The organism is Pontibacter akesuensis (genome assembly GCF_001611675.1).
In the GTDB taxonomy this organism is placed as follows: Bacteria; Bacteroidota; Bacteroidia; order Cytophagales; family Hymenobacteraceae; genus Pontibacter; species Pontibacter akesuensis.
Map to the genome: position 1 here is coordinate 288,356 of NZ_CP014766.1, position 57,671 is coordinate 346,026.

General features: G+C 51.5%; 48 protein-coding genes and 2 riboswitches (2 of these 50 running past the window's edge). Of the genes, 33 read left to right on the forward strand and 15 right to left on the reverse strand.

From position 1 onward, the window contains the following. From A0W33_RS01145 to A0W33_RS01165, 5 genes are all read left to right on the forward strand, one after another. Window positions 1–565 carry the 3' portion of a PorP/SprF family type IX secretion system membrane protein gene (locus A0W33_RS01145; RefSeq protein WP_068836461.1) on the forward strand. It extends 386 nt beyond the left edge of the window, so the window shows 565 of its 951 coding nt (coding positions 387–951); the start codon falls outside the window, past its left edge; it ends in the stop codon at window positions 563–565. Window positions 566–915: 350 nt separating this feature from the next. Continuing rightward, window positions 916–1,791 carry a metallophosphoesterase gene (locus A0W33_RS01150; protein ID WP_229802002.1) on the forward strand — a complete coding sequence of 292 codons (876 nt, stop codon included), beginning with the start codon at window positions 916–918 and terminating at the stop codon, window positions 1,789–1,791. Between the two features lie 280 nt (window positions 1,792–2,071). Then, on the forward strand, window positions 2,072–2,263 hold the full coding sequence (locus A0W33_RS01155) for a cold-shock protein (RefSeq protein ID WP_068836463.1): 192 nt from the start codon (window positions 2,072–2,074) through the stop codon (window positions 2,261–2,263). A 114-nt stretch (window positions 2,264–2,377) separates the two neighbouring features. After that, the gene (locus A0W33_RS01160) at window positions 2,378–2,605 is read left to right on the forward strand and encodes a hypothetical protein (protein ID WP_068836464.1); all 228 of its coding nucleotides are present in this window, start codon (window positions 2,378–2,380) and stop codon (window positions 2,603–2,605) included. Window positions 2,606–2,660: 55 nt separating this feature from the next. Further along, entirely contained in the window at window positions 2,661–3,119 is a 459-nt protein-coding gene (locus tag A0W33_RS01165) for a cold shock domain-containing protein (protein WP_068836465.1), read from the forward strand. Window positions 3,120–3,534: 415 nt separating this feature from the next. Here the strand turns inward: A0W33_RS01165 and A0W33_RS01170 are convergent, their stop codons facing one another. After that, window positions 3,535–5,955 carry an ABC transporter permease gene (locus A0W33_RS01170; protein WP_068836466.1) on the reverse strand — a complete coding sequence of 807 codons (2,421 nt, stop codon included), beginning with the start codon at window positions 5,953–5,955 and terminating at the stop codon, window positions 3,535–3,537. A 260-nt stretch (window positions 5,956–6,215) separates the two neighbouring features. Between A0W33_RS01170 and A0W33_RS01175 the strand changes: the two genes are divergently transcribed. After that, window positions 6,216–7,574, forward strand: a complete 1,359-nt coding sequence (locus A0W33_RS01175) for a sigma-54-dependent transcriptional regulator (RefSeq protein WP_068836467.1) — start codon at window positions 6,216–6,218, stop codon at window positions 7,572–7,574. Then, on the forward strand, window positions 7,564–8,967 hold the full coding sequence (locus A0W33_RS01180; protein ID WP_068836468.1) for a sensor histidine kinase: 1,404 nt from the start codon (window positions 7,564–7,566) through the stop codon (window positions 8,965–8,967). The genes A0W33_RS01175 and A0W33_RS01180 overlap by 11 nt, the downstream gene beginning before the upstream one ends. Window positions 8,968–9,049: 82 nt before the next feature. Here A0W33_RS01180 and A0W33_RS01185 read toward each other — a convergent pair whose 3' ends face one another. Continuing rightward, on the reverse strand, window positions 9,050–9,856 hold the full coding sequence (locus A0W33_RS01185; RefSeq protein WP_308428443.1) for an oxygenase MpaB family protein: 807 nt from the start codon (window positions 9,854–9,856) through the stop codon (window positions 9,050–9,052). A 471-nt stretch (window positions 9,857–10,327) separates the two neighbouring features. Between A0W33_RS01185 and A0W33_RS01190 the strand changes: the two genes are divergently transcribed. The 3 genes from A0W33_RS01190 (at window position 10,328) to hrpB (ending at window position 13,735) form a co-directional block, all read left to right on the forward strand. Further along, window positions 10,328–10,540: a hypothetical protein gene (locus A0W33_RS01190; protein ID WP_229802000.1), complete on the forward strand. Its 213-nt coding sequence runs from the start codon at window positions 10,328–10,330 to the stop codon at window positions 10,538–10,540. A gap of 196 nt (window positions 10,541–10,736) precedes the next feature. After that, window positions 10,737–11,108: a hypothetical protein gene (locus A0W33_RS01195; RefSeq protein WP_068839861.1), complete on the forward strand. Its 372-nt coding sequence runs from the start codon at window positions 10,737–10,739 to the stop codon at window positions 11,106–11,108. 89 nt (window positions 11,109–11,197) lie between these two features. After that, on the forward strand, window positions 11,198–13,735 hold the full coding sequence (hrpB, locus tag A0W33_RS01200) for an ATP-dependent helicase HrpB (RefSeq protein WP_068839862.1): 2,538 nt from the start codon (window positions 11,198–11,200) through the stop codon (window positions 13,733–13,735). 201 nt (window positions 13,736–13,936) lie between these two features. Here hrpB and msrA read toward each other — a convergent pair whose 3' ends face one another. Beyond that, a complete protein-coding gene (gene msrA / locus A0W33_RS01205) occupies window positions 13,937–14,467 on the reverse strand; it encodes a peptide-methionine (S)-S-oxide reductase MsrA (RefSeq protein WP_068836471.1) in 531 nt (176 codons plus the stop codon). A 290-nt stretch (window positions 14,468–14,757) separates the two neighbouring features. Continuing rightward, window positions 14,758–14,859, forward strand: a riboswitch (SAM riboswitch). A 361-nt stretch (window positions 14,860–15,220) separates the two neighbouring features. On the opposite strand from msrA, the gene A0W33_RS01210 reads away from it, so the two are divergent. The 3 genes from A0W33_RS01210 (at window position 15,221) to A0W33_RS01220 (ending at window position 20,001) form a co-directional block, all read left to right on the forward strand. After that, entirely contained in the window at window positions 15,221–16,204 is a 984-nt protein-coding gene (locus A0W33_RS01210; protein ID WP_068836472.1) for an ATP-grasp domain-containing protein, read from the forward strand. 2 nt (window positions 16,205–16,206) lie between these two features. Further along, window positions 16,207–17,226, forward strand: coding sequence for an LLM class flavin-dependent oxidoreductase (locus tag A0W33_RS01215; protein WP_068836473.1), 1,020 nt, complete (start codon window positions 16,207–16,209; stop codon window positions 17,224–17,226). A 309-nt stretch (window positions 17,227–17,535) separates the two neighbouring features. Then, the gene (locus tag A0W33_RS01220; RefSeq protein ID WP_082815093.1) at window positions 17,536–20,001 is read left to right on the forward strand and encodes a penicillin-binding protein 1A; all 2,466 of its coding nucleotides are present in this window, start codon (window positions 17,536–17,538) and stop codon (window positions 19,999–20,001) included. 104 nt (window positions 20,002–20,105) lie between these two features. Here A0W33_RS01220 and A0W33_RS01225 read toward each other — a convergent pair whose 3' ends face one another. Further along, window positions 20,106–20,549, reverse strand: coding sequence for an acyl-CoA thioesterase (locus tag A0W33_RS01225; protein WP_068836474.1), 444 nt, complete (start codon window positions 20,547–20,549; stop codon window positions 20,106–20,108). Between the two features lie 197 nt (window positions 20,550–20,746). On the opposite strand from A0W33_RS01225, the gene A0W33_RS01230 reads away from it, so the two are divergent. The 3 genes from A0W33_RS01230 to A0W33_RS01240 all read left to right on the forward strand — a co-directional run bounded on the left by A0W33_RS01230 (window position 20,747) and on the right by A0W33_RS01240 (window position 23,993). Beyond that, a complete protein-coding gene (locus A0W33_RS01230; protein ID WP_068836475.1) occupies window positions 20,747–21,514 on the forward strand; it encodes a S1/P1 nuclease in 768 nt (255 codons plus the stop codon). A 258-nt stretch (window positions 21,515–21,772) separates the two neighbouring features. After that, window positions 21,773–23,077, forward strand: coding sequence for an NCS2 family permease (locus A0W33_RS01235; RefSeq protein ID WP_068836476.1), 1,305 nt, complete (start codon window positions 21,773–21,775; stop codon window positions 23,075–23,077). Between the two features lie 250 nt (window positions 23,078–23,327). Further along, window positions 23,328–23,993 carry a hypothetical protein gene (locus tag A0W33_RS01240; RefSeq protein WP_068836477.1) on the forward strand — a complete coding sequence of 222 codons (666 nt, stop codon included), beginning with the start codon at window positions 23,328–23,330 and terminating at the stop codon, window positions 23,991–23,993. A 657-nt stretch (window positions 23,994–24,650) separates the two neighbouring features. Here the strand turns inward: A0W33_RS01240 and A0W33_RS01245 are convergent. Beyond that, entirely contained in the window at window positions 24,651–25,067 is a 417-nt protein-coding gene (locus A0W33_RS01245) for a hypothetical protein (protein WP_068836478.1), read from the reverse strand. Window positions 25,068–25,129: 62 nt separating this feature from the next. Further along, the gene (locus A0W33_RS01250) at window positions 25,130–25,846 is read right to left on the reverse strand and encodes an RDD family protein (protein ID WP_068836479.1); all 717 of its coding nucleotides are present in this window, start codon (window positions 25,844–25,846) and stop codon (window positions 25,130–25,132) included. A 76-nt stretch (window positions 25,847–25,922) separates the two neighbouring features. Between A0W33_RS01250 and A0W33_RS01255 the strand changes: the two genes are divergently transcribed. Genes A0W33_RS01255 through A0W33_RS01280 form a run of 6 tightly spaced genes read left to right on the forward strand, consistent with a single transcriptional unit; the run spans window position 25,923 to window position 31,979 of the window. Further along, window positions 25,923–26,903, forward strand: coding sequence for a stage II sporulation protein M (locus A0W33_RS01255; protein ID WP_068836480.1), 981 nt, complete (start codon window positions 25,923–25,925; stop codon window positions 26,901–26,903). After that, entirely contained in the window at window positions 26,866–27,750 is an 885-nt protein-coding gene (locus A0W33_RS01260; protein ID WP_068836481.1) for a hypothetical protein, read from the forward strand. Before A0W33_RS01255 ends, A0W33_RS01260 begins: the two co-directional genes overlap by 38 nt. Next, the gene (locus A0W33_RS01265) at window positions 27,734–28,468 is read left to right on the forward strand and encodes a DUF4129 domain-containing protein (RefSeq protein ID WP_068836482.1); all 735 of its coding nucleotides are present in this window, start codon (window positions 27,734–27,736) and stop codon (window positions 28,466–28,468) included. Before A0W33_RS01260 ends, A0W33_RS01265 begins: the two co-directional genes overlap by 17 nt. After that, window positions 28,465–29,652: a DUF4350 domain-containing protein gene (locus A0W33_RS01270; RefSeq protein WP_068836483.1), complete on the forward strand. Its 1,188-nt coding sequence runs from the start codon at window positions 28,465–28,467 to the stop codon at window positions 29,650–29,652. Before A0W33_RS01265 ends, A0W33_RS01270 begins: the two co-directional genes overlap by 4 nt. Window positions 29,653–29,655: 3 nt before the next feature. Further along, entirely contained in the window at window positions 29,656–30,648 is a 993-nt protein-coding gene (locus A0W33_RS01275; RefSeq protein WP_068836484.1) for an AAA family ATPase, read from the forward strand. Further along, window positions 30,648–31,979: a DUF58 domain-containing protein gene (locus A0W33_RS01280; protein ID WP_068836485.1), complete on the forward strand. Its 1,332-nt coding sequence runs from the start codon at window positions 30,648–30,650 to the stop codon at window positions 31,977–31,979. Before A0W33_RS01275 ends, A0W33_RS01280 begins: the two co-directional genes overlap by 1 nt. A 235-nt stretch (window positions 31,980–32,214) precedes the next feature. Here A0W33_RS01280 and A0W33_RS01285 read toward each other — a convergent pair whose 3' ends face one another. Further along, a complete protein-coding gene (locus tag A0W33_RS01285) occupies window positions 32,215–33,552 on the reverse strand; it encodes a Na+/H+ antiporter NhaC family protein (protein WP_068836486.1) in 1,338 nt (445 codons plus the stop codon). Window positions 33,553–33,782: 230 nt separating this feature from the next. Further along, a riboswitch (SAM riboswitch) is annotated at window positions 33,783–33,886 on the reverse strand. A gap of 171 nt (window positions 33,887–34,057) precedes the next feature. On the opposite strand from A0W33_RS01285, the gene A0W33_RS01290 reads away from it, so the two are divergent. Together A0W33_RS01290 and A0W33_RS01295 are read left to right on the forward strand one after the other, a co-directional pair. Then, window positions 34,058–34,978 (forward strand): N-acetylmuramoyl-L-alanine amidase, encoded by a 921-nt coding sequence (locus tag A0W33_RS01290; protein ID WP_068836487.1) that lies wholly within the window; start codon window positions 34,058–34,060, stop codon window positions 34,976–34,978. A gap of 49 nt (window positions 34,979–35,027) precedes the next feature. Continuing rightward, window positions 35,028–36,137 carry a hypothetical protein gene (locus tag A0W33_RS01295; RefSeq protein ID WP_068836488.1) on the forward strand — a complete coding sequence of 370 codons (1,110 nt, stop codon included), beginning with the start codon at window positions 35,028–35,030 and terminating at the stop codon, window positions 36,135–36,137. A gap of 155 nt (window positions 36,138–36,292) precedes the next feature. Here A0W33_RS01295 and A0W33_RS01300 read toward each other — a convergent pair whose 3' ends face one another. Next, window positions 36,293–37,552: a DUF819 family protein gene (locus A0W33_RS01300; RefSeq protein WP_068836489.1), complete on the reverse strand. Its 1,260-nt coding sequence runs from the start codon at window positions 37,550–37,552 to the stop codon at window positions 36,293–36,295. A gap of 248 nt (window positions 37,553–37,800) precedes the next feature. Here A0W33_RS01300 and A0W33_RS01305 point away from each other — a divergent pair, with 248 nt between their 5' ends. Then, window positions 37,801–38,850, forward strand: coding sequence for a serine hydrolase domain-containing protein (locus A0W33_RS01305; RefSeq protein WP_068836490.1), 1,050 nt, complete (start codon window positions 37,801–37,803; stop codon window positions 38,848–38,850). A gap of 362 nt (window positions 38,851–39,212) precedes the next feature. Here A0W33_RS01305 and A0W33_RS01310 read toward each other — a convergent pair whose 3' ends face one another. The 4 genes from A0W33_RS01310 to A0W33_RS01325 form a co-directional block, all read right to left on the reverse strand. Further along, window positions 39,213–40,421, reverse strand: a complete 1,209-nt coding sequence (locus A0W33_RS01310) for a C40 family peptidase (RefSeq protein WP_172798073.1) — start codon at window positions 40,419–40,421, stop codon at window positions 39,213–39,215. Between the two features lie 63 nt (window positions 40,422–40,484). Continuing rightward, complete coding sequence (locus A0W33_RS01315; protein WP_068836492.1) at window positions 40,485–41,576, reverse strand: aminotransferase class I/II-fold pyridoxal phosphate-dependent enzyme; 1,092 nt, start codon at window positions 41,574–41,576, stop codon at window positions 40,485–40,487. Next, a complete protein-coding gene (locus A0W33_RS01320; RefSeq protein ID WP_068836493.1) occupies window positions 41,576–42,589 on the reverse strand; it encodes a dipeptide epimerase in 1,014 nt (337 codons plus the stop codon). Before A0W33_RS01320 ends, A0W33_RS01315 begins: the two co-directional genes overlap by 1 nt. 140 nt (window positions 42,590–42,729) lie before the next feature. Beyond that, the gene (locus tag A0W33_RS01325; RefSeq protein WP_071890011.1) at window positions 42,730–44,121 is read right to left on the reverse strand and encodes a D-alanyl-D-alanine carboxypeptidase/D-alanyl-D-alanine-endopeptidase; all 1,392 of its coding nucleotides are present in this window, start codon (window positions 44,119–44,121) and stop codon (window positions 42,730–42,732) included. Window positions 44,122–44,588: 467 nt separating this feature from the next. Between A0W33_RS01325 and nagB the strand changes: the two genes are divergently transcribed. From nagB to A0W33_RS01360, 7 genes are all read left to right on the forward strand, one after another. After that, window positions 44,589–46,508, forward strand: coding sequence for a glucosamine-6-phosphate deaminase (gene nagB, locus A0W33_RS01330; protein ID WP_068836494.1), 1,920 nt, complete (start codon window positions 44,589–44,591; stop codon window positions 46,506–46,508). A gap of 275 nt (window positions 46,509–46,783) precedes the next feature. Beyond that, window positions 46,784–47,242 carry a hypothetical protein gene (locus A0W33_RS01335; RefSeq protein ID WP_172798074.1) on the forward strand — a complete coding sequence of 153 codons (459 nt, stop codon included), beginning with the start codon at window positions 46,784–46,786 and terminating at the stop codon, window positions 47,240–47,242. Window positions 47,243–47,296: 54 nt separating this feature from the next. Beyond that, window positions 47,297–48,136: a hypothetical protein gene (locus A0W33_RS01340; RefSeq protein ID WP_068836496.1), complete on the forward strand. Its 840-nt coding sequence runs from the start codon at window positions 47,297–47,299 to the stop codon at window positions 48,134–48,136. Between the two features lie 538 nt (window positions 48,137–48,674). After that, window positions 48,675–49,583 carry an NAD(P)/FAD-dependent oxidoreductase gene (locus A0W33_RS01345; RefSeq protein WP_068839865.1) on the forward strand — a complete coding sequence of 303 codons (909 nt, stop codon included), beginning with the start codon at window positions 48,675–48,677 and terminating at the stop codon, window positions 49,581–49,583. A gap of 113 nt (window positions 49,584–49,696) precedes the next feature. Continuing rightward, window positions 49,697–50,131: a hypothetical protein gene (locus A0W33_RS01350; protein ID WP_068836497.1), complete on the forward strand. Its 435-nt coding sequence runs from the start codon at window positions 49,697–49,699 to the stop codon at window positions 50,129–50,131. Next, window positions 50,091–50,297: a hypothetical protein gene (locus tag A0W33_RS21040; protein WP_068836498.1), complete on the forward strand. Its 207-nt coding sequence runs from the start codon at window positions 50,091–50,093 to the stop codon at window positions 50,295–50,297. Before A0W33_RS01350 ends, A0W33_RS21040 begins: the two co-directional genes overlap by 41 nt. Before the next feature lie 71 nt (window positions 50,298–50,368). Next, window positions 50,369–51,157 carry a PhzF family phenazine biosynthesis protein gene (locus tag A0W33_RS01360; protein ID WP_068836499.1) on the forward strand — a complete coding sequence of 263 codons (789 nt, stop codon included), beginning with the start codon at window positions 50,369–50,371 and terminating at the stop codon, window positions 51,155–51,157. Between the two features lie 140 nt (window positions 51,158–51,297). On the opposite strand, the gene A0W33_RS01365 is transcribed toward A0W33_RS01360, so the two are convergent. Beyond that, on the reverse strand, window positions 51,298–54,168 hold the full coding sequence (locus A0W33_RS01365; RefSeq protein WP_229802059.1) for a glycoside hydrolase family 3 N-terminal domain-containing protein: 2,871 nt from the start codon (window positions 54,166–54,168) through the stop codon (window positions 51,298–51,300). A 396-nt stretch (window positions 54,169–54,564) separates the two neighbouring features. Between A0W33_RS01365 and A0W33_RS01370 the strand changes: the two genes are divergently transcribed. Beyond that, window positions 54,565–56,139 carry a glycoside hydrolase family 10 protein gene (locus A0W33_RS01370; RefSeq protein ID WP_068836501.1) on the forward strand — a complete coding sequence of 525 codons (1,575 nt, stop codon included), beginning with the start codon at window positions 54,565–54,567 and terminating at the stop codon, window positions 56,137–56,139. 119 nt (window positions 56,140–56,258) lie between these two features. Here A0W33_RS01370 and A0W33_RS01375 read toward each other — a convergent pair whose 3' ends face one another. Both A0W33_RS01375 and A0W33_RS01380 read right to left on the reverse strand, forming a co-directional pair. Beyond that, on the reverse strand, window positions 56,259–57,086 hold the full coding sequence (locus A0W33_RS01375; protein ID WP_068836502.1) for a ZIP family metal transporter: 828 nt from the start codon (window positions 57,084–57,086) through the stop codon (window positions 56,259–56,261). Between the two features lie 62 nt (window positions 57,087–57,148). Then, window positions 57,149–57,671, reverse strand: the 3' portion of a protein-coding gene (locus tag A0W33_RS01380) for a Mut7-C RNAse domain-containing protein (RefSeq protein ID WP_068836503.1). It continues 242 nt past the right edge of the window; the window shows 523 of its 765 coding nt (coding positions 243–765); its start codon lies off the right edge, out of view; it ends in the stop codon at window positions 57,149–57,151.

The window sequence follows — 57,671 nt, forward strand, 5'->3', positions numbered from 1 at the left end:
CGGGATGCAGCAGTACAGCTTCAATGCCAACAAGATTCAGCTGGCGGATGGATCAAACGAGCGGGACCCGGTAACCAGCGGTGGCAACGAAACGGCCTTCATGCCGGACCTAAGCGTGGGCACCTACCTGCACTCCGACAGGTTCTTTGCGGGCGTTTCGCTGTTCCAGGTACTGGGAAACAAGATCTTTGAGTTTGAGAACTCCGAGGTGCCAAGTCGCCTGGTGCGCCACCTGTTCGTGTCGGGTGGGTACAACTTTGAGGTGAACAGGAACATCACGGTTATTCCATCAGTGCTGCTGAAGTACGTGAGCCCTGCTCCGTTGCAGGCCGACTTTAACGTGAGGGGCGAGTACAACTTCAGCAAGAAGCGCAACAAGACCAACTTTGATGACAAAGTATGGGTAGGCGCGTCGTACAGAACACAGGATGCGGTGGTGGCCCTTGTCGGCGCTAACTTTATGGAGCAGTATGAGGTGAGCTATTCGTACGACATCACCACATCCCCTATCCGCCACCACAGCTCCGGCTCACACGAGATCATGATCGGTTTCCGCATGCAATAGCTTAAGCAATAAGAAGTATAAAGCGGCTGACCTAGTTAAGTCAAACAACGCTGTACTTTACATAATAAAGCAACTGGAGTAATTTTAAATAGCTAAGACAGTTGCTCCCCCCATTACATTTGATTTTTGAGCCGCTCCACACGTGTGGAGCGGCTCTTTTTTTTGATCTATTGTATAACAATTGTGTATGAGACAAGCTTTAAGTATGGTTGGCGGAATGTTGTCTAATGCCGTAGCTATACTTCGGTTAGCGTAGAAAAGAATCAACCCGCTCCTGCTTGAAGCAGGTATAGCCAATTCTAAACAAGATAACCCTGCTCCTCCCATGGCTGGAACATACAGAATGGGGCATGAAAAAAGTTAGAAGTATAAGTATGAACAAAAAGTATGGAAAGCTGCTGTTGGGATCATTGGCTGTGGGTGCCGCCGCCGTGCTGGTGGATGCCTTGCTGCTTGAAAAGTATTTCTTTGACGTGAAGACGTTTAACATCGGTGAAAACGGCGGCGGCAAGCAACTGAAGCTCGTGCTGCTCACCGACCTGCACTTTAAGCAGCACCTGCTGCCCCACCACCGCAAGCTTGCCGCCAAAATAAATGAACTGGAGCCCGACCTGATCCTGATTACCGGCGACACCCTTGACTCCTCCGGCACGCTGCACCCGATGGATGCGTTCCTGAGCCTGCTGCACCAGCGCATTCCCAAAGCCGCCATACCGGGGAACAACGATTACAAGGCAGCCCCGGACCTTAGCAGCCTGAAGAATATCTACAAGAAGCACAACTGCGATTTCCTGGTGAACGAGTCGAAGCTATACCTGCTGCGGGGAGAAAGGCTGCTGGTGACGGGTTTGGATGACTTTATCGAGGGCGAAAGCGATGTGGCCGCAGCCGTTGCCGATGTCGGCCATGAGAAACACCACCTGCTGCTGGTGCACAGCCCGCTGCAGCAGGAAACGGCCATGAAGAAGATCCGCATGATCAACCGGGGCCGGAGCAGAGACGAGCAGTTGCAGATCCGGTACATCTTTGCCGGCCACAACCACGGGGGCCAGGTACGGCTTCCGGGCTATGTCCCGAAGCTCCCGCTCAAATCGGGCGGCTATGTCAACGGATGGTACAACCAGCAGCCGCCTTACCTTTACGTATCGAAGGGCTTTGGCACCTCTACCCTTCCGTTCCGGTTCTTCGCCCGCTCCGAAGTGACGGTCTTCAAGTATAGCATGTGAGAATTTGATTTGAGATTATCCGTTCGCGCCCGAGGCAGGTAAAATTCAGTTGGCCTGGTTTTTACTTTTTTCAGGCTCCAGGAAATCAAAAAAGTCCCCTATAGCGGTTAAAAGGCAGCTTTTGTATTAATATTTTTCTAACGCATGCACAGTTTTGTTTATAAATCCCTAAAAGTAATATATTCCGGATAGTTATTTTTCAAATAATTTAGCTTATCTTGTTGAAAAATGAACATATACACCAAATTAAATGTAGTAGGTGTATAATAAAAAACACAATATGAATAACGGAACAGTAAAATTCTTTAATGACTCAAAAGGTTTTGGTTTTATTAAAGAAGCAGATTCAGATCAGGAGTACTTCGTGCACGTATCTGGATTAGTTGATGATGTCAGAGAAAATGACGAAGTAACTTTTGACTTACAAGAAGGAAGAAAAGGACTAAACGCGGTTAACGTTAAGCGTGCTTAGTTTGCCTATATAAGTTACTAATAAGAGAGCCTTACGTGAAGTAAGGCTTTTTTATTGACCTGCGAAGGCAATCGAAAAATTCCTGTTTTTATTTTTAATTATAATATCGATACGATGAACAGAAGATATCTAGTTGACACTACCACACGCGAGTACCTCTGCGTAGCACTGCTAAAAGGACAAGTATGGGAACCGACCAACCAAGATTCATTATCCGGATTCATGGATTCTCGTACAAATAAAAAGGAAGAGGATTTCGAACTACTTTCCGGCGAGTATAATGACAATGCTTTCTTTGAAAAGTGGATTCGCAACAGCACGAACTTCCTGTTCAGGTACTAGCCTGCTCAGGAATCAGAATTGTACGTAATACTGCACTATAACTTAACTAAAACACATGGGTAGATCTCAAGAAACATTCAGTAAAAAAGAAAAAGAAAAGAAAAGGCTCAAGAAGAGGCAGGACAAGGAGCAAAAGAAAGAAGAGCGCCAAGCCAATTCCGACAAGGGAAAAGGCATTGAGGAGATGATGGCCTACGTGGATGAGAATGGAAACATCACGGATACGCCACCGGATCCTACCAGAAAGAAAGCTGTGATCAAGCAGGAAGACATTCAGATCAGCGTGTCGAAGCAGGCAGACCTGGACCCGGCTGACAGCATCAGAAAAGGAACGATCACGTTCTTCAACGAGTCGAAAGGCTACGGTTTCATCAGAGACCACGACACACAGGAGAGTATCTTCGTGCACCAGAACGAGATGATTGACAAGGTGGGTGAGAATGCCAAAGTAACGTTTGAAGTGGAAATGGGGCAAAAAGGCCTGAATGCAGTTAGAGTGAAAGCCGCTGTATAAGCTACTTAACTGAAAGGTGTACCCCACCGATCTAAAACTGAATTTGACCGGGTGTCTTGCCTGCCGGTGCCATGGCCCTGTAGCGTGAGCACCTGCCAACATATCTTTGAGCCAGGCCTGTTGCGGCTGGCTTTGTAGAACACGCACATAAAGTTGGGTTAGCACCTAAAACGCTGACCATGTGCATCCATAAAAAGTTGCTACTGTCTACGCATTGTAGCGGTTAGCTCTCCCAAAGGGCTTTATAATCAGCTAAAGCAAATTAATGCGCTCCTTTGGTATGAGATAGTAAAAAAGCCGGTCATCGTGAAGATGACCGGCTTTTATGTTTTAACCCTTCAGGAAGACCGTACCGCCAGCCTTGCTGCGTAAGTTTATACTTGTTGAAGTATAAACCTGTACCGTGGCGGCCAGATCAGTCCATCCTCAGGTTGTTTACGGGGTTTGCCGTTGCCGCCCGCACCGCCTGGAAACTAATGGTGAGGAAAGCCAGCAAACCGGCCACAGCCCCTGCCAGAATAAACACCCAGATCGGAATATCAATCCTGTAGGCAAAATCCTCCAGCCACTTGCCCATTGCATACCAGGCCAGCGGAAAGGCAATAATAGCCGCCACCAGCACCAGTTTCAGGAAGTCTTTGGAGAGCAGGGTAACAATGGAGGAAGTTTCGGCTCCCAGCACTTTCCGGATGCCAATTTCCTTCTTCCGGCGTTCCGCCGCGTAGGCCGCCAAGCCGAACAGCCCCAGGCAGGCAACAAAGATGGCTATACCGGTAAAGATGGTGAGCAGGGACTTGAGCTTATCCTCGGCCGTGTACATCTTCGCAAAGTTGTCATCCATGAAAATGTACTCAATCGGGTAGTCAGGAGAAAATTTCCCCCAAACCTCCTTTACGTGGGCAATGGCACCGGCTATGTTTTCAGCATCCATCTTCACGGCTACCTTGATGTTGGCTCCCGGGTAAATCTGCAGCACCGTTGGCTCTACTTTATCATACAGGCTGGAGACGTGGAAGTCCTTCACCACCCCGATTATTTTCCCTTCCTTCACAGAGTCCTGGTTATCCCAGGTGGGCCAGAGCAGGGTTTGCCCGAGTGCTTTTTCAGCTGTGCCGAAGCCCAGGTCCTTTACAGCCGTTTCGTTGATCATGAAGGCATGATCGGCATCCGTCTTATACTCCCGCGAGAAAGGCCTGCCCGCTACGGTCTGTACATTCAGTGTGTTGATGTAGTCAAAGTCAATCATTAGCAGCGTGGCTGACTGGTGCACCCGCTCTCCATTTTTAGGCACTATCACCCTGTCGCCTGCCGTGGCATCGCCCGGAAAGCCGTAGCCGATGGCCACATTCTGGATACCAGGCCCTTTGCGCAGTTCGCTTTTAAACGTTTCGTAGTTACCGAACATGTTATCGCCGCGCATGCTGAAAAACATGATCTGGTCCTTATCAAAACCAAGATCCTTGGTGTGCAGGTAAGACACCTGCTTGTACACTACCATGGCACTTATGATCAGGAAAATGGACAGGGCAAACTGCACCACAATCAGCCCGTGCCGCAACCATTGGATCTTCCCGACTTTGCTATCCACCACCACAGCGCTTTTCAGGACCCGCACCGGCTGGAAACCCGATAGCACCATGGCCGGATATATGCCAGCCAACAGGCCTACTACCAACGTCAGCCCGACCAGCAGCAACAGGTAAGCCGGATCGGTGAAAACATTAAAGGACATGCTCTTGCCGGCAAACTCGTTTAGCGAAGGCAACAGCAGCGAGGTAAGCGCCGCGGCAAACACCACACTAATAAGTGTGAGCAGAATGGTCTCGAGCAGGAACTGCACCATGAGTTGCCCCCGGCTGGCGCCAATGGCCTTGCGCACGCCCACTTCTTTGGCACGCTGCATCGATTTGGCCGTGGCTAGGTTCACAAAATTAAAGCAGGCGATCAGCAGGATAAACACGGCAATAATCCCCAGCGCCTTCACATAGGTGATGTTGCCTTTTAAATTCTGATCGTACTTGAAAGCAGAAGAGTAAAGGTAAACCTCCTCCAGCGGCTGAAAGAAGGGCAGGTAGTTGTGCGGTTTGTTTTGTTCCGGGTCGCGCTGCTGCTTTACAATGTTGCGGAACTTCGAAAGCACAAAATCAGGGTCAGCACCTTTCTTCAGCTTAACATACGTATAAAACTGCTGCCATCCCCAGTTCTTCATGCGTTCGGCCGGAATTTGGGCTGCATCCATGGGCAGAATGAAGTTTACCGGCAGGTGAAGTTTAGCGTTACTTTCAAAAACGCCTTTCACTAAAAGAGTCGACTTGTTGATGTTTACCTCTTTACCAACCGGATCAATGTCTCCGAATACACGCTCTGCAAACTCATCCGAGATAACTATGGAGGAAGGATCATCCAGCGCCTTTTCAGGAGAGCCATACTTGAAGTTCAGCTGAAAAATCTCAAAAAAGGAAGGGTCCACAAGAAACATTCCCTTTTCATACAGTTGCTTCTCCCCTACCTCTACGAGTGAGTTGTTGCTAAATGTAAGCATCAGGATACGTGCCGTGGCCTCTACCTCCGGAAAGTTGTCTTCCAGCGTAGTAGCGAACATGGGCGGCACGCTAGCGATAAAGTCGCCTCCTTCCTCTCCGGTCTGCTGGTTATAGACCCGGTACACCTGCTCGCCCTCCGGCAGGAATTTATCGTACTGCAGCTCATCGTACACAAAGAGGCCGATCAGCAGGCAGGCCGTGAGACCGAGGGCCAGGCCGGCAATGTTGATGAGCGTAAAGCCTTTGTGCCAGGCCAGGTTCCGTAAGGTGGATTTGATGTAGTTGCTGAACATATTGTTTGCACTTTTGATGTTAGAGTTCGGGGCCTCTGCCCTGTCCCTGCTCCTTAATCAGAACAAATGCCAATTTTATTATTTTGCTGATTATCAGCAGCTTGTAATTTTACACTTCACCTGCATCGTGCAAAACCGCGCAGCAAGTGTGCGATTTTGCACACCCCTCTCCGCCCTGTAAGGGACTACAGCTTCAGTTTCAGGCAGTTGCAAATATGGCACAATTGTCGTTTATTTCCTTTCCATAGAATCAGTGGTTTATGCAGTTAAAGAAGGCTTCCATACTTGTTGTTGATGACGATACAGACGTGCTAACGGCAGTGCGGCTTTTGCTGCGGCCGCAGGTAAAGGAAATCGTAACCGAGAAGAACCCGGAGAACATACCCTCGCTCCTGAAGCAGCAGTCGTTTGATGTGATTCTGCTGGACATGAACTTCGCCAGCTCCATTAACACGGGCAACGAAGGGCTTTTCTGGCTCAAGAAAATAAAGTCGCACAAATCTGAGGCCGCCGTTATTATGATCACCGCCTATGGCGACATCGACCTGGCCATCCGCTCGCTGAAAGAGGGCGCGTACGACTTTGTAGTAAAGCCCTGGCACAACGAAAAACTGCTGTCCATACTTACAAATGCACTGGATGGTAAAAGCAAGGGCGCTAACACCCCCGCACCGGCAGAGAAACCGACTGGTATGGGCGCTGAGCTCCTGGGTGAGTCGGACGTGATGCAGGATATTTTCTACAAGATCAGCAAGATTGCCCCCACAGACGCAAACATACTTATACTTGGGGAAAACGGCACCGGCAAGGAGCTTATTGCCAAGGCCATACACCAGCATTCGCTGCGCGCTGCCAAGCCCTTCGTGAAAGTGGACGTAGGCGCGCTGACGGAATCGCTGTTTGAAACGGAACTGTTCGGCCACAAAAAAGGCGCGTTTACCGATGCGCGGGAAGACCGGGCCGGCAGGTTTGAAGCGGCAAACAAAGGCACTATTTTCCTGGATGAAATAGGCAACATCTCGCTGCACCAGCAATCGAAACTGCTGAGCGTGCTGCAGAACCGGCAGGTGATACGCGTGGGCGCCAACGAGGCCACCGACATAGACGTGCGCCTACTCTGCGCCACTAACGTGACGCTGGCAGAGCTAGCCAACGAGAGCCGCTTCCGGAAAGACCTGGTGTACCGCATTAATACCGTTGAGATTACCGTTCCGCCCCTACGCAAGCGCGGTAACGACATTGTGCTGCTGGCCCAGCATTTCAGCAAGATTTACGCGGACAAGTATATGAAACCCGCTCCGGAACTGGCGAAATCAGCGATGGAAAAACTGAAGAGCTACCACTTCCCCGGCAACGTGCGGGAGCTGCAGTATGCCATAGAGCGCGCCGTGATTATGGCGGATACGGATGTGCTGGAAGCCAGGGATATGTTGTTCTCCCCTATTGAAGCTGCGCCGGCAGCCGAAGCACTGCAGCAGGAAACAAATCTGGAGGAGTTGGAGAAAGCCACTATCCTCCATGTGCTGGAAAAGCACGGCGGCAACCTCTCCCGGGCAAGTATAGAATTGGGCATCACCCGAACGGCACTTTACAGACGCCTGAGCAAGTATGGGCTTTAAGAACTTTGAAGGACGACTGCTCCTGCGGGTGGGGCTGCTGCTGGTTACGTTAAGCGCACCGGCCCTGCTGGTCGTAAACGGTTTGTCGGAGGCGCTGGTGTTTCTGCTCCCGCTCCTGGCCTACCAGGTGGTGGAGCTGGTGCAGTTCCTGCGGCAGGCCCAGGATGAGCTGAATCAGTTTGTGGAGTCGGTGCATTATCGCGACTTTACCCGGTATTTTAACGAAAAGAAGGCACCCACGCAGCTGGAAACCCTGCGAAAGGGGTTTAACGAGATAAACAGCACCTTTAAGTTAATTAATCAGGAAAAGGAAACACAGCACCTGCACCTGCAGCGCATCCTGGAGCTTGTCAACACCGGTATCCTCTCCTACAACCTCGACAGTGGCGAGATCCTGTTAATGAACGAGGCACTGCGGAAACTGCTGCAGGTTCCGTTTATGAAAACAGTGCAGGCACTTGAAAAACGGGACCCTGGGCTTTATGCCGCTGTGCAGCGCCTGCAGCCCGGCAACACTACACTGGCAACCGCGCATACGTCCAGCCTGGACAAGAGCACCTTCAAGATTCTATTGTCAGCAGCGGAATTCAAAAGTGAGGGACACAGCTATAAACTAATTGCGTTTCAGAACGTGAACGAGGCCTTGGACGAGACAGAAGCACAAGCCTGGCAAAAGTTGCTGAACGTGATGACGCACGAGTTGATGAATTCCATTGCTCCCATCTCCTCACTGGCCAACACCTTAAAAGCCCGCCTACACGAAACCGCGACAACGGGCGCTACCCCTGAGGACCTGGAGGATCTGGAAATAGGCATCAGCACGATAAAACGCAGAAGCGAGGGGCTGCTGAAGTTTGCATCTACCTACCGCAACCTAAGCAAGATCACCAAGCTGAATGAAGAGGAGATTTCTATAAGAGAACTATTTGCCAACTTAAAGCGGCTCATGCTGCCCACGCTACAGCAGAAGCAAATAAAACTGGACGTGGCACTAATGGAGCAGGACATCACGCTGCAGGCGGACCCTAACCTGCTGGACCAGGTCTTTATCAACCTGCTCGTAAATGCCATAGAAGCAGTAAAAGACCGCCCGGCCCCGCAGATAACACTAGAGGCGTTCACCGCTCCGGATGGTAAGGTGGTCGTAACGATTGCTGACAATGGCATGGGCATGTCACGTGAAGTACAGGAGAAAATATTCATTCCCTTTTTCAGCACTAAAAAGCAGGGAAGCGGTATTGGCCTTAGTCTCTGCAAGCAAATCCTGATGCTGCACCGCGCCACCATACAGGTGCAGTCGGAGGAGGGCCTGGGGACAGTGTTTACGCTGCGTTTTGGAAGTCCCTCCACGACTGCTGCCCCACTTCCCGCAACAGAGCTTAGCAATGCATAAGTTGGGCACAGTATGCGCTATAGATTGATTCTATACTTGCTTTTAGTGAAACAACCCCTGATCGATACTTTGGAAATTACGCCTAAGCCTCCTGGTCTAACGCCTTTATTTGCGCTTTGTAAGCAGGCGGTAGTATGATGTCCTTCAAGAGCCAGTCCATGTTTATTTTGCGGCTGATTTTGTAGGCAGGTACAACTGGTTTCATCAGCGAGAGGCTGCCCAAATCCAGTAGTTCCAGCACCTTCTCCGGCACAACCAGTTTCTGCCCTTCCAGCAGCATCTTATAGCGCAGTAGTCCCAGGTGCTTTTTATACTGCTGGTACAAATCCAGCGTGAGAGCGCTTTTCTGAAGGTTTTGCTCCAGGTGCTGTTCCCGCATGAGCAGCCACTCCTGCCATGTGGCCGGTAGTCCATTAATTCCCATGCGGCTTCCCACACGGTGGAACACCTCAAACACCTCCATCTTTTCCGCCTCCGAAAGCTTTCTTTCCAGTAACTCGTACGAGCGAATGGAGTAGTCGATGAGCATGAAAAGCACATCGCGGTACGCACTGTCTGGAATTGCCATGCCGCGTGCCGACTCCACCCCCGCATGTATGGCGGCCATACTATCAATGGCCTGATGCGCCTTTTCTTTTTCGGAGAAAATGATTTTTCGCGCGTAGCCCACCGTTGAGAAAAGCCGGCCCAGCGGGTCTGCCGGAAGCCTGCCAGTGAAGTATAGCCAATCAACGGACTTGTTCAACGCAAACTCAGCGGAAGCTCCGGTAAACACTAACAGGATGGTGTCTCCCTTACCCCATACCTCCCGGACAATAGAGCCTTTTCTCACAAAATATTCCATACTATCCAAACGCACGCGTACCTTAAAACGTGCGGTCACGAACATATCTTATTAGGGTAATTTATAGTGCTGCCGTGTGTTGAGAAGTATGTCTCATGGTGCGCAGGCGAGGTAGCATCACCTGCTATTGTAATTCGTCTTAGTCAATCACACTTACTAACCCAGTACATTAAAGGTGGTCAGCTTTTTAACAAGTAGCCCGTACTACTGAGCAAATGGAGTGCATGGAAGCCTCCAGGTATGGTAGTGTAAATGCAGGTGATTAGCTAGATTTTCTATAAGTGTCAACAACTTCAGGAGCAGCGGGAGTATAAAATTAATTTTTGCTTTTTACCTGATTTGTCCTAAAATAGTCATACAGCAACTTCATGAAATTCTAGAACAACAGCTTTTTAAAAGATTAAGACATCTTTCTAGTGCTGTGCTGCGTAAGGTTTAATAAATATTGAATAAATATATATAGTTGGGGATAAACCCGTATATTTATTTTTTAATGTTAGACTTAAACAAAAACACATGAAAAAGCTATTATTTGCAGGTGCAGTTCTTTTAGGATCTATGAGCCTTTACTCTTGTGGCGGCGAAGAAGGTGCCACTACAACTGAAACAGAAGGCACTGTAATTGATCAGGATACAGCAGTATCTGAACTTGAAGTTGAAAGAACTGTTGTTGAAACTGACACAACAACAGAGACTGAAACTATCGAGACTGAAAACGAAATTCAGTAGTAACATCGGCCTTAAGCCGGTTTTATAAAAACCAATACTTTAGGGTAGCGCAACGGTAACACGTTTGTGCTACCCTATTCTTTTTTAGCTGTAGGCTATCAAATGCGCGCAACCTGCATCTATTTAACCCTTTAAATTCGTAAACCGAACTTTGAGGAGCGAAAGCATAAGATGTATAATCAAACTGAAAACAGACATGGAAGATAAAGGAAGGGCCGAAGGCGCCATATTCAAGCAGATCTGCACCGTTAATGAATTGGACCCCCAGAAAATTCGGGAGGAGGCGCAGGAGCGGTTTCCGGAAAAGTTCAGGCAACAGAACAACGAAGAGTTGCTCATCTGGACCGCCTTCGATCATAAGGCCCGGACCCTGGTGCAAAGTATAACCGCCACAGAAAACCAGGACCATAGCCTGGATCATGCCGCAGAGCTTTACTCCATCGACGGAGACCCTGCTGCACCCGCCTTTGTCATAAACGACAAGGCGATCCAGGATATTTACGACAAAGATAAAGCAGCAAAGTTAATTGAGGTGCTGGGCCAGGTCAAGCTTCCGATTCGCGCCTAACAGGCGGGCAAAGGATACGGCTATACCGCCACAGGCAAGCAATTTCTAAAAAGAATTACGACCTTTGGAAGGTGAAGCTTGCCTCAGATATGTTCGCTAATTTACCCAGCCTTCCCGTTAAGGAGGCGCTGCCCCGGCTGTTAGATTGCCTGCACACACAAAACCGTGCCGTACTGGAAGCACCGCCTGGTGCCGGTAAAACCACACTCGTGCCGCTGGCCCTGCTAGGCGCAGCCTGGCGAAACGAAGGTAAGATTCTGGTGCTGGAACCACGCAGGCTGGCTGCCCGGGCAGCCGCACAGCGTATGGCTGACCTGCTCGGTGAGGCCGTGGGTCAAACAGTCGGTTACTGGATCCGGATGGAGCATGTAACCAGCAGCAAAACGAAAGTAGAAGTCGTTACAGAGGGCATTCTCACCCGCATCATTCAGGACGATCCTGCCCTGGAAGGGATAGCGGCTATCATATTCGATGAGTTTCATGAACGGAGCCTGCAGGCAGACCTGGGGCTGGCGCTCGCCCTGGATGCACAAAGCGTGCTTCGCCCCGATCTGCGGTTGCTTTTGATGAGCGCCACCCTGGATGCTGCGGGTATCGGCACCTGGCTGGAGGCACCGGTCGTGCGCAGCGAGGGCCGCATGTACCCTGTAGAGACGCATTACCTGTCGCCGGCAGATGTGGCGGGCGCAGGGAATTACCCGGCAGAGCGGCTGGCCAACCTGGTGCCTAAAACAGTTCGAAAGGCTTTAGCCGACGAACCAGCTGGAGACATACTTGTTTTCCTGCCCGGCATGGGCGAAATACGCCGTGTAGCCCAGCACCTGGAAGAGAAGCTTCCTCCTGCCACCGACTTACACGTGCTTCACGGAGAACTCGCCCTCTCCAAGCAATTAGCGGCCATACATCCTGCTCCCAAAGGCCGGCGGAAAATAGTACTGGCCACCAGCATCGCCGAAACAAGCTTAACTATAGAGGGCGTTAAAATAGTGGTGGATGGGGGCTATGCCCGTGTTCCGCAGTTTGTGCCGCGCACCGGGTTAACCACGCTGGCTACCTCCGCTGTCTCGCTTGCTGCCGCAGATCAGCGCCGGGGCCGTGCCGGGCGCCTAGGGCCGGGCGTTTGCTACCGCCTGTGGTCTACCGCTGACCAACTGCAACTTTCCGAAAGGCAGGAACCGGAAATTCGCGAAGCCGACCTCACGAGCCTGTTGCTGGAACTGGCGGTGTGGGGCGTGAAGGATGCTACCCAACTAAAGTGGCTGGATACACCACCCGCTGCCGCCCTGGCACTTGCTACAGAGCTTTTGCAGCGCCTGCAGGCAATTGATGCACAAGGAAACCCGACAAAGCACGGCAAGCAACTGGCTTCCCTGGGCATGCACCCTCGGCTCGGCCACATGGTGGTAAAAGGCCATGAATTGGGATACGGCGCCACGGCCTGCGCGCTAGCCGCCTTACTGGCCGAACGGGACATATTGAAATCCATGGAAGGCAACAGGAGCAGCACCTTGCCAGACCTGCATCTTCGCCTGGAACTGCTGGCGGGGAAACGGCCACATACACCGGGTTTTTCGAGAGACGAAAACGTATTGCGGAAAGTGCGGGAGCAGGCACAGCACCTGCGGCAACGGTTGAGGGTAGCAGACAATACACTTGATTTTGAAGTCCTTGGCCTCTTAACCGCCCTTGCTTACCCCGACCGCCTCGCTCAGAAAGAAGCCTCTGGAAAAGTACGCCTCGTAACGGGGCAAAGGGCTTTGCTTCAAACAGAGCTTTTCAACGAGGCTGCTTTTTACGCCGTTGCGCATTTGGATGTCAGGCAGCAGGCGCGCATTCTTTTAGCCGCCCCAATCAGTAAAGAAGAGGTTGTGGCACACTTCGCCGAACAACTCGAGCAAGTACAGGAACTGAAGTGGGACAATACTACAGAGCGGGTAATAGCCAGGCAAATCACCAAAATAGACGCACTTACCTTAGACGAAACTGCACAACCGAAACCAGACCCGGAGCAGGTTGCGCTTGTGCTGCTGCAGGTGTTGCAGGAAAAGGGAATGGCACGGATGCCCTGGAGCGAAGAAGCGATACGTACGCGGCAGCGCCTGGCTTTTCTACACCAACTGGAGCCGGAGAAATGGTATGATGTATCGGATGCAGCATTAGCGGCAAGTCTAGAAGAATGGCTGCTGCCACACTTGGTAGGCTTGCGCTCGATGGAGCAAGTAACCAGGTTGGATTTCAACGAAATGTTATTGGCCGACTTAAGCTGGGAACAGCGGCAGGAAATGGAACGCTTGGCTCCCTCCCACCTGCAGGTACCAAGCGGTTCCCGCATCGCCCTGGATTATTCCGATGCCACCACACCAGTGCTGGCCGTGCGGCTGCAGGAGGTTTTTGGCCTGCTGGATACGCCCCGGGTTGGCGGCGGCAAAGTACCGTTGCTGCTTCACCTGCTCTCCCCTGCCTCTCGGCCTGTACAGGTAACGCGCGACTTGCGCAGTTTCTGGAACAACGGCTATTTTGATGTCCGCAAAGACCTGCGAGGGCGTTATCCAAAGCACCACTGGCCGGAAGATCCGCTATCAGCAGCACCTGTGCGTGGCACTAAAAAGCGTCCGCAGGGATTTTGATGAAGGGAGCTGCAAGTACAAAAAGTTTGCTCTGTGGGATTTGCCCTGCAGGATTTGTCATTTCGAACACTCGTGAGACGATTGTTCGAAATGACAGTGGCGCGACGATATATTAACAACTAAGCAGCCTAATGAAGGTATGCGTTTGAAGACGTATCGCAATAATCCGCGTGCTATCATCCAGCCAACGCGAACACTCCCCTACTGCTTCAGTTTGTTGGCAAACTCCTTTCTGAACTTCTCTACCTTCGGGCGCACCACGAAACTGCAGTATGGCTGCTGGCCGTTGTTCAGGAAGTAATCCTGGTGTTCCCTTTCGGCCGGATAGTAGTTTGTCAAGGGCTCAATGGCGGTAACAATGGAATCCCCGAAGGTGCCGGAAGCATCAAGCTGCCGCTTATACTTCTCCGCCAGTTCGCGCTGCTCGTCACTATGATAAAAGATAACGGAGCGGTATTGTGGCCCCACGTCATTGCCTTGCCGGTTGAGGGTTGTGGGATCGTGCGTTTTCCAAAAGACCTCCAGGAGCGCTTCAAAAGAAATTTTAGAAGGATCATACGTGATGCGGAGCACCTCGGCGTGCCCCGTGGTAGCCGAGCACACCTGCTTGTAGGTTGGGTTGTCTACATGTCCGCCTGCGTAACCCGATTCTACTTTCTGTACTCCCTCCAGTTGCTGAAATACGGCTTCTGTGCACCAGAAGCACCCGTTTCCAAAAGTTGCTGTTTCCATGTTCTGTATTTATAAGCCGTTTTTGGCTTTGATGTCTTAAATAAAACTTAACTGCTTTCGCTGCATACATACTTCAGCCGTAGCGCAGGGTTCTGTCTTAAAACTGATTTTCAGGCTACTTGTTTCATCCTGCATCAACCATTCTGCAATTGAAGCGTAAATGAAACAGCATCAGTAGCAGCTAAAGGTATAAACCACTGTACCTACATTATTTTTAGTGAAAGATTTGGTTTTGTAAAAATCAGCTGCCACCTTTGCAAACGTAAAGTCAAACTACCTACAAAGTATTTGATTTATAAAGAAGAAGGGAGAGAACAGGCTCTATGAACTTCTAGCAACCAGTTACAAACCAGGTGCTAATTCCTGCCTAAATCAGTTAGGGCATATAAATTAACAAACATGAAGTTCTCAAAAAATCACCTTAGGGAATCATCTTCAAACCGAAACACCACATTTGTTTTCGGTTCACCTGCTGCGCATTCTTTTTATACTTGTTGTTGCTGTTGTTGCTAACCCAGCTGCTTTTGCTGTGTTTATACTTGCTTTCCTAAGCTTTTTATAACACACCCTACACGCAGCTTCCAGGGATAGCTTTGCCTTTTTGTGCCCCATGCATAAGAGCTGAAGCAGTTTTGTACCCTTAAGCGAACTACGCTGGCACATCACACTCCCCGACCTTCGTTTACACGCTGCTCCGCAGCGTCTTCTACTGTACATACTTCAACTAATCATACATACTTAAATAAGCATTTTATGTCATCTAATACATCAGAAAGACCAATCGTTATATTTCACGAGCACCCGGACTGGTTCCGCCCTTTGTTTAATGAACTAGACGCAAGAGGTATTCCTTACGTGCGACAGAACGCCGCCGAGCACACGTTTGACCTGGCTTCTGACGAGCAGAATACCAGCCTGTTCTTCAACCGCATGAGCCCCTCTGCTTACCTGCGCAACAACGAGCAGGGCATTTTTTATACACTGGGCCTGCTGGCGCACCTCGAGGCGAAAGGCGTTCCGGTGGTGAACGGCTTCAAGGCTTTCCAGTACGAAACTTCTAAGGCGCTGCAGCACATTTTGCTGGAGAAATTAGGGTTACCTTATCCAAAGTCACGCATCATCAACCATGCTTCACAGGCAGTTAAAGCTTCTGAAGGGCTGCGCTTCCCGATTGTGGTGAAAGCGAACATAGGCGGTAGCGGCGCCGGCATTACCCGCTTTGACTCAGTGGAGGAGCTGGCACTTGCCGTTACAGCCGGAGAGATCAAGCTGGGCATAGACCATACGGCACTGGTGCAGGAGTTTATTCCGGCACGTGGTGGCCACATCAACCGTGTGGAGACGCTGGGAGGCAAATACCTGTATGCGATCAAGGTTTATACTTCCGGCGAAAGCTTTAACCTCTGCCCTGCCGACATCTGCCAGACAACCAACGGCAAAGAGCTTGCCCGCAACGCCTGCGCCCTGGATGCTCCTAAAAACGGACTGAAAGTGGAAGGCTTCACGCCTGACCAGGAAGTGATTGATGCCATTGAGCGCATTGTGCAGGAAGCTGGTATCGACGTGGGTGGCATTGAGTACACCATCGACGACCGTGACGGGCAGATTTATTACTACGATGTGAACGCGCTGTCGAACTTTGTGGCGGATGCGGTGAACGTGATTGGTTTTAACCCGCACGAAAAGCTGGTGGATTATCTGGAGAAGCGGGCGCAACTTAAAACACAGGAGGTATAAGTATGGAATTCGGATATTGGTTACCGGTGTTTGGCGGCTGGCTCCGCAATGTGCCCGACGAAGGCATGGCACCTACCTGGGATTACGTAAAAAAGCTGGCTCAGCGCAGCGAGGATTGGGGCTACAGCCTCTCTTTGATTGCCGAGCTGTACCTGAATGATATCAAGGGCAAAGAAGCGCCATCGCTGGATGCCTGGTCTACAGCGGCGGCCATTGCGGCTGTTACCGAGAAACTGGAGATCATGGTGGCCGTGCGCCCTACTTTTCACAACCCGGCACAGCTGGCAAAGCAGGCGGCTAATATCAGCCACATCAGCAATGGCAGGCTGTCACTTAACGTGGTGTCGTCGTGGTGGAAAGATGAGGCCACCAAGTATGGCATCCACTTCGAAGAGCACGACGACCGCTACGCCCGCACCAAAGAGTGGCTGGATGTGGTGACAAACGTGTGGGAGAAGGATCATTTCTCTTACGACGGCAAATATTATAGAGTAGAGGACAACATCCTGCAGCCGAAGCCGGCTAAGAAGCCGTTCATTTATGCCGGTGGGGAGTCTGAGGCGGCTAAAACTTTGATTTCCTCCCAGTGCGACGGCTATGTGATGCACGGCGATTCGCCGGAACTGATCGGCAAGCGCATCACGAACATGCGGGAGCGCAGAGAGAAGCTGGGGCTGCCGCCGATGAAGTATGGCGTGGCCGCCTACAGCATTGTGCGCGACAGCGATGCGGAGGTAAAGAAAGAACTCGATCGGATTACGGATGTGAAGAGCTCGGCCGCAGGTTTCGACAATTACCAGCAGTGGCTTTCGGGCACGCAACTGGAAGGCCAGCTTTCGCTGCAGGAGTATTCTGTGTCGAACCGCGGCCTGCGCTCCGGATTGGTAGGTACGCCGGCCCAGGTGCAGGATCGCATTGCCGAGTTCGAGGCTGTGGGCGTGGATTTCTTCCTGCTGCAGTGCAGCCCGCAACTGGAGGAAATGGAGCGTTTTTCTGACGCCATCATCAGTGTAAAAGCATAATTACTTTTAGCCAAAGAAATTCTTCAGCGTGAGTGGCAGGTTTTGCTACTGTTTTATATTTGCCGCTTGCGCCGGAGTGTTTCCCTCACCTTAAAACACAAACAACTAAACTACCTAACCTGCCCCTGTCGCCTCACCTGCGGCAGGGGTTCTTTTTTGTTGGCGTAGTCCTCTTGTAAAAACAATCGAAGCACTGGCGTAATTCTTGCAAAGTACCTGCCGTTGCAGCAAAATTCGTACTTTGCGCGTTTGTAGGCAGCTTAGGATTAAATATTCAGGCAGCTGCCACCCAACTCCATACTTCAGAACATGAAGCGTACGCTGAATAAGATAATAAAATTCATCATTACCCGAATTATGGCGCCGTTCGTGGGGCTGGTACACCGCGAACTTTCCCCTTTTTTCCAGAGCCTGAAACCGAAGTTTACGCGCGCTTACTGGCAGCGGCAGTGGGCTTCCTGGAAAGAAAGTAGCAGCCGCTCCGATTACCGGTTTTTGCTTCGAATATTTTACAAATTGGCGCTCTTCGGCATTTTGCTGCTGGTGCTTTTCTACTTTGCCGTGTATGCTGGTTTCCTGGGCGGCATGCCTTCGCAAAAAGAACTCAAGTCTGTCCATAACAACACCGCCTCCGAGGTATACGCGGCAGGTGGCGAGCTGCTGGGGCGCTACTACATACAGGACCGCACCAACGTAAAGTATGCAAACATCTCCCCTACTGCCATTGATGCCCTGGTGGCCACGGAGGATGTACGCTTTTTCAGGCACAGCGGCGTGGATGCGCGCAGCCTTGCCCGTGTGTTCATCAAATCCCTGTTGCTGCAGAACGAAAGCTCAGGGGGTGGCAGTACCATCAGCCAGCAGTTGGCCAAGAACCTGTGGCCGCGCAAAAACTACTGGATCGGGGATATGCCCGTGAATAAGCTGCGCGAGATGATTATTGCCCGGAAGCTGGAAAGCATTTACTCTAAAGAGGAGATACTGGAGCTGTACCTGAATACGGTGCCCATGGGCGGCAACCTTTACGGCATTGAACGGTCTTCGCGCCGCTTTTTCAACACCTCTGCCGACTCGCTGAAGCCGGAAGAGGCCGCAGTGCTGATTGGCATGCTCAAGGCCACCACCACCTACAATCCGCGCCTGCACCCGGAGCGCGCCCTCACGCGCCGCAACGTGGTGCTAAGCCAGATGGCCAAGTATGAGTACCTTCCTGCCGCCACTGCCGACTCGCTCAAGAAGCTGCCCCTGAAACTTAACTATAACTACACCACCCATAACGACGGGCTGGCCCCATACTTTCGGGAGCACCTGCGCCAGGAGCTGATGGAGTGGGCATCCACCAAAAAGAAACCGAACGGAGAGCGCTACAACATTTACACCGACGGCCTCAAAATTTACACCACCATTGATGCCGGCATGCAGCGCCACGCTGAAGCCTCAGTGCGAAAGCAGATGGCCCAGCTGCAGAAGAGTTTTGATGCGCACTGGCGTGGGCGCACCCCATGGGGAGCCAACAGCGAAGTACTGCAGGCGGCCATGGTGCGCTCCGATCGCTACAAGAAAATGAAAGCGGCCGGCAGCTCAGACGCGGAAATCAAGACCGCGTTCCGTGAGCCAGTGCCGATGCAGGTGTATGGCTGGAGCGGCACCAGCAAGAAAACCATGAGCCCCATGGATTCTCTGGCTTATTACCAGCGCTTCCTGAACACAGGCCTGCTGTCGATGGAGCCGAACACCGGCTACATCCGCGCCTGGGTGGGCGGCATCAACCACCATATTTTCAAGTATGACCATGTGCAGGCCGCCCGGCAGGTAGGCTCCACTTTCAAGCCGATTGTGTATGCGGCTGCTTTAGAGGCAGGCTTGGAGCCTTGCGACTACTTCCCTAACGAGCGCACGATTTACACGGAGTATGATAACTGGTCGCCACGAAACTCCAACGAGCAGTACGGCGGGGAGTATACGATGCGCGGCGCCCTGGCTCATTCTGTGAACACCATTTCGGCACAGTTGATCATGAAGACGGGTGTAAACAAAACCGTTGCCATGGCACACCGCCTGGGCATCCGCTCTGAACTTCCGGCCGTGCCTTCCATTGCCCTCGGAACGGCAAACCTTTCGCTGCAGGAAATGGTAGCGGCCTATGCTACGTTTGCCAACGAAGGCTACCGCGTGGAACCGGTTTACATCACCAAAATAGAAAACCGCGACGGCAAAGTGCTGCGGGAGCACCGGGCGGGCAGTTTTGAGCGACGGGTACTCTCTGAGGAGACGGCGGCTATTATGCTATACTTGCTGCAAGGTGTGGTGGAGGAAGGCAGTGCCGCAAAACTCCGCTCGCAGTACGGCCTTAAAATGGATATTGCCGGCAAGACAGGTACTACGCAGAACCAGGCGGATGGCTGGTTTATCGGCATCACACCAAACCTGGTAACCGGTGTTTGGGTGGGTGGTGAAAGTCCTGAGGTGCGTTTCCGGACGTTGGAGATGGGCCAGGGATCGAGGACAGCACTCCCGATCTGGGGTGAGTTTAACCGCCGCCTGGCCGTTTCACCGGATTTTAAGGGCTTCTACAATAGTAAATTCGAGCCGCTGCCGGCCAGCCTGCAGGAAAGCCTCAACTGCCCTTCTTTCCGCGCCGAGCCGCCGCCACAAAATTTCCTGGAGCGGATTTTTGATGGGGTGACGGACAAAGCCGCCGAAACCTACGAAGGCTGGAAGAAGAAGTGGAAGGAGCGTAGAAAGGAAAAGAAGCAAAAGAGGAACCGTAACTGACAGTAGTCGGCCGCTTCGTGCTTCCGGAAAAAAGCAAGTATAAAAAGCGCCCGCCCTGCAAGTATGGCTTGCGGAGCGGGCGCTTTTTTATGTATTTCCGGATGCTATTTTTCTGGCTGCTCAGTATAGTCCTCGCTTCTGGTCATGTGGTTGAACAGCACCTGAAGTTCCTCCGGCAGGCCTGTTAGTTTGCGCAGTTTCAGGTCCATCCAGGCACCGTCTACGTGCACTACCGCGGCTTTAGCACCATCCGCGCGGTAAATATCGTGCCGGATAGACCAGCGTGAGCCGTCAGGCCGCGCCTTGGTAAGCGCGATATCGATGCGCAGTTGCTCGTTTATGCCTACCTCGCGCAAATAAAACAGCTCTTCCCGAAACAGGATGGGCCCGATCTTCAGGCGCTGGAAGGTGCCTAGGTCAAGCCCAAGTTCCTCCAGTATGGCAATACGCGCCTGCGAGGCGAAATCGGCGTAGGCAGAGTGGCGCATGTGTCCGTTCGCATCCAGATGCGACCACATCACCTTACCTTCATATACATTGCTTTGCATGATTGTCTTCCTTAGTAAGGGTGCAAAGCTACAAAAAAGCCGCCATAAAAACTTTCAGCCTAAAACTGGTTTCCTGTAGCTGCATGGAGGTTTTGCGTCAGATTTTAAAGATTTTAAGCTAAAATAAAGTTGCCGTAACACAGTTCAGCATAAATTTTGTTGTTTTGCATCACGAAATTAAAATCACGGAAGTATACATGAAAAAATTAGCGAGCGTATTCATTCTTTGCCTTTTTGTTGCCAGCCAAGCCTTTGCCTGGGGCCAGAACGGACACCGTGCCGTGGGGCTGGTGGCGGAGCAGCACCTAAGCAAGAAAGCCAGGAAAAATATTATGAAACTGCTGGAGGAAAATACCCTGGCGGAGGTCTCAGTATGGATGGATGATATCAAAAGTGATGATGCCTACGACCATACCCACGACTGGCATTGGGTGACCGTGGAGGACGGGCAGACCTACGAGCAAATGGAGAAAAATCCCAACGGCGACATCATCGGAAAGATTGAGGAAATCACCAAAGCCCTCAAAGCAGGCAACCTGAACAAACAGCAGGAGCAGGAATACGTGAAGTACCTGGTGCACCTGGTAGGCGATATCCACCAGCCCCTGCACGTGGGCACAGGCGACGACACAGGAGGCAATGCAGTAAAAGTGCAGTGGTTTTACCAGCCCTCCAACCTGCACCGCGTGTGGGACAGCGAGATGATCGACAGCAAGAGCCTAAGCTTTACCGAGATTGTGCGCTTTTTGGGTGAGCCGGAGAAGGAGCAGATAAAGCAGTGGCAGGCTGCCTCGGTGCGCGATTGGGCAAAAGAGTCTATGAGCTACCGCCCACAGGTGTACAACCTGCCAGAGGACAAGAAACTGAGCTACCGCTACTCCTACGATAACTATGACCTGGTGGAGCAGCGCCTGTTGCAGGCAGGAATCCGCCTTGCAGGTCTCCTGAACGAGATCTACGGGTAAGTTTATCCCTTACATTGGCAACGGCCCCGGTTACTCGAAAAGTGGCCGGGGCCGTTTTGTTTATTTAAGTTTTGTTGCTACAGTAACAGTTTGAAGGCTGTATGCATGAGGTGCGATACTTGTACAAAGTATAAACTTCCCCTCAACACGTAACACCTTCCGCATTCCCCACCCCGTTACGTCACATTTTCTTACTTTTGTGTCTTCGCTACCGCTGCATACTTCTGATGCACGTACAACATCCACAACCTGAAACTTATGGAGTCCTTCTTCCAGCTAAAGCAGAATAATACCAGCGTTAAAACCGAAGTCGTTGCCGGCATCTCTTCTTTTCTGGCCACGGCTTATATCATCGTTGTAAACCCCACTGTACTGAGCCAGGCGGGGATGCCCTTTTCCGGAGTGCTCACTGCCACAGTGCTCGTTTCCTTTTTCAGTAGCCTGATGATGGGCCTCTATGCCCGCAACCCGATTCTGGTGGCTCCGGGCATGGGACTGAATGCCTTCTTTACGTACTCAGCCGTGCTGGGCCTGGGCGTGACATGGCAGGTGGCGCTAGGGGCTGTATTCTGGTCGGGCATTGTGTTTTTGCTGCTCTCTGTTTTGAACGTGCGCACACTGATTGTGCAGGCAATCCCCAAGCAGCTGCGTTATGCCATTGCCGCCGGCATTGGCTTGTTTATATCCCTTATAGGGCTTGCCAACGCCAGGTTCATTGTGGCAAACCCCGCCACCATCATCGGAATAGGCCCCATGACACCGGCGCTGCTTACTTTTCTGGCTGGCCTGCTGCTGACGGCGGTGCTGCTGGTACGAAACGTGAAGGGTGGCATCTTGCTGGGCATTCTGTTCACCACACTCGCGGCATACCCCATCGGGCGTTGGTGGGGCACTGATCTGGAGCCGCTGATTACGTGGCAGGGTATGTTCTCCGCCCCCGACTTCAGTTTGCTGCTACAGCTCGATTTGGCTAACTCCCTGCAACTAGCGGTTATCCCTGTCATTTTTGCCTTTGTGTTTACCGACATGTTTGACAGCCTCTCCACCTTTGTGGGTTTGGCCGAAGCCGCGAACTTGCTCGATGCCCACGGGGAGCCGCGCCACGTAAAGCGCTCCCTCACCACCGATGCCGTAGCCACCACACTGGCGGGTTTGGTTGGCTCCAGTCCAGGCACCGCCTATGTGGAGTCGGCAGTGGGGATAGAGGCAGGCGGGCGCACGGGCCTTACAGCTGTGGTGGGCGGTTTGCTGTTTCTGCCCTTTCTCTTCCTGGCTCCGTTGCTGTCGATGGTGCCCCCTATCGCCACCGCGCCTGCCCTGGTGCTGGTGGGCGCCTTTATGGTGCGGCCGGTGGTGAAAATCGATTGGTTTCAGTTGGATGATGCCATTCCGGCTTTCCTGGCCATGATACTCATCCCCTTCACCTACTCCATTACTCAAGGTATTGTGTGGGGCTTCCTTAGCTGGACGGTGCTAAAGCTTGTGACGGGCAAAAGAAAAGAGATCAGTGCGGGGCTGTGGGTGATCGATCTGTTTGCCCTCTCGGCCCTATTCCTGCTTTAAGGGCGGTTACCGTATGGTTGAAGCAGATGCCATCATCACCACTTCTATTAACCCTTACACACTGCAACAGCTGTGCGTAACTAAATAATCAGAAAACACCGAACATTATTCAATTGCTTTTACAATATTCACCTTATTGTAAAGTTTACCCTTAGATGGCTCGCGCGCAATTATGGGATAATTGTTTATCTTTACCTTTAATGGTGTTAAGCCATTGTAGTTTACCCAGTATCAACTTAAACTTTAGCTTATGAAGGCATTCTTTTTCTCCCTGGCTCTTGTGTGTTCGGTTACGGCTGTTCAGGCACAAGGTACCCCTGCAGAAAAAGCACCTGCATCCAACAAATTAGAAAGGCAATTCGAAAACCTGAAAAGCAGCTCCAACACCTGGCAGGGCTATAAAGTGGTTAAAATCACCACACTGGAGAACTTCTGGAAAAATGTGCAGCAAACCGTAGCCGAGAAAGACAACAAGCTGCAAAACTTCGAAGCGGAGGCCGACAAGAAGCTGGAGGCAGCCCGCGCCGATGTGGCGGCACAGGAAAAAGAGCTGCAGGTAATAAAACAAAATATGCAGCAGCGTGAGCAGGAGATTCAGCAGAGCATGCACGACATCACCCATATCTCGGTGTTGGGCATTGACCTGCCAAAGCAGTTTTACGTGCTCCTGACCGGCGGTATCATTGCAGCCCTGCTGATTGCTCTCGGGGTGATGGCGGTGCAGCACAAGAGCAGCAAGAGTGTTGCCCTGGAGAAGCGAAAGGCCTACGATGAAATAGAAACAGAGCTGAACGAGCACAAGAAGAATGCACGCGAGCGCGAGCTGAAAGTAAAGCGCGACCTGCAGACAGAACTGAACCGCGTGGAGGAGCTAAAGCAGCAGATTGCCCTCCTGAAGAAGCACCCGCAGTTGTAGTTTATACTTCAGCCGGCAACATACAAAAGCCCCGCCATACTTCGTAAGGCGGGGCTTTTGCTTTTGGTATACTTTGAGAATTAACCTTTGGCTCGCGATTTTTAGCTTATTACTATAGCCCTGGCGCAAGCGTCCGCTTGTGCCGACGTGCACTACTATTACAGCCAGGTCACTGGCGGTGATCAGAGTTTCTGATGCTTCGAAACCCACCCCTGCCCATCCAGGGGAACTATCAGCAAGTGCACCTACACCCCTATAGTCCCCTCAAGAGGACAGTTCTGCTTGTTGTATAGCAAAGGCGGTGGCTAATTGAACTGATTCCAGTCCTTGGGTTGAGCGCCTTGTGCATGTTGCGGTGCCCGATAGGGCAGCCCGCAGCGGAGCGAATAGGGGGCCCCTACCCCCGTAGCAGCTTCAGGCACACAGCGCGATGCCCGAGGACGGGGCCCCGCTCATATAGGGCCCCTTCCCCAGCCGTGAGCGCTCCAAAGCATGAATTGCAACAGTGGGTGTTTGGGAACTGGAGGATGAACTATCGCTAGAAATTATAGCTTGGCTGAAGTTGCGACAAGTAGCGGCTATGCAAGTATGGGTAAAGCAGACAACGGCACAAGCGGACGCTTACGCCATAAATCAAAACTAATATTATTTGATACGCTACTGTACATTCAGCTTCTTTTCGCTAAAGTAAGCCTCTAGCTCAGTAGTGGCATGTTCGGTGTTTGTAACGCGCCTTTTCTTGCCACCTTCCAGAATAAAATCCACAAACTTTCTTCCGAACCTGTCCTTTAACTTCACAAATTTGATCTCAGAAAGCAACAATTCACTTTTTGAAGTTCGGAACAAATAAAGTATAAGCAGTACAAAGTGAGCGCAGCCTATTAGCAAACCAGACCACAGCAGGAACTCCTCACCCGATTTCATGTAACGCAACACCGACAAAACTCCAAAAGCTGTCCATATGGCAGAGGAAACCATAGCCATCCGAATTTCTTTCCTGGCGTTGTCTCTAATCAGGATCCTGTCTTCCTCCAACAGTATTTCTCCTTTCGCAATGGTTAAAGTAGTTGTCATAACCTGTTTGGCAGTTGGTGCTTTTTAGCCTCACATGATTTTAAGAAGATTTTATACTTGGCTTAAGCTACTACGTCGCCTTGCGTATAGTGATGATAGTCTTTTACAACGGTGTTCAGAAATTCCCAATCCGACAGGTCAGTCCGGATGCCAGTAGTTTCCTTTACGCGCTCGGCGATTTTCTCCAGCAGCTCATAATTGCCGTGCTGCTGTGCTTTGTACAGCAGCTGCCTCGTCAGCGCCACATCCTTGTCTGTTAGCAGGTTAACTTCCGGGAATTTTATTTGATAGCCTTCCTCGGTGCTCACCATAATGCGGTCTTTCCGGCGCACCGCCTGCTTCCGGATTACGCAGGTGCCTGCCGCCATATCGCCGAGGCGCTGGCCCTTGTCGCTGGCTGCAATCGTAACAACGGCTATCAATCCGCTCGATATGGATATATCCACCAAACGGAACAACCAGCGCAGCAGGTAGTCCCCGATAGATGCGGACTCGCCTGTCACTTTGATCACTTTAATGTCGCGTGCTTTCTTGCCCACGCTCTGGCCGTTCAGGAAAATCTCGCATAGCGGGTGGTAGAACAGCAGGGGCACCATCATCACGATGATGTAGATCGGGCCCTGGTCGAAACCGATGGAAAACTGCAGCACAGCCACCAGCATCATCCATACAAAAAACACCACGCAGTCTATCAGATAAGCGATTATCCGGTCGCCCACACTGGCCATGGCATACTCCACCTCCACATTTTGGGTGGTTCGTACTTTAATGGTTTTCATCGGGAAATAAGTTTGCTTTTATGTTTTATACATCACAAGATAACTATATATTTGGTAGCGTTAAAATATAATTACCGTGCGTGAAGCTGCCTTTATCCGGAAAAACAAACTTAAGTGGAAGTCCTACGAAACACAGCAACCAACCGGCCCCGACGAACTGGCCGAGCGGTTTATTTCGTTGACGGACGACCTGGCGTACGCCCGCACGTTTTACCCGGATTCAGACACCACCGCCTACCTGAACACGCTGGCCGGCAACTCGCACCAGGCGATCTACAAAAATAAGAAAGAGAAGCAAAACCGCTTTGTCACCTTCTGGAGGTATGAGTTGCCATACCTGTTCCGGCAGCACCACCGGCAGCTCCTCTACGCGTTCCTGGTCTTTGCGCTGGCCTGTGGCATTGGCGCGCTTTCCGCGGCCCTCGACGATACCTTTGTGCGCCTGATACTGGGCGACTCTTATGTGAACAGAACCCTGGAGAACATTCGCAATGGTGACCCGATGGCGGTGTACAAAGACATGGACGAGGCCGAGATGTTTCTTTTCATTACGTTCAACAACATCCGCGTCTCCTTTCTGGCCTTCGTGATGGGCGTGTTCTTCTCCGTTGGCACGGGCTGGATATTGTTTCAGAACGGGGTGATGCTCGGGGCTTTCCAGTACTTTTTCTACAAGCAGGGGCTGCTGCTCACGTCGGTGCTCACCATCTGGATACATGGCACACTGGAAATTTCGGCTATCGTGATTGCCGGGTGCGCCGGTTTTGTGATGGGCAACAGCCTGCTTTTCCCCAAAACCTACTCCCGGCTGCACTCCTTTAAAACCGGAGCCCGGCAAGGGCTGAAGATTGTGGTGGGGCTGGTGCCGATCTTTATCACCGCGGGCTTTCTGGAAGGCTTCGTGACCCGCCACACCGAAATGCCCCTGGCCCTTAGCTTGTTTATCATCCTTTCCTCTGCCGCATTTATAGGTTACTACTTCATCATCTATCCACGTTTACTGCACACAAAAAATGTTAATGACAAGCGAAAAGATCAACCTACGGGAAGAGCGTAACTTCGGCGAGAAGCTGAATGCCACCTTCCGTTTTATCCGCCAGAATTTTAAACCGCTGTTACGGGCCCTGCTGCTGTATGCACTGCCGGTAGCGCTGCTGGCTGGCATTTTCTCTGGCTTGCACCAGGCCCGTCTGTTTCGCAGTTTATCGGGTGGCGATGTGTATGAAACGGTGGGTGAATATGGAGTAGCACAGCAATTAACATCCGTTAACTACCTGCTTACCCTGTTCTTCTCTATGGTGAGCGTGCTGATGGTATACCTGGTGGTGTATTCCTACATGGTCGCATACCAGGATACGGAGGATGAGGTACAGCCATCGGCGGTGTGGGAACACATCAAAGCCAACGCCCTGAAAGTAATCTACAGCGGCATCGCGCTGGGTGTGGTAATTATTCTTAGCGTTTTCCTGCTTGGTTTTGGCATTTACCTGGGCGTGGTGCTCTGCCTTTTTGTGGTGGTGATGGTGCGCGAGGAACTGGGACTGATTGATACCATTGAGCGCTGCTTTTACCTGATCAAGCGCAACTGGTGGGCCACGTTTGGGTTGATCTTCATTGTAAGTATGATTCAGGGCATGATCAGTTGGCTGGCTGCCTTGCCTTTGGGTGCTGTAATGGTGATGAAAATGCTGCAGGTACCGGGCATGGAAAGCGAATTCCTGCTGATCGCCTCCAACACACTGACCACACTGCTGACCACCCTCACCTACTGCATATCTGCCGTGGCTGTAGGATTCCAGTATTACAACCTGGTGGAGCAGAAGGACGGTATCGGTCTGTTGGAGAAAGCTGAGATGATCGGCCGCCACGATGCGAACAATAGCGCGAATGAGGGCGATTTTTAGGCATACCTATACTTTTATACTTATCTGCCTGCTGCTATGCACGGGCACGGCAACGCGTGCCCATGCCACCGATAGCATTCCGGCCGCCACAGCGCCCGTGCAGGTGCGAAGCTTCGACGATGACAAGCTGGAAGAGATGCGCGCTTCCGAGGACTTTCAGTATTACGAGGAGGTAAAAACGGGGGAGACATTCCTGGAGCGCCTCTGGTACCGCATCATCAATTGGCTGCGGGAGGTGTTTTACAAGGGCCGGGCAAGTGGCGCTTGGGAGTATCTTATCTATGCGCTCATAACCGCAGCCATTGTTTACATCGTTATTAAAATGCAGGATGTGGATGTGAGCGGCCTGTTCGGGAAAAAGGCGCCCGTCACTGACGTGCCCTTCGAAGTGCTGGAGGAGAACATCCATGAACTGAACCTGCAAGCGCTGCTGGAGGAGGCGGTGACGCAGCGCGATTTCCGAAAAGCCATACGCCTGCACTACCTCCAGAGCCTGAAGCTGCTTACCGACCGTGGCCTGATTGACTGGAGCCCAAGCAAAACCAACCGCAGCTACATCTCCGAAATCAACCAGACGGACATACGACGGGAGTTTGAGCTGCTCACCAGCATGTTTGAGTATGTGTGGTATGGCGGCGCTGCGCTGGGCGATGAGCTTTTTTCGGCAGCCCGTGCGGAATTCGAGCAGTTTAACCAGCATTTAAAGGAGCGCGTATGACGGCCTACCGCAAGTATATCGCCCTGATCCTGCTGCTTTTCGTGGCGTTGGTGCTGCTGGACTACTTCCGCCCCAAGCCGGTGGACTGGTCAGAAACCTATACGCGCGAGGACAAGATTCCCTATGGCACCTATGCGCTGTATGAGGTATTGCCTGGCATTTTTAAGAATGAGCCGGTGGTTTCGGTGCGGGAGCCTATTTACAACCAACTGGAGGATTCGACGCTGGAGGGCAATCATATTTTCATCAACAAAGCCTTTGAAGCGGACAGCCTGGATGTAAACCTCCTGCTGGACTTTGTAAGCCGCGGAAACCAGGTGTTCATTGCCGGCGAGCGCTTCTCCTCTTTCCTGGCTGATACCCTGCATTTCGATACCGCGATACTGCAGTCCACTAACCCCGACTCCACCGCCCTGGTTTTTACAAGCCAGCCGCAGGCCAGGAAGTATACATACCCGCCGAATGAAAACAGCTGGTTTATAGAAGTGGAAGAGCAGGCGGGCCATGTGGCCCTGGGTCGGAATAAGGCGGGCCAGCTTAACTTTATGAAAGTACCGTTTGGCAAAGGCACCTTCTACATTAGCTCCGCCCCGCTTGCCTTTACCAACTATAGCCTGCTTACCATGCAGCAAAGCACGTATGCCGCCACGGCCCTCTCCCACCTGCCGGTGCAGCCCGTATACTGGGACGAGTACCAGAAGCAGGGACGGCCGGATGATCAATCGATATTCAGGGTGCTGATGCGGTACCAGGCGCTGAAATGGGCCTACTATGTGGGGCTGGCGGCGCTGGTGCTTTTCCTGCTCTTCAAGAGCAAGCGCACGCAGCGCGTTATCCCAGTACTGGAGCCGCCGCGCAATGCCACCCTTGATTTCGTGCGCGTGATCGGCAACCTATACTTCAACACGGGCAACCACAAGAACATCGCCGAAAAAAACATCACCTACTTTCTGGAGTACCTGCGCCTGCACTACCATGTTTCCACCACCTCCTTGGACAGCGAAATGCAGGAGCGCGTGGTGGCGAAATCCGGTGCCGATGCAACGCAGGTGAATGAAATCTTCCGCCTGATTCACAGTATCAGGCAAAGCAAAGCCATCAGCGACCAGACGCTGCTGCAACTCAACGATTACCTCGAAGACTTTTACAGACAAACATCCACAAGGCCGCGTGCCCAAGTATAAATTATGCAAGAAGACGCACTCATCACCTCACAGGAAAACAAAACCGATTACAGCGCCCTGCGGGAGGCGGCGCAACGCATTAAACAGGAACTGCGGCAGCTGATTGTGGGCCAGGAGCAACTGGTGGAGCTGCTGCTGGTAGCTCTGCTCTCCGACGGCCATGTGCTGATTGAGGGCGTGCCGGGCATTGCCAAAACGCTTACCGCCAAACTGCTTGCCCGCACCATTCAGGCCGATTTCAGCCGCATTCAGTTCACGCCCGACCTGATGCCGTCTGACGTACTGGGCACTTCTGTGTTCCATCCCGGCACGGCAACATTCGACTATAAAAAAGGACCGATTTTCGCCAATATTGTGCTAATAGACGAGATAAACCGCGCCCCTGCCAAAACACAGTCTTCTCTGTTTGAGGTGATGGAGGAGCAGCACATTACGCACGACGGCCAGGTATACCCGCTAGGCGCGCCGTTTATCGTGCTGGCCACCCAAAACCCTATTGAGCAGGAAGGCACTTACCGGCTGCCGGAGGCGCAACTGGACCGTTTCATGTTCAAGGTGCTGGTGGATTACCCCAGCCTGGCCGAGGAAGTGTCGATACTGGAGTTACAGCACCAGGGTACGCACCTGAAAAACAACCTGGAGCGCGTGCAACCGGTGCTGTCCGCGGCCGAACTGCTGCAACTGCGACAGGCGGTGCAGTCGGTGCACCTGGATAGAAAGCTTATTGAATACATTGCGCAGATCGTGGGCGAAACGCGCGTGAGCAAGTCGTTGTACCTGGGCGCCTCTCCCCGTGCCTCTATTGCGTTGCTCAACAGCTCCAAGGCCCTGGCTGCCCTGCGTGGCCGCGGTTTTGTGACACCGGAGGATGTGCAGGAACTGGCTCCTGTTGTGTTGCGCCACCGCATCCTGCTGACGCCGGAGAGAGAAATGGAAGGCATCACACCGGATGAGGTGATCAAGCAGATTGTTCAGAAAATAGAAGTTCCGCGCTAGTGCAGTTTATCCGCAGTTTATACTTTACAAACCGCTTTTACCTGACCCTGGCAGGGCTCGTGTGCCTTTTTGTGCTCGCCTTTTTCCTGCCCTTGCTGCTCATACTTGCCAAAGTCGCTTTTAGCGTGCTGGTGCTGCTCACGCTGGCTGACCTGCTCCTGCTCTACAGCAACCGCAGCGGCTTTTTTGCCAGCAGAAGCATGCAGGAGAAACTCTCCAACGGCAGCGACAACGACGTGTACCTGTACCTGGAGAACAAGTATAACTTTGCGGTGCAGACCGAGGTGATAGATGAGTTGCCCTTTCAGTTTCAGCAGCGCGACAGCCTGTTTACAGCGGCCGTAGGCAAGGGAAGAACGCAGATCATCCACTACACGGTGCGGCCCACCAAGCGCGGCAGCTACCAGTTCGGCGCCATTAACGTGTACGCTATGAGCGCGCTGCAGCTCATCAAGCGCCGTTACCGCTTTGCCCAGGACCAGGAGGTGCCAGTGTACCCGTCTTTCATGCAGATGCGGCAGTACGAGTTGCTGGCCATTTCGAACAGGCTGCAGGAGTTTGGCATGAAGAAAGTGCGCCGCATTGGCCACAGCTCCGAGTTTGAGCAGATACGGCCTTATGTGGCCGGTGATGACCAGCGCACGATCAACTGGAAGGCCTCGGCTCGGAAAGCGGAGCTGATGGTGAACAGCTACCAGGACGAGAAGTCGCAGCAGGTGTATTGCCTAATCGATAAAGGCCGGGTGATGCAGATGCCGTTTGCCGGGCTTAGCCTGCTTGATTATGCCATCAACGCCGCGCTCGTTATCTCCAACATCGCCCTGAAAAAGCAGGACAAGGCCGGCATCATCACCTTCTCGAACAAGATCAGCAACCTGCTGCCGGCACAACGCAAAGCCGACCAGTTGCGGCGCATTCTGGAACTGCTCTACAACCAGAAAACAAAGTTCCAGGAAACGGATTACGAACGCCTGTACGCCACGGTGCGTAGCAAAATAAAGCAGCGCAGCCTGCTGCTGCTTTTCACCAATTTCGAGACGCTGAGCGGGGCTGAGCGTCAGCTGCCCTACCTGCGTGCCCTGGCCAAGCACCACCTGCTGGTCGTAATCTTTTTTGAGAACACGGAGCTACACGCCCTGCTGCACCAGCGCGCCAGAACCACCGAGGAAGCATACACCAAGGCCATCGCCCAGAAATTCGATTACGATAAGCGCCAGATCGTGAAGCAACTGCAGCAACATGGCATTCACGCCATCCTCACCCCACCTGAGCAACTGACGGTGAACACCATCAACAAATACCTGGAGCTAAAAGCGAGGGGTCTGATTTGATATCAAATAAGATATAGAACTGTTTAAAGTCAGCCTACCAAGTATAAATTTTACCTATTTAGCAGACTATCCCTTTGAACTGTCCCCTTGAGGGGACTATAGGGGTGTTAACTCTTGGGGAGATCGTTCCTGATCTGGAGCAATAAGATTTTCTACTGCAAAGAACACCCCTGTGGTCCCCTTAAGGGGACAGTCTTACTTTAAAACTCATTCCGCTTTTGCACTATACTTTACATTACACGGCCACCGCAGCTTTATCGGCCGGCTCCTTCGCCAGAAAGCGATCTACATATGGCGTGTAAATAGCGACAAGGGCGAAGAAAAGCAGCAGGTACAGGTACCAGGCATGCCCCCATAAGTCTACGAAAGACAGCTCCCCTTCTGTAAAACTCAACAGGATCAGGATCTGCGCACCGTACGGCAGCAGCCCCTGCACCACGCAGGCGAAGATATCGATGATAGCTGCGGTCTTGCGTTTGTCGATGCTATAGGTGGTGCTAATCTCTTTGGCCACCTCCCCGGTTACCACAATCGACACGGTGTTGTTCGCAATGGCCATGTTCGTGCCGGCTACTAGTGCGCCGATGCCCGCCTGAGCCGAGCGGAAGCCACGGGTGGCTTTGCTGATCTTGCGCAGCAGAAAATTGATGCCGCCGGCCTCACTCACCATCTGTGCCAGGCCACCCGTCAGCATGGACAGCAGGAATATTTCAAACATGCCGGTAAAGCCTTCGTACACGCTGCGGCTGAATTGCAGGAGGTCCAGCTGACTGCTGATCAAACCCAAGGCACCGGATGCTAAGGTGCCCAGCATCAGCACCACAAATACATTCACGCCCGAAATTGCCAGCATGATCACGAGCAGGTACGGCAGGATCTGCCACAACTGATAATCCTGAAGTTCGGGTAACATGCCCTGGCTGTTAGGTGTGGTGAAGCCTGTAATCAGGAGCAGCACCAGCGTCACGAGGGCAGCAGGACCCGCGATGAGGATGTTTACCCGGAATTTGTCGCGCATGCTGCACTCCTGTATTTGCGTGGCGGCGATGGTGGTATCCGAGATAAAGGAAAGGTTATCGCCAAACATGGCCCCGCCCAGCAGGGTGCCCAGCAAAAGTGGCAGCGACGTGTTACTCTGAGTTGCAAGCCCCACCACAATCGGCCCGAGCGCGACAATAGCCCCTACCGACGTGCCCGTTGCCGTGGACAGGAAAGCCGCCAGCAGGAAAACCCCCAGCCCCAGGTATTGTACCGGCAGCACGCTAAGCCCCAGGTTCACGGTGGCATCCACCCCGCCTACCGCTTTGGTAACCGTGGCAAAAGCCCCTGCCAGCAGGTAAATAAGGCACATGGTAATGATCTTGGAATCGCCGCAGCCCCGGATGAGGGCATCTACTTTCGCCTCAATAGGCCCGCGAAGTATAAAAAAGGCAGCAATGATGCCCAGCACCACCGCCACCGGCGACGGCAGCGCATAGAAGTCTTCTAAAAGTATGCCTGCCCCTAAAAAGGTAAAAACAAAAACGAAAAATGGCAGCAGGGCAACCCCTCCTGACTCTTGGATGTGTTTCATAAAATTATGCGCGTGGGTCAGGCACAGACAGGTTGAAATGCCGTTTCGCCTGACCCGTTGCTTATGAAGTATAAAATTAATTGAATAGGAGTCCTAGCTTCGTAGGAAAATATATGGCACAGTTGCCATGAAATCAGGAGCTAACAACAGCAACAACAGCAGCCAGTCGATGCAGAAGTATAAGCCGGAATCGAAATGGTGGTATAATGTAGCAAAGCGTGCATGTGGAATATTTATAGGTCCCAAACAATGGGCAGGTGTTAGCACCTTTCGGCAGAAACCGTGGTTGCTAGAGGTTCATTGAGCCTGCTCTCTCCCCTCTTCTTTATAAATCTTGCATAAAGAGGCTGCAAAGGTAAGGCTGTCTGACCGAGAATAACAAACGTCTGTTTTATTTTTAGCTAACAAGTAGGTCATCAGATCGAATGAATTAGCCGTTTATACTTGCATCATTTGCAAAATTATCTCTAGTTTATACTTGCTAACAAAAGATCTGAATTGCCTTATGAAGTATAGCGCCACTACCTTCTGCTCGCTGCTGCTTGCCTGCGCCAGCCTTGCCTCCTGCTCCAACAACCCCTACGCCAGCACCAACAGATCGCATAAGAAACAGGTGAAGGAGCTGGCTAAGCAGCTGCGCACGCTACCAGCCACCATTCCGGGCGAAGAGCAGCTGCAACAAGGCGATTACTGGGTAGGCACCACGAATTTAGGCCTGCGCCGGCCAAACCTGGTGATCATCCACCACACGGCGCAGCACTCCACGGAGCAGACACTTGATACGTTCACCAAACCACAAACACAGGTAAGTTCGCACTACGTGATCGGGCGCGATGGCAAGGTATACCACATGCTCAACGACAACCTGCGCGCCTGGCATGCAGGCAATGGGCGCTGGGGCAACGATACCGACATCAACTCCTCCTCCATTGGTATTGAGCTGGACAACAACGGTGCTGAACCGTTCTCTGACGCGCAGGTAAACAGCCTGCTGCAGGTGCTGGCGCTTTTAAAGGAGACGCACCGCATCCCGACCGCAAACTTCATCGGACATGCTGACATTGCCCCTACCCGTAAAAGCGATCCGAACCGAAATTTCCCGTGGAAGAAACTGGCTGCTAAGGGCTATGGCCTGTGGTACGATGAAGGCGTGGTAGAAAAATACCTATTGCCTGCCGCACCCATCGCCCTGCTGGACAGCACCGGAGCTGAAACAGGGGAAATCATACAGCCGCAGGATTCTGTCTCCACCATTCCATTATATTTCAACCCAAGGGAAGCGCTGCGCATCATCGGTTACGACACCAGTGACATGCCTGCCGCCATCCGGGCCTTCAAGCTGCATTTTATTCAGGAGGAGGTAAACGAGGTACTGACGGAGAAAGACAAGATCATCCTCTACAACTTATATCAGAAGTATTTGTAGTGCCTTTTGTGCTTTAAATAAGGCTTCAACAAACAAAATTATAAGATTAATGTGGAATGAATTATCACAACCACCTGCTCTAAAAGAATACTCGGACTATTTTAAAACTTTGTTATCTGTTTCTGGAGTTCTTCTTGGTCTTACTTTCACAGCTCTACTTTTTGTGATTCAAAGCGGATTTACCTCATTTAAATTTAGTAGAAGGATGTTTCTAGAGCTTTACGTTTTGTTAGGCAGAAATCTGATAATTAACTTATCATATCTAACCCTTATTCCTTTAGCCATTCTATACTTGCCTTCTTTACCAAAGGTCTTGGCATTTGGCTATTATCTGTTTTCGCTTTACTTCGTTAAATCACTTTTGGACTTACAGAAACATAAGGGCTACATTCACACATTATTTTCAAAAAATTTTGTGCCAAGTTCATATGGTAAATTCAGAGCCTATTTCCGTTATATCTACAATTTAGGATTCATCTCAAACCTCTTTATAGCTATCTATCTTATAATAATTGTAGGATATCCTTTACTAATTTCTTTCAAGGAAACTGGAAATTACCTTTTGACCGATAAAGCTTTTTTTTATTCCACACTAATTATCCTCTTTTTTTCTATTGTTCAAATCATCAATTTCATTCCTAAATTTTTTCAAAATTCAAGCGAGGAAATTGAAAACAAATCGGAGTCTTTAGATAATACACCTACTGAAGAGTTATCAGGAATTGACTATAAGAAGGAAAGGCTGCTTCTAAAAGATTATCTTATTGCTCATGGGATTCAGGAATTAGAGGCATCTGATAAAGTACCATTTCTCAAAGGTACTCTGTTCCTTAACCTCCTAATAGATCAAGATGGACCTGAAGCTTGGTTTAATGTAAATATTGAGGCTCATAACAATAAACACTTCGAAATTCGAGAAGCAATTTTAGATTATGCCTTTAAGCTATTTAGCCTGTGCAGAAATTCCATGATAGACATAAACTCTTTTGTGATTTCATTCCATATTTCTTCTGGCGGAGAAAACTCTAGAAGAAATATATTCTTTCGTTCAAGTAGGAGAGAAATTAACACGATATTCTCAAATGAGAAAAACCCCAAATCCGCTATAATGAAAATTAAGAACAAACATTTTGATGAATTATATAGAGATCTAGGTTAGGAAGATCTCTAGAAAACGGCAAGTAACAAAGTATTAATTAGGTCTCTTTATTTACTACCAGTCCACCTATTCATTATAATATAAACAGCCCCTGAACCCGCCGAAGAAACATTTCTCTAAAGGTACAGGGGCTGTTCTTTTCCCGTAATTTTTCCCTAAGCCAGCAAATTCCAGACGTACTGCAGCATCAGGCCGCAGAGGTAGGCGCCGTAGGTACCCACCGCGTAGCCCAGCACAGCTAGCAGCACACCCACCGGGGCGAGAAACTTATTAAAAGCCACAGCCACAATTGGCGCCGATGCGGCACCACCGATGTTCGCCTGGCTGCCTACGGCCACATAGAAGAACGGGGCCCGGATAATGCGCGCCACCACCAGCATGATGGTGATGTGTACCAGGATCCAGATAGCACCTACCAGGAACAGCGTCGGGTTGTCGAGCACAGCTCCAAGGTCCATGCTCATGCCGATGGTGGCCACCAGGAAGTAAAGGAAAACAGTGCCGAAGCGGGAGGCGCCGTAACCCTCCAGTTCCCTTGCTTTGGTGAAAGAAAGTGCCAAACCAGCCGTGGTGGCAATAATCACAAGCCAGAAGAAGCCACTCGTAATGGAGTAGGTCTCCAGTTCCGGGAAATTTTCGGCAAAGTATGGGGCAATGATGTCAGCCAAGAAATGCGAGAGGCCGGTTAATCCGAAGGCAACGCCCAGCACCACCATCATGGTAGCAACGGTAGGGACAACACGTTTGCCGGCCTGCAGGCCCTCCAGCCGCTCTTCCAGTTCCCGAATCGGGCGACTGTCGGCACGCAGCAGTTTGTCTATCGTTTCCGGCTTCTGCGCAAAATACAGCAGGAAGCCCATCCACACGTTCGCTACCAGCACGTCCACGGCAATCATCTGCCCAAACGCCTCTTTGCTGGCCCCGAACACCTCTAACATGGCGGCCTGGTTGGCTCCCCCCCCGATCCAGCTTCCTGAAATCGTGGCAAGTCCTTTCCATACTTCATCATCGCCGGTGTACAGCACATCCGGGTACACGGAGCCTACCAAAAACAAAGCCAGCGGTCCACCCAGCATCACACCTACCGTACCGGCAAAGAACATAATCACCGCCTTGCTGCCCAGCATGCGCAACGATTTGAAATCAATGCTTAGCGTGAGCAGGATGAGCGAGGCAGGCAGGAAAAACCGGGAGGCCACAAAGTATAGCTGCGATGTTTCGCCGGAAATGATGTTGAACGTGTTGAAGAGCGCCGGAATGAAGTAGCACAGCAGCACCGAAGGCACAACCTTGTAAAACTTCACCCAAATGGCGCGGGAGCTGCTGGAGGTATAGAAAACAAGGGCAAGGATTATCATCAGGAGGCCGAGTACCACGGCTTCGTTCGTAATCAGCGGTTCGCTTACTTCAGTCATGCTTGGTGTAGCTTAGGTGCGTTTGGGTGATAAGCGGCGGGACAAATGAAAGCAGTCAAGCCCGTTCAGGCTGCTACTGTATCCGCTCCAAAGCCATAAATATAGAAATTACAGCAGCCTAAACCCAACCTGTAAAGTATAAATGCTATATATTTTCAGGAGGATGCCGCTTTCGGGAGCAGCCATTCCGAATCTGGCCACCGCTGCCTATATTTGACAAAATCACCGCTATTCCCCATGCTTCTGACATGCCCGAGTTACAAGAAAAGTTAGATGCCCTGCTGGCCAGGCACTACGCTGCTACTACGCCTGGTGCCGTTCTGCTGCTGACAAAAGAAGATAAGGTAACTTATCAAGGACACTGCGGACTAGCCGATGTAGTAAGCAAAGCCGCCATCACCGCTGACACCACCTTCCGACTGGCCTCGGTCTCCAAGCAGTTTACAGCCATGTGCCTGCACCTGCTGGCGCAGCAGCAGCGCATTAACCTGCAGGATGAACTCGGCTTCCACTTTCCCGAGTTGGCCCACCTGGGCAGCGTACGGCTGTGGCACCTACTCTGCCATACTTCCGGACTGCCTGATTTTGAGGAACACATTCCGGCGCAGCAAACAGCGCAGCTTACCGACGAGGAAGTGCTGGAAATAACGGCGGCCCAACCCTCGCTCCTCTTTCCTGCCGGCACCCAATTCAGGTATAGCAATACAGGTTATGTGCTGCTGGGTCTGCTGGTAGAGCGAATTACAAGTATGGGGTATGATGATTTCCTGCAGGAGCACATTTTCCGGCCCCTCCACATGCACCGCTCCACCTTGTACCGCGCAAATACGACTATCCCAAACAGAGCCATGGGTTATGCAGCCGATGGGGCGGGCAGTTTTATACTTGCAGACCAGAGCCTTGGCTCCGCCACCCGCGGCGACGGCTGTATCTATACTTCCGCCACAGATTACCTCAAGTGGCACCGGGCGCTCACGCAGCTCCCACTGTTTAACATAACAAACCAACTTAATACATACTATACACAAATAGATTCTGTAGATGCGTGGCGTTACGGCATGGGTTGGTTTCAGGAACGGCTTTTTACAGGCCAGCACCTGCTCCTGCACAGCGGCGACACCTGCGGCTTTACGAACCTGGTGATAAGGCAACAGGAGCCGGATTTGCTATTCGCCTGCTTCTCCAACATCGCCAATAACCAACCTTTCCTGCAGGAGCTGCTGCAGGTTTTGGCTGAATTTTCAGACTTCCTTCCTCCTTCTGATCTGGTGTGGCAATTGCCCTGGCTTACACGGTAGTGATTCTGGCCAAGTAAGTGCTTATAAGTAAGAGGACAGAAATACCTTACACTATTTTGTCATCCTGGAAGGATATTGTGGGCAAGCTAGATAAGCACTAATTGCCCGCTTCTGCCGTTCGCCACCAAGATTTTTCCAGGATGACACTAAAAAAGACATTAATTTTATTAAATCCTCATACTTAGTTCATGTGTCTGGTGTATGTTGACTGGAGCCGAGGTTCTCAAGTGCAGCCCACAAGACACTAATAGGATATTAGGGAAAGTTGAGTTACCAGATCAAAAGAAGTCAGAAACAAAAAAAGGCGCAGCAGCGCCTTAAAAAATTCCCCCTCCTGTTTTTAGGAGGGGGTTAGGGGGAGGTTATTGGTACAAAGCTGTCTTCCGCAGGTCAACCACGGCATCTTCCGGTGTGATGCGCTTGGCACGCAGAAAGCGCTTCAGTTCGGAATCATCAAAGTTAGCGGCCTTGGCGTTCATGCTGCTGATCTTCACACGGCCAGCCGAATGAATAAACTCCTGGTCGCCGCCGATCCACATGCCCACGTGCACCACACGCTCTGCCTTGCCGTCTTTGGCCGGTACGCCAAAGAACAGCAGGTCGCCGGGCTGCAGCTTGTCCCAGCCGTTGGAGGTATCCACAAGTTCACCCATGTGAATCTGCTGCGACGCGTCGCGCGGAAGCACCAGGCCGTTCATAAAGTATATCGTTTTGGTGAAGCCACTGCAATCAACCCCCTTAAAGGAGGTGCCGCCCCAGAGGTACGGCAGGCCCAGCAGTTGCTTGCTGGAACTCACAAGGTTGTCGCTGGTTGGCTTTCGGCTGGCAATCCACTCGTCATACTTCACCGCCTCGGCAGCAGGAACAAAGCCTTCTCTGCCATCAGGAAACCTCACTTCATACTGGTCGCCGCTCTTTCCTTTCAGTGCCAGCACATCGCCGTATACTAAATCAGAAACGGTGCCATCGGCTGCATTTTTGCTCGCATAGGCAAAACCGTAGGGCTTCGTGTACAACAGCTTAGGGCTTTTTTGCCAGCTGTTAAAGGTATTTTCGTCCATCAGGGCCACGCCACTGGCATCCACCCAAGCGAGGTACTTGTCTGGTGTCTGCACCAGGTACCAGCCGCTTTTCTTCTTCAGCACATTTACGGGCGTGCCCATGGTAGCCTGCGTAGCCAGTTCTGCCGGGTGCCTTGGTTCGGAGCGAAGGTTAGCCACGGAAATCGCGATGATCCCGAAATGCTGCCCTTCCAGTTCCGCCTCCGGCAGTACTGCTATGCTATCTACAAAAGTGATGTTTTCGGCCTTCAGCTTGTCGAGCAGCTGCTCTTTAGCCTCGGTCATGTTCGTTTCGCCGGAGAGCACCTCGCCCTGCTGCTTTACCTGAAAAAGGGCTGTGCGCTTGTCGGGTGCGAATTGCTGGCGCACCGCGTCAATGTGTGGTTCCATGTTGGTGGCTGTGCTGGTGGTGGTCGCTGTGGTCGTGCTGGTGGTGGAGGTGAAGGTTTCCTTTCCAGGCGTACAGGCCATCAGGAAGCCAAGTGCAAGTATGAGGTAGTTCTTTTTCATAATTTTTCGCTGCAGTCGTGGCGCTTGCCACCTCCTGCCTTTTTATGTCTGCTGCTTCAGCTGTTATACGTTTTCCGGTATGTGCTCCGGTTCAAATTTATTGATAGCCTCGGTTAAGCGTTGCACATCGGCCGCCGTGTGCAGGCTGCTAAGTATCACCCGCGTCACGGGGGCACTCTCGGCTGTCGGGTAGCAGAAGCTTGATATGATAATCCGCTGTTGCTCCAGGTAGGCTGTCAGGCTTTGCTGTTTGGTACTGAACACTGGGTATCCAGGTATCACCTGGAACAAGTATGGCTGCCGTACCTGCTGCCTAAACAGCTCGATATTTTCCTGCATCACCTTCCGCGCCTCTTTGTAAATAGCCCCTGCCCGCAGGTAAGCATACAAGTATGCGGGTATGGCCGGCGATGCCCCGCCAAAGTAAGCGCTTGCTTTCACCTGCTCTATTAACCATTTCGGGCCAAGTATAATTCCGGCAGGTATGCCCAATGCTTTCCCCATGGAACTGACTATCACCAGCTCTACATGTTTATACTTGCTAAGCTGCTGGTAAATGCCTGCTCCCTCCGCTCCACGCACGCCAAAGCCATGTGAGTCGTCTACTACAAGTATAACGTTTTTATGCGACGGCAGCTCCTCGATCCAATCGAAAGTATAGGCTTTTGCCTGTAGCGGGTCCAGCGCGTTGCAGACGATCACAAAGCTGCTTTCATGCGATTGCTGCACCGTTTCCACTACCTGGGCAGCCCATGTTTCAAAACATGTTTCAGCGTTTGCTGCTGCCGCGACTTCGCTGTTCAGCCAGAGGGCCGGGTGCGCACAGGGGGCATACAGAAAGCGGCCGTGGCTGCTAAGTGCCTGCACCAGCGTTTGCCCCACCAAAAAGCCCGAAGACATGGTTACCGCTGCCTCAGCTCCCGTTAGTCGGGTCAGTTGCTCCTCTGCCTGCTCGTATACCTGCAGCTGTAGGTTAGAGCGGCGGGAGCTGGAGTAGTTCGTTCCGTAGCGGCGCATGCCTTCCTGCAGCAGTTTCTGAAAAGCTTCGTTGCAGGCCATGCCCAGATAGGAGGTGCCACTAAAGTATAAGTATTCGGCTCCGTTTATCAGGACGGTGCGGCCCGGCAGGTGGTCGGTGAAGGCTGTTGGGTTCATTAGGCAAGCAGCGATGCGCCTGTTCCGTTTTCGTTGCTGTACTGCACTTTGCCATAGTCGATGGTGACGCCGCGGGCAATGTCTTCTTTCAGCAGCAGCGCCCCGTCCATGTCCACGTAATCGAGCATCGGCAGCAGCTGTGCAATGGCCGAGATGCCCACGGTAGACTCCGTCATGCAACCCACCATTACTTTCATGCCCAATTGCTGCGCTTCCTTGATCATGCGCCGGGCGGGCGTCAGACCACCGCATTTCACGAGTTTCACGTTCACCCCGTGAAAGTGGCCGTGGCATTTCGCTACGTCGCTTTCAGTGATGCAACTCTCGTCGGCAATCAGGGGCAGCACCGATTGCGCGTACACCTGCTTCATCCCTTCCATGTCATCGGCACGCATGGGCTGCTCAATAAACTCCACGTTCAGAGGCTTCAGCTGTTTCGCGTTTTCAATGGTTTCCTCCACGCCCCAGGCACAGTTTGCATCTACTCTGAACACGGCATCCGTGTGCTTGCGCAGTTCTTTGATTATGGCCACATCCTCCTTCGTTCCCAGCTTGATCTTGTAGAGCGGCCAGGGCATCTCCTTCAGTTTCTTCACCATATTCTCCACCGTGTCAATCCCGATGGTATAATCCGTGAGCGGCGCATGATCGGTATTCAGGCCCCACATTTTATACAGCGGTTGCCCGTTCAGCTTCCCGAACAAATCGTTCGCCGCCATGTCGAGGGCACAAAGCGCAAAAGGGTTGTCCTTCAGATAAGGCTGCATCTCCGCCCAGAATGTTTCCGGGTTCTCCAGTTCCGTTGCTTCAATTTTCTCCCGGATCTTCTCCAGCGCCGCCGTCATACTTTCAATCGTGAAGCCGTAATACGGATTGCTGGTTGCTTCGCCATAGCCTTTGTATTGGTCCTGCTGCAGCTCCACAATCATGGTCGGTTGCACGTCGCGCGAGTCGTACGAAATAGTGAAGGTGTGCTTTAGCGGCAGGTCGAACGAACGGATGGTGAGTTTCATTTTGTCTTATTGGGTTAGGTTGCTGTGGTTTATACGTTTTTATACTTGCGTAGGCTTTCGTTTGTCACTGCTATACTTTGTCTGGAGCAATGGGAGCGTACTGTTCTGGCTAGATATACTCCGTCATCGTTTCCAGCCTCTTATTTCACCAGCGGCACATCCGGTTTCCCATCATGTGCATACCTGTTGTGCACCTCGGTCATGATCCGCACCATTTCTTCGCGAATGGCTGCCGTGGGCACTTTGTAGTTGTTGTTCATGAAGCTGAAGAGCAGCAGCTTTCCGCTTTTGGTGATGAGGTAGCCGCTTTGGTTGTGCACATGCGACAGTGTGCCGGACTTGCCAAATACAAACGGCACATCGGCCTTGTAGATATTCCGGAATGTGCCGGGCCTGCCCCCCACTGCCAGCATTGGCAGCAGTTCCTCCTGCGGCCGCTCCTGCAGCAGTTTTTGCAACAGGGCAATGATGCTGCGTGGCGTAAACATGTTCATACTTGATAGGCCCGAGCCATCGATCCACACTGGCTCATCCGGCAGGTCGTTCAGGTAGTTGGCCTTCACGTGTTTAATGGCGCGTTCCACCGAAAGCGTGTCAGACAAAGTGCCGGAGTTGAGCGCCATCAGCTGTTCGGCCATCAGGTTATCGCTGACCTTTAGCATGCGCCTTAGCACAGTGTCGGTGGGCAGGCCGTAGAAGATTTTGCCGCCGGCGGGTATACTTGCTTTCAGCAGTTCTACCGGGCGCTTCAGTGTGTCTGCAAGCAAGGCTACCACGGTTTCAGGTGAGGTGATAAAAGGCACTTCGGTGGAGAACTTTGCCGAGGCTTTTTTTGGGTAGTAGGTGACCTGGTTCGTTCGCCAGTTCCGCACGAACGCGTCCCCACGGGTAGTATCCGCTTCGTTTACACGTACCTGCTTTTTGAAGTATGCCGGTGTGGTGGTATAGGGCTTCTCATCCTGCCGCTGAAACTTAATGATGTTGCCGTGAATGGGGAACACATTGCGCTCGGGCTGGTAATAATAATTGTAGTCGTCCCAGCCCCAGTTGGTAGCGAAAGGCGTGCTGGTAAAGGGGGCATCGATATAGTAGAGCTTTTTCTCCGGGCGGTTCTTCAGGAAATCGTAGGCGATGTTGTTCTTCAAATCCATGTGGGTGAAGGTGGGGTCGCCGGTGCCCCAGAAAATCAGGGAGTCGCCGCGGCTCACGTACTTCAGCGCCGGGATGGAATCGCCCAGCATGTTGAGGGTGGCGTAGAGCGTAAAAAGTTTTGTATTGGAGGCGGGCACAAAATACTTGTCGGCGTTATGCGCCACCACCATCTGTTCTAGTTCCGGGTCGTAGAGTGCAAAACCCACAAAACTCTGCCGCAGCACCTCCGACTCCTCCACCTCCCGTTTTATCTCTGCAGGTCCGAACGCAGCAGTCGCTTCAGGCGATGCGTCCGCTGCCTTACGGGCACTGCTGCATCCAAGTGTTAGCAGCAAACTGCAGCATAGTATCCAGGTATAATGCGTTTTCTTCAGGAGCATGGGCTAAGGTTGGTTTGCGAGAATAAATAAGTAAAAAGAAAGCTGTAATCAAAGCATCTGCCAGCAAGTATAAAATAGCTACCTCAGGTATGCAGAGTTCATGTCCTACTCCTATGGTTGATTTATACTTCTCCCCTCCCGTTTGCCCTTGCTCCACCTGTTACGCACTCTGCCATGTGATGCTTTGTGTTAACGGAAAATTATCTTACCAGAAACATTTTGTCCTGCTTAATTAATTTGTCAACTTGAGCGTGACAGATAAGAACAGTGCCCAGCATGTAACCTTTATACTTATAAATGCAGATGAAGGCACGTACAAGGGTCGAAACTGTTGCGAAGGGATTCTCTTTTTGGCAAGGAGGAGCAGGTTGTATAAGTGAGCTGGAGGAGAAGAGAATTTAACGCGGCTTTAAATTTTTAGAGCACTGGTACCTGAAAGAACAAACCACACGCTAACATAACCGATCATGCGCAGACTTAACCTCCTGGAAGAAACCCGATTCGAGAAACTCCCCGTTACTGTTTTCCCTGACCAGCAAAAAGCCGCCGTGCGGGTGGCTCAGCGTATTGCCAACTTAATCCGGACAAAGCAGGACAAAGGGCAGCACACGGTGCTCGGCCTGGCCACAGGCGCCACGCCTGTAGCTGTTTACGCTGAGTTGGTGCGGCTGCACCGCGAAGAAGGCCTAAGCTTTCGCGATGTAATCACCTTTAACCTGGACGAGTACTACCCGATGCAGCCGGATGCGGCGCAGAGCTACGTCACGTTCATGAACGAAAACCTCTTCGACCACATCGACATCGACAAGGAGAAGGTACACATTCCGGATGGCACCCTGCCACGTGAGCAGATACAAGCTTACTGCCTGAACTACGAGCGCAAAATAGAAGCTGTTGGCGGCCTCGACCTGCAGGTACTGGGCATCGGACGCACCGGCCACATCGGTTTCAACGAGCCGGGCTCTGCCCCTAACTCCGGCACGCGCCTGGTAACGCTGGACGACCTGACCCGCCGCGACGCAGCCCGCGATTTTGGCGGTAAAGGTAACGTACCCACCAAAGCCATCACAATGGGAATCGGCACGATCTTTAAAGCCCGCGAGATAATTCTGATGGCCTGGAGCAGGAAGAAGGCGCCTATCATCAAAAAAGCGGTGGAGGGTGATATCTCCAGCGAAGTGCCGGCTACCTACCTGCAGCTCTCCGATAATGTGGAGTTTGTACTGGACGAGGATGCCGCATCTGAGCTGACGCGCTTTAACACGCCCTGGCTGGTGAAAGACTGCGTGTGGACAGAGGAACTGACCCGAAAAGCCGTGATCTGGCTATCGAATACGGTGAACAAGCCCATCCTGAAGCTGACGGACGAAGATTACAACAACAACGGCATGGCACAACTGGCCACTGAGTCGGGTCCTGCCTATAACATCAACATCCACATCTTTAACAAGATGCAGCATACCATTACGGGCTGGCCGGGTGGCAAACCTAATGCAGATGATTCGCAGCGGCCTGAGCGCGCCGAACCCGCCCGCAAACGTGCCCTTATCTTTTCGCCGCATCCCGACGATGATGTTATTTCGATGGGTGGCACTTTTATCCGGCTGGTCGACCAGGGGCACGACGTGCATGTGGCCTACCAGACGTCGGGCAATACGGCGGTCTGGGACGATGACGTGCTGCGCTATATGGAATTCGCTATCGACTTTAACCACAGCATCGGGAGCGACACCAGCAAGTTGGAGGGCGTGTATGAGAACATGCGTAGCTTTATCCAACACAAGCAACCCAACCAGGTAGACACGCAGGAAATTCTGAATGTGAAAGGATTCATACGTAAGACCGAAGCCATTGCGGGCGCCCGCTATGCTGGCCTCGAGGACAATCACATTCATTTCATGGCGCTGCCATTTTACGAGACGGGCAAGCATAAAAAGAACTCGGTTTCCGATGAAGACATTGAGCTGACAATGGCGTTGCTGCAGCAGGTGAAGCCCCACCAGGTATTTGCCGCCGGCGACTTTGCTGATCCGCATGGCACGCACATCGTCTGCTTCCGGATCATACTGGAGGCTTTACGGCGTTTGCAGAAAACAGAGGAATGGGTAAAGGATTGCTGGCTGTGGATGTACCGCGGTGCCTGGCATGAGTTTGAGCTGCACGAAATTCACATGGCCGTGCCTTTATCGCCTCAGGAGGTGTTGCGTAAGCGGGAGGCGATCTTCAAGCACCAGTCGCAGAAGGATAGGCCTGTTTTTCCGGGCGACGATGCGCGCGAGTTCTGGGTGCGCGCCGAGGAACGAAACCGCGAAACGGCAGAAAACTACCACCGCCTCGGCCTGGCTGACTATGAAGCCATGGAAGCTTTTGTGCGCTACCATTTTTAATGAGGCATTAGCGTCGCAGTTCCTTTTTTTATAATTGTAAGCAACTGAAGGTAAGTTGGTGAGGTGTATTTAATTTATTGAAATGGCTACGGAAGGAATGGTTCTTAGATGAAAGTTTCATCCTGCTATAGCGGCGTGTAGAAATTATATCCCCCAATCTGCTGAACGCTGAAAAAGTAACCTAAGCACTTGAATACACATCCAGTCGTTGTGCAGGTAACCGTAGTTCTTGATTGGCTAGTTGATGGGATTAAAACTATGTAATGAATGACCTTATGGAATTTACTTTAGGTTATTACGAAAAGAGAATCATACAAGAGTTTGTTGTAGACAATATTGGAATCACGTTAGAAAGGTTTGGCGAGAAAAGCTTTGACAAAGTATTTCCTGTAGACTTAAGTAATCTGAACTTACTTAATCAGCAAGAACTGGAAGTTGAGTTAGTAGAAGTTCTCAAATTTATTCAACCCAATTCCCTAAAGAGCTACAGCAAGAGACCCATATGGTTTAAGACAAATATTGTTGACCAAGCTGTAAATGACTATGTTGGAATTGGGCTGTTGAATATTGATGGGCCTTGGTTAAGGTATGTAATCTGCTCTCTCAGTCACGATAGAGCCGACCAAAGTGGGGACACCTTGATGACAATATTTGATACTGATTTTCAGTGGGCAATCAACTTCGAACTATCACAGGATAACAGTTGCTTGATTGTACAGAAATTTGAAAAATAATTCCATAGCCCAGCACGTAAAGCGTGTCTTGCTCTGTTTCACAGCGCACGCTTTATGAACAAACTCGTAGGCAGTTATATAATGAAAAACATCAAAGCCCTATTGCTGGTACTTTTTCTTCCACTGACAGTTGTTGCAACCGGACAAGTTGGAGATATTCTGATATGGAAAGGAGACACTTTAACAGTTTTTTCGAACCCGCTCGAATTACGGAAAGATATTAACTCCTTAAGGCCAAAGCTTTTTGGAATTAAAGAAGCAGGGATGAATACAGGATGTTGGCGAGGGTATGTTGCAGAGTGGGAAATAATTGAAGATGAGCTTTACCTGACCAACCTGTTTAGCTGCAGTTACTACCAGGATAGTGTTAAGGCAGATTTGAAAAAGGTGTTTGGTGCTGCCTACAAAAATGGCAAAGTCAAAGCATCTTGGGTAACTGGAGAGTTGCTGATTCCCAAGGGCAGACTTGTTCACTATGTTCACCAGGGATACGACTCTTTCTATGCGTATGAACTTGTGCTGTCTTTCAGGAAGGGTCGCCTGGTTGGCCAGAAACTTTATAACAACTCCATGTCCCACAAATCTATCTACTCAGAAAACCCTGACAGCCTTCAAAAATTCATTTACGCTACTATAGACTGGCAGAGGGTTCCAAACCTGAACGATAAAAAGGAGCGTGTGATTCTTCTTATATATTCAGGCAAAACAACAAAGCCTGACAGTGTCAGGGTTGTTCGTGGAGCGGAAAATGAAATACTCACAAACGAAGCAGTAAGAGTGGTAAGTATGCTTCCTGATTGGGATGTTTACTACAAACGAGGCAAAGTATATCCAATGCCGTGGACTATGCCAATCATATTTAGCGAAGAAAAAAGAAAAAAATACGCCCGCTAACAAAATGTAGCTTTCACCTTCGCAGCACTTCGGGCTTTGGCTGCACGAGTAACACTCTCGGTAGTATGAATTGCCTAACATAACAAACCAATCATTCAATAAAGTGGCTCACAAAACCTTCCCTACTTCCCCTTCCAGGGCTACTGCATTCAAGTATTTCGGCAGTTATGCCGTCGGCTACTTTTCCGATAAGCTTCAAGCCTGCTGCTACTAATTAAAACTGCAGGGGGCGTCCAATTTTAGAGCAGAAGAGCGGTCAAAGGATATGGCTCATCAATTATTGTGTTTCCACTCAAAACAGTAGCTGGATTTCAGTAGCGTCCTGGTTCGCTGCTGTTATACTTGTCTTTAAAGCTCCATTTACCCGCATCTCAGTTGCCCTACTCACTTATGCAACATTATTGCAAATAAAGTCAAACATTCCTACCTTTAGCACAGCTGTTGGCGACACATAAGTTTTAAGAAGCGGCTTTCCGAGCAAGATCGCCTAACCGCTAACAGTTATAAGAGTACTTTTTACCACATTAAAATGAATCGTATGACAGACACTAAGTATTATGATGTGATCATCATTGGCGGAAGTTATGCAGGGCTTTCTGCAGCAATGGCCTTGGGGCGATTGCTGCGAAACGTTTTGATTATTGACAGCGGATTGCCTTGCAATAGGCAGACGCCGCATTCGCATAACTTCATTACACAAGACGGAGAAAAACCTGGTGTAATTGCTGCAAAAGCCAAAGCACAGGTTCTACATTACAGCACCGTTGCGTTTCTCACGGGGCTGGCTGTGCGCGGAGCGAAAATTGAGAACGGGTTTGAGATTACCACGCAGGAAGGAGAAGTAGTTAAAGGACGAAAATTGATTTTTGCAACGGGCATAAAGGATATTATGCCCGATATCATGGGCTTTTCAGACTGCTGGGGCATTTCTGTTATACATTGCCCCTACTGCCACGGGTACGAGTTCCGGGATCAAAAAACAGGAATTATGGCAAACGGAGAAAGGGCTTTTCACATTGCCTCACTGGTCAGTAACCTGACAAATAATATCACGATCATGACTTCGGGAAAAGCAGACTTTAATGCAGGTCAACTCGCGAAACTGCAAAACCCTAACATACAAGTTGTAGAGACAGAAGTTACTGAAATAGAGCATGAAAATGGGCACCTTAGAAGTGTAGTTTTCAGTGACGGCAGTAAAACAGATTTTAAAGCTGTTTATGCTGCAGTTCCATTTACACAACACTCTGACATTCCTGTTTCGTTAGGATGTGAATTGACAGCGCAAGGTCATATCAAAGTAGATAGTTTTCAGAAAACAACCATAGATGGAATATTTGCGTGTGGCGACAATTCAGCCATGATGCGCTCGGTTGCCAACGCTGTCTACAGCGGCAATTTAACAGGTGCCATGGCAAATAAAGAACTGACAGACGATCAGTTTTAGCTAAACATTACCCCCAGCCCTTACTTAGGCTGCTATCCAAAACATAGTAGCGAAGGGAAATTGCGAAAATTTGAGTAGCTTAAGCACCTGAAAATTCAGACACTACAGCGCAGATGAACACAAAAATAGTAATGGCATCCAGTGCGATATTGCTAGGTGCTGCAGGGGTGGTACTCACCTTTGTCCCTGATGAACTAGTGCGTTACATGCGATGGGCCCCAATGGAGTCCTTGCTCTTTGTAGTGCAGCTACTCGGGGCGCTTTATTTTGCCTTCGGCATGCTGAATTGGATGGCTAAAGGGAGTTTGATTGGTGGCATTTACAACCGCCCGATTGCCATTGCCAATCTTTCGCATTTCCTGATAGCCGGGCTGGCCCTGGCAAAAGGGCTGATCGCTCATCCTGATTTACCGCTTAGCGTATGTCTTATAGGAATTGTTTACATTGTGTTCACAGTTCTATTCGGAATTATACTATTCAGGCATCCACTATCCCAACCATCACAACATGACAGCAAGACTAACAAACCTGTGGAGTATCATCAATAAAGGGCTGACCTTTGTTAACGCGATCTTATTTGGAGTTGTCTTCGGCGGCATGGCTTTTTTTGATTACAAGAAGGAGCGATACAAACAGGTTCCTGCCTGGGCTAACATCCTGTTGTTGCTGTTACTTGGTTTCGCAGCAATCGTTTCCATGTATAATTTCCTGTAAATGGTTTGGGTGTATAATCGCGCAACCGTAACAGACCGCAAGTAGTAGCGCCTTGCTAACTTTTCCCCTACATGAAATTAGACCTTTACCAGATAGACGCATTTACTGACAGCATCTTTGGGGGTAACCCCGCCTGCGTAGTTCCGCTCCGGGAGTGGCTACCAGATGAGCTGTTGCTGCAAATAGCGAAGGAGAATGCCGTGGCAGAAACGGCATTCTTTGTCGAAACCGGAGATACGGTGCATCTGCGTTGGTTTACACCCGAAATCGAAATGGATTTATGTGGCCACGCCACACTGGCCACAGCACATGCTTTGAAAACAATCCGGCACTACCCCAAGGACAGCATTGTGTTTGAAACCCTAAGTGGTGCGCTAACAGTTACCACAAGCAAGGACATGTATACGCTGGACTTTCCCTCCAGAAGCCCTGTTCCGGCTACCCTTCCCAACAACATTAAAAACGCATTGAGCATCCAGCCCAAACAGGTGTTGAAGGCACGGGATTATGTGTTGGTTTACGAGACTGAGCAGGAAATAAAAAATATCACCATCGACCAGCAATCATTCGACCAGCTAAACCTTGATCCGGGAGGCGTGGTGGTTACGGCAAAAGGCACAAACTGCGACTTTGTTTCCAGATTTTTCACCCCGCAGTCCTCCATTCTGGAAGATCCTGTGACAGGCTCGGCGCACTGCTCCCTTATCCCCTACTGGAGCGGACAACTGCATAAAAAGGAGCTCACCGCCATGCAGCTCTCCGAAAGGCAGGGCACCTTGTTTTGTATAGACAAAGGCGAACGGGTACTCATTAGCGGCAAGGCCAAAACCTATTCCATCGGCACCCTTTGGACAGCATAAAATTTGAATTAGCGAAGTATAGCAATCCTCAATAATACTTAGGAGCATGTTTTACTTTGTATGTAAGCTAATCCTATCACAAAAACAGAAGAGGCGCCGGAAATGGCGCCTCTTCTGTTTTTAATTATGGAAGTTACAAATTACGGCTGCAGCTTCTTGCTCTTTTCCAAGGCATCATATACCACCTGCAGCACGTTGGTGCGGGTGTTCAGTTGGCTAAGCTTAGGATTCTCGCGTGTAGGGTGCACCCGGTTCGACAGGAAGACATACACCAGGTTGTTCACTGGGTCGATCCAGGTGTAGGTGCCGGTAAAGCCGGAGTGGCCGAAACTTTCAACCGGAGCGCTTGGCGCGGCGTTGCTGTTCTGCTCGCCTGGCTTGGCCGGGCGGTCGAAGCCGAGGGCGCGGTAATTGCCCTGCTCACAGAACTGGCACTTGCTGAATGCACTTACGGTATTGCCGCCAATGTAGGTTTCGCCTGCAAATTTGCCGTCGTTCAAGTATAGCTGCATGAGTTTTGCCACATCGTTGGCATTGCCAAACAAGCCGGCATGGCCACTTACGCCGCCCAGCATGGCAGCTCCCTCATCGTGCACAGTTCCGTGCAGCAGCTGCTTCCGGAACAGGGAATCTACCTCGGTTGGCACAATTTGTTTGGCAGGATATTTTTTGTAGGGATTGAACGTCAGGGTGCTGGCCCCGATTGGCTTATAGATGTTCTGCTTCAGGTACGTTTCGAAATCCTGACCTGTGATGTGCTGCACCACCAGCGGGGCAAGTATAAACGAAAGGTCGCTGTAAACATAACCCGGCTTCTCGTTCAGCGGGGACTCCTTTATTTCGTCATAAATCTTGCTGGCATACTTGCGGTGGATGTACAGGTTTTCTGCCACCTTTATCGGGAAGCGGCGGGAGGAATCAGCTTTAAAAGTAGCCCATTTGAATTTGCCGTTCTTCTTCACCGTCTCCTTCCAGAAAGGAATCCAGGCTTTTAACCCAGCCTGGTGTGTCAGGATGTCGCGGTACTTCAGGTTAGCTTTGTTAGAGCCCTGCATCAGCGGCAGGTATTCCCCCAGCGTGCGGTCCACATCAAAGCGCCCCTCCCCTGCCAGCTTCATGAAGGCAGCCAACGAGGTGCTGATTTTAGTAACTGAAGCTAGATCGTACAGGTCAGTGATTTGCACCGGCTGCTCCTGTGCATACGTATGGTAGCCGAATGCCTTTTGGTAAATTACTTTTCCATCTTTCGCCACCAGCACCTGGGCACCGGGAGTGGCTCCCTGCGCCATCGCCTGCGCCACCAGTGAATCGATGCCTGCCAGGTCTGCTGCCTTCAGTCCCACGGCTTCCGGCTGAGTATAGGCAAAGCGCACAGCACCCTGAGTTTTCAGGCCATCCCCCACTTTGAAGGCGTTCGATACCGTAACCGGCAGTTTTCCCTTTGCCCCAACACCCCCGAAAATCAGCTGCGAGGCCACGTCCTGCGCCAGGTCCGTTTCCTGGTATGCAGCGAGCACGGCATCGGCTTTCTCCAGCCCCTCCATATAAGCCAGGCTATACACGTTGCCAAACACACTTACCACCGTAGGTTTGGAGCGGATCAGGTCTTTCAGGAACAAATCCATCTCAGCGGTGATGCCGAAACTGCTGCCACCCGCTTTCAGGTTTAGTTTGTGCACACCCGCCAACACCAGGTTATAGGGCTGCAGTTTCTCTTTCAGCGCCTGCAGCTCGGCTATACTTGCCGTGGGCGGAAGAAAGAAAGTATCTACCTGGGTATAGCGGGCAAGGCCGCGCTGGAAAGCTGTTTCTTTTTTCGTGCCGATGGCGAGCGCGGCTATTTTAAGCGTATCCAGGCGCTGCAGTGGCAGTATGTTCCGCTTGTTGCGCAGCAGCGTGAGCGAAGCCTCCACCAGCTGCTGGTTCAGGAACTCGGCGTGGGGGTTATTCAGGTCCGCAATGAGGTTCTTTGTTTCGATAGGTTGCCAGTTATCCAGCCCCAGCCACTGCTTGGCAGCCAGTACTTTGCGCACACGCGTGTCTATTTCCTCCTGCGTTATTTCTTTGTTGGCAATGGCTTTTTTTACCTCCGAAATGGTGGTGCCCACGTCCATAGTATTCAGCAGCACATCGTTTCCGGCCAGCAGCGCCTTCACGTCCACCACTCCCGGAGGATAGAACTTGGCCACGCCCTGCATGTTCAGTGCATCCGTAAACACTAGCCCCTCATACTTCATTTCCTTCTTCAGCAGGTCTGATACAATTGGTTTAGAAAGCGTGGAAGCCAGGTTGGGCGTGTTGTCCAGCACCGGGATGTTCATGTGGGCCACCATCAGACTGCCGAGGCCATTGTTCATGAGCTGGCGGAACGGGTACAACTCCACTGAGTCAAGCCTGATTTTGGAGAAGTTAATCACCGGCAGGCCGTAATGCGAGTCTACGTTTGTATCGCCGTGGCCCGGAAAATGCTTGGCATTGGCCAGCACCTTGTTGTCCTGCATGCCGCGCATATACGCCATGGCCTTGCGGCTCACGTTATACTTATCTTCCCCAAAAGAGCGGAAGCCAATTACAGGGTTGTTGGCGTTATTGTTCACATCCACCACTGGCGCAAAGTTTACGTGTATGCCCAGGCGGCGGCACTGGCGCGCAATCTCCGCTCCCATTTCATAAATGAGTTGCTCATCTTCTATGCCGCCGAGCGCCATTTGGTACGGAAACCTGGTGGTGCTGTCCAGGCGCATGGCCAGGCCCCACTCGGCATCTATACTTACCATCAGCGGCACCTTGCTTTCCCGCTGGTAGCGGTTCGTCATCATGGCCTGGCGTACCGGCCCGCCCTGGAAAAAGATAAGGCCGCCCACTTTGTACTGCTGCACTAGTTGGCTGATGGAGTCTATGTGCGCCTGGTTTTTGTTCGAGTATACCGGGATCATAATCAGCTGCGCAATGCGCTCCTCCTCCGACAGCGTATTGAACACGGAGTCCACCCACGCCTGGTTTGCGCCCATGAAGGGAGGATCGGTGGCCGGGTTGAAGACACGGGCGGCGGCTTTTTCAGTGGAGCTGCGGCCTGTTTTCGGCTTTTGTTTCTGCGCCTCGGCCTGCATCGCCCCAGAAAGGAAAAGGGCAAGCAGGAGTAGCAAATGGTATGGTCTTTTCTTCAAAGCGTTAAGTAATTTTGCATTAGCGGGTTTGATGGCAATTTAAGGTTATTCTGCCTAAAATTCGCCACCACAGCAGGTTTATTAGCGGCTGTGGCACCAGGTCAAATACAAACAAGGTACTCTTTTATTTTCTGCTTCTTCCTTTTGTGCGGCGCGCTACCCTGCTATCTTTGAGGCCGGAAGCCTGCGCAGTACAACGCTGTACCCAGAGCTTCTCCACTGCCACAGTCCCAGCCGTTTATGTTTACAGTATTAAAAAAAACGTTTGTTCTAAACGTTCTTTGCCTCCTTGTTATTGCCGCTGCCGCACATGCGCAGTCATTGGCCCCGAAGCGTGAGTTCCGGGCGGTTTGGGTAGCCAGCGTGGCCAACATCGACTGGCCGAGCCAGAAGGGGCTTTCGCCGGTAACACAGCAGAAGGAGTTTACCTTTTTAGCGGACGCGCACCAAAAGAACGGCATGAATGCCCTGATCGTGCAGATACGCCCGGCCGCCGATGCATTTTACCGCAGCAAGCTGGAGCCGTGGTCGGAGTGGCTGACTGGCCTGCAGGGAAAAGAGGTAAACCCGCCTTACGACCCCCTGGATTTCATGCTACAGCAGACGCATGAGCGCGGCATGGAGTTCCACGCCTGGTTTAACCCCTACCGTGCCACCTTCGACACCAAGGCTGTCACTGCCCCGGACCATATCACCAAGCGTAGGCCGGAATGGTTTGTCAAGTATGACGGCAAACTGCTCTTCAACCCGGGCATTCCGGAGGTGCGCACTTACATCACCTCCATTATCATGGATGTGGTGCGCCGCTACGACATTGACGGTGTTCATTTTGACGACTACTTTTACCCTTACCCCATCGCCAACACGCCCTTCCCCGACGACAGCACGTTTCTGAAGCACTCCAATGGCTTCAGTAACAAGCAGGACTGGCGCCGTAACAACGTAGACCTGCTTATAAAAGGTATTTCAGACAGTATTCAGGCTGTGAAACCATACCTGAAGTTTGGCATCAGCCCCTTTGGCGTTTGGAAAAACAAAGACGAAGATGTGGCTGGCTCTGCTACCCGGGCTGGTGCCCCCACCTACTCTACCCTCTATGCCGATACCCGCAAATGGATGCAACTGGGCTGGATTGATTACCTGGTGCCGCAGGTATACTGGCACATTGGGCACAAGGCGGCCGACTATAAAACAATTGTGGAATGGTGGGGGCTGAACTCCTTTAACCGCCACCTGTACATTGGGCACGGCGCTTACAAAATAGGCACCGACAACAACGCCGCCTGGCAGGACCCAAACGAGATTCCACGCCAGTTGCGCCTTAACCGCTCCTTGCCCACCGTAGGGGGCAGCGTCTTTTTCAGCTCAAAATCCATCATGAAAAACACGCAGAACGTGCAGGACTCGCTCCGGGTATATTACCGGCACCCGGCGCTGGTGCCTGTTATGGAATGGAAAAAAGCAAAAGCTCCGGCAGCCACCACTATTGTAAAGGCGCAGCAAACTACCAAAGGCGTGCACCTGCAGTGGCGGCAAATCCCGGACGCGCGATACTACGTTATTTACCGTTTCGAGAAAAACACCTTTTGCGAATTGCCCATCTGGCACAAAGAATACTGGGAGCCGTTTCAGGCAGAGCTCAATAACCCGGCGCGCATCGTTGGCAGGGTGTTCGGTAACAACACGCATTTCCTGGATAGGACAGCCCTGGAGGACGGAAAGTATACGTACGTTATCACCACCCTGGACAGGCTACAAAATGAAAGTGCTCCCTCGGCAGGCGTTACCGTGAAGTATAAGAATTACAATTTGTAACCAAAGCTCAAAAGCAGGAAGAAGCTTTCCCTGTAAATCGAAAAGCAGCTATACCTATACCGACTTTGCCCAATAAGCAGAAGGGTGTAACAAAGGATAAACTCTACAGAAGGACTGCCTTACCCGAGTCCCACGTCGAGCACCATCATCACCACAAACCCCACTATCAGGCCTAGCACGGCAACGTCCGTGTTCTTGTCGCGCTGAGTTTCGGGTATCACCTCCTCCACCACCACATAGATCATGGCCCCAGCGGCAAAAGCGAGGGCAAACGGCAGGGCAGGCTCAATGTAAACGACGGCTAAAGCTCCAATCACGCCAGCCACAGGCTCCACAATGGCAGACATCTGGCCGTACCAAAAGCTTTTGAAACGGCTGATGTTGAGTCGGCGCAATGGCATGGCCACGGCAAAGCCCTCCGGAAAATTCTGCAAACCGATGCCAAAAGCCAGTGTGATGGCCGCCGTTAGGGTCACACCTTCTGCGCCGTTGGCAGCGGCACCGAAAAGCACGCCCACCGCCAGCCCTTCCGGAATATTATGAATAGTGATGGCTAGTATAAGCAGCGTGGTGCGGTGCCAGGTGGTTTTAACTCCCTCCTTTTCGCTTTCCTCAAAGTTGATGTGCAGGTGCGGGGCCAGCTTATCGAGCCCGAAAATAAAGAGCGAGCCGCCAAGAAACCCTACGGCGGCGGGCATCCAGCTCATGCCCGGGTACAGCTGCTCCGAGTACTCGATGGCCGGGGCCAGTAACGACCAGAAACTGGCCGCCAGCATCACCCCGCCGGTAAAGCCCAGCATAATGTCTTGCCAGGCGCGGTTCAGATCCTTGAAGAAGAAAACCATACTTGCCCCAAGCGCCGTAACCAGCCAGGTAAACACCGTGGCGAGCAACGCCGCGTAAACAGGACCAATGTCCCGCAGAAAAGACTCTAAACTTTCCATCATATCGAAGTGTCAGCTGCTAAATACCGGATGAGGCTTAAATTTGTTGCTCCTGCGGCACCTGTTTATCGGCCATACCGCTTCCTGACTTCTTCCACGTAGGCTTGCATGCGCTCGTAGTGCGAGCCTTTCCAGTACACGCGGCCGCAGGAGGGGCAGCGGTAAAACTCCTGAAAGTATAGTTTTGTTTTCGGCGGAAGCTGCTCCAGCACCTCCTGTTTCGGAACAGCAAGTATGGGCGTGTTGCACTCCAGGCAAAGCGTGAAAGGCTTAAAGTGCTGCCAAAGCGCATAGCGGCTGATGATTTCTTCCAGCTGCTCCTCTGTATGCTGAGAGCGTAGCCAGTAGCCCCACGTAACCGCCTTCTGTTTGAGCAGGCCGACATCCCGCGTGAGCACCACCCGCTGTTGCTCCTGCGCCAACTGTGCGATAGCGCTATCTGAGAAGTCTGTTTCATACAGCGTGTCCAGGCCCAGCAGGCGCATGCGCTTTGCCAGTGTGCCCAGGTGCACATCCAAGATAAACATGGACGGTGCGGGATGCTTCACTGCAAAAGAATAACCAGCAGGCCAGCTATACTTGGCAGAG

Excerpts from the sequence above, each read along its gene's own strand:
- A0W33_RS01150 (WP_229802002.1), top strand. The coding sequence starts at position 916 with ATGAAAAAAGTTAGAAGTATAAGTATGAACAAAAAGTATGGAAAGCTG.
- A0W33_RS01155 (WP_068836463.1), top strand. The coding sequence starts at position 2,072 with ATGAATAACGGAACAGTAAAATTCTTTAATGACTCAAAAGGTTTTGGT.
- A0W33_RS01160 (WP_068836464.1), top strand. The coding sequence starts at position 2,378 with ATGAACAGAAGATATCTAGTTGACACTACCACACGCGAGTACCTCTGC.
- A0W33_RS01165 (WP_068836465.1), top strand. The coding sequence starts at position 2,661 with ATGGGTAGATCTCAAGAAACATTCAGTAAAAAAGAAAAAGAAAAGAAA.
- A0W33_RS01170 (WP_068836466.1), bottom strand. The coding sequence starts at position 5,955 with ATGTTCAGCAACTACATCAAATCCACCTTACGGAACCTGGCCTGGCAC.
- A0W33_RS01175 (WP_068836467.1), top strand. The coding sequence starts at position 6,216 with ATGCAGTTAAAGAAGGCTTCCATACTTGTTGTTGATGACGATACAGAC.
- A0W33_RS01180 (WP_068836468.1), top strand. The coding sequence starts at position 7,564 with ATGGGCTTTAAGAACTTTGAAGGACGACTGCTCCTGCGGGTGGGGCTG.
- A0W33_RS01185 (WP_308428443.1), bottom strand. The coding sequence starts at position 9,856 with ATGTTCGTGACCGCACGTTTTAAGGTACGCGTGCGTTTGGATAGTATG.
- A0W33_RS01190 (WP_229802000.1), top strand. The coding sequence starts at position 10,328 with ATGAAAAAGCTATTATTTGCAGGTGCAGTTCTTTTAGGATCTATGAGC.
- A0W33_RS01195 (WP_068839861.1), top strand. The coding sequence starts at position 10,737 with ATGGAAGATAAAGGAAGGGCCGAAGGCGCCATATTCAAGCAGATCTGC.
- hrpB (WP_068839862.1), top strand. The coding sequence starts at position 11,198 with ATGTTCGCTAATTTACCCAGCCTTCCCGTTAAGGAGGCGCTGCCCCGG.
- msrA (WP_068836471.1), bottom strand. The coding sequence starts at position 14,467 with ATGGAAACAGCAACTTTTGGAAACGGGTGCTTCTGGTGCACAGAAGCC.
- A0W33_RS01210 (WP_068836472.1), top strand. The coding sequence starts at position 15,221 with ATGTCATCTAATACATCAGAAAGACCAATCGTTATATTTCACGAGCAC.
- A0W33_RS01215 (WP_068836473.1), top strand. The coding sequence starts at position 16,207 with ATGGAATTCGGATATTGGTTACCGGTGTTTGGCGGCTGGCTCCGCAAT.
- A0W33_RS01220 (WP_082815093.1), top strand. The coding sequence starts at position 17,536 with ATGAAGCGTACGCTGAATAAGATAATAAAATTCATCATTACCCGAATT.
- A0W33_RS01225 (WP_068836474.1), bottom strand. The coding sequence starts at position 20,549 with ATGCAAAGCAATGTATATGAAGGTAAGGTGATGTGGTCGCATCTGGAT.
- A0W33_RS01230 (WP_068836475.1), top strand. The coding sequence starts at position 20,747 with ATGAAAAAATTAGCGAGCGTATTCATTCTTTGCCTTTTTGTTGCCAGC.
- A0W33_RS01235 (WP_068836476.1), top strand. The coding sequence starts at position 21,773 with ATGGAGTCCTTCTTCCAGCTAAAGCAGAATAATACCAGCGTTAAAACC.
- A0W33_RS01240 (WP_068836477.1), top strand. The coding sequence starts at position 23,328 with ATGAAGGCATTCTTTTTCTCCCTGGCTCTTGTGTGTTCGGTTACGGCT.
- A0W33_RS01245 (WP_068836478.1), bottom strand. The coding sequence starts at position 25,067 with ATGACAACTACTTTAACCATTGCGAAAGGAGAAATACTGTTGGAGGAA.
- A0W33_RS01250 (WP_068836479.1), bottom strand. The coding sequence starts at position 25,846 with ATGAAAACCATTAAAGTACGAACCACCCAAAATGTGGAGGTGGAGTAT.
- A0W33_RS01260 (WP_068836481.1), top strand. The coding sequence starts at position 26,866 with ATGACAAGCGAAAAGATCAACCTACGGGAAGAGCGTAACTTCGGCGAG.
- A0W33_RS01265 (WP_068836482.1), top strand. The coding sequence starts at position 27,734 with ATGAGGGCGATTTTTAGGCATACCTATACTTTTATACTTATCTGCCTG.
- A0W33_RS01270 (WP_068836483.1), top strand. The coding sequence starts at position 28,465 with ATGACGGCCTACCGCAAGTATATCGCCCTGATCCTGCTGCTTTTCGTG.
- A0W33_RS01275 (WP_068836484.1), top strand. The coding sequence starts at position 29,656 with ATGCAAGAAGACGCACTCATCACCTCACAGGAAAACAAAACCGATTAC.
- A0W33_RS01285 (WP_068836486.1), bottom strand. The coding sequence starts at position 33,552 with ATGAAACACATCCAAGAGTCAGGAGGGGTTGCCCTGCTGCCATTTTTC.
- A0W33_RS01290 (WP_068836487.1), top strand. The coding sequence starts at position 34,058 with ATGAAGTATAGCGCCACTACCTTCTGCTCGCTGCTGCTTGCCTGCGCC.
- A0W33_RS01295 (WP_068836488.1), top strand. The coding sequence starts at position 35,028 with ATGTGGAATGAATTATCACAACCACCTGCTCTAAAAGAATACTCGGAC.
- A0W33_RS01300 (WP_068836489.1), bottom strand. The coding sequence starts at position 37,552 with ATGACTGAAGTAAGCGAACCGCTGATTACGAACGAAGCCGTGGTACTC.
- A0W33_RS01305 (WP_068836490.1), top strand. The coding sequence starts at position 37,801 with ATGCCCGAGTTACAAGAAAAGTTAGATGCCCTGCTGGCCAGGCACTAC.
- A0W33_RS01310 (WP_172798073.1), bottom strand. The coding sequence starts at position 40,421 with ATGAAAAAGAACTACCTCATACTTGCACTTGGCTTCCTGATGGCCTGT.
- A0W33_RS01315 (WP_068836492.1), bottom strand. The coding sequence starts at position 41,576 with ATGAACCCAACAGCCTTCACCGACCACCTGCCGGGCCGCACCGTCCTG.
- A0W33_RS01320 (WP_068836493.1), bottom strand. The coding sequence starts at position 42,589 with ATGAAACTCACCATCCGTTCGTTCGACCTGCCGCTAAAGCACACCTTC.
- A0W33_RS01325 (WP_071890011.1), bottom strand. The coding sequence starts at position 44,121 with ATGCTCCTGAAGAAAACGCATTATACCTGGATACTATGCTGCAGTTTG.
- nagB (WP_068836494.1), top strand. The coding sequence starts at position 44,589 with ATGCGCAGACTTAACCTCCTGGAAGAAACCCGATTCGAGAAACTCCCC.
- A0W33_RS01335 (WP_172798074.1), top strand. The coding sequence starts at position 46,784 with ATGGAATTTACTTTAGGTTATTACGAAAAGAGAATCATACAAGAGTTT.
- A0W33_RS01340 (WP_068836496.1), top strand. The coding sequence starts at position 47,297 with ATGAACAAACTCGTAGGCAGTTATATAATGAAAAACATCAAAGCCCTA.
- A0W33_RS01345 (WP_068839865.1), top strand. The coding sequence starts at position 48,675 with ATGACAGACACTAAGTATTATGATGTGATCATCATTGGCGGAAGTTAT.
- A0W33_RS01350 (WP_068836497.1), top strand. The coding sequence starts at position 49,697 with ATGAACACAAAAATAGTAATGGCATCCAGTGCGATATTGCTAGGTGCT.
- A0W33_RS21040 (WP_068836498.1), top strand. The coding sequence starts at position 50,091 with ATGACAGCAAGACTAACAAACCTGTGGAGTATCATCAATAAAGGGCTG.
- A0W33_RS01360 (WP_068836499.1), top strand. The coding sequence starts at position 50,369 with ATGAAATTAGACCTTTACCAGATAGACGCATTTACTGACAGCATCTTT.
- A0W33_RS01365 (WP_229802059.1), bottom strand. The coding sequence starts at position 54,168 with ATGGGCGCAAACCAGGCGTGGGTGGACTCCGTGTTCAATACGCTGTCG.
- A0W33_RS01370 (WP_068836501.1), top strand. The coding sequence starts at position 54,565 with ATGTTTACAGTATTAAAAAAAACGTTTGTTCTAAACGTTCTTTGCCTC.
- A0W33_RS01375 (WP_068836502.1), bottom strand. The coding sequence starts at position 57,086 with ATGATGGAAAGTTTAGAGTCTTTTCTGCGGGACATTGGTCCTGTTTAC.